Raw genomic sequence first — 57,671 nt, 5'->3', positions numbered from 1 at the left:
CGCGCTGTTTGATGTGATTGTTAGCTAGCTACTTTTCAGTAGACAGCCAGTTCCCTTAGCCTCTTTGCTAATTAGTTAACTCGCTATATTTCAGTATCTTAAATTAACCCTCCACGGTATTCAGTTAAGCCATTATCCTTATTATCATTTTCAACATTAGGTTCAGGGTATTAAGTTTGTCGGTCGTTTCACTATGCCCATAAAGCGCATTGGTTGCTGACAACAGGGGCAACGGCGCGTTGCTAATCTGCGCTTTATCTCGGGAATGATTGGAAATACAGCCCCAGCAACCGCCAGCATCAGTTGTATTTGTAGCCTGAGTTTTTTGGCATTGCCTCTGAGTAATCCATAGTCTCTCACTCGTCGTAACCCTTTAGGCAACACATGCTGGAGCATCAACCAGAGAAATTCAGTAGCGGGTAAGGTTCGTACTTTTGTAGACTGAGTTTGACTGTCTTTATACTTAAAACTGACAAGCCCATTGGCTTCACTTTTGATGTTTTTGTCAGGCAGTACACCACGATAAAGATAGCGTGATAGATATTGCAGTGCAGGCAACCCTTTACCCACATGCTGGCAGTCAACCACCCATTTTTTCGGCAGTGAGGTTGGCAGTTTGAGATTCAGTTTTGCCAACTGTTCCAGCAAACGTGCGCGCCACACTTTAGCTAAATTGAAATCGTTGAGCAGGTATTTGCCCTTATTCTTTTTCCAAATTTAGTGGGGTCAGGGTAAACTTTAAATTTAGCCAGCAAGCTCCCATTGCCCCTTTGTTAATTTTTTTAACACTATATTTCAGTATCTTAAATTAATCCTCCACGGTATCAGTTAAGTCATTATCCTTATTATTTTTAGCATTAGGTTATGAGTCGTCAGTTTGTCGGTCATTTCACTATGTCCATAAAATGGGCGTGATTTTCGGGACGCGCTAATGCGCGACGCTGCTTGAGGCGTTACATGTTAAATTTGTCTCTTTTAGGATACGGTGCTATAGTTCAACCAGATTTGATGATTAGAGGTTGCTATGCCAGAGATAGATGCATTGCTTGGACTGTCGTTTTGTTTGTATTTTTTCGATAACAAGCAGCATAAATCACCTCATATTCATGTTAAATATGGTCGCTATGAGTTAATAATAGCAATTGAAACAGGTGAGTGCTTAGAAGGTTATTTGCCAAATAAGCAACGAAAACGAGCAGAAGCTCACATTGAAAGTAATCAAGTAAAATTGATGGCAATGTGGAAAGACGCTGTTGCTGGTATTAATCCGGGTAAATTATAGGTGACGTATGTTAAAAGTAATTGATGTTGATTTGATAACTGACTTTACACTTGAGCTTACTTTTAGTGACGGTTATACCGGTGAAGCGAACTTAGCTGAGTATTTCCAAAAAGAAGCGTTTAGTCATGTGACCAATTTTCAAAAGTTTACATTAACTGCTGATGGCTCTCTTGACTGGAGTGGTGTTGAATTATCAGCGGCAACGTTAAGAGAAATCACGGTTGGTAGTTATACTGAATCTGATTTGACACCTTTTGACGTTAAAGAAATGGAAATGGTAATTAAACAGGCTTCATGGGATTCAATGCAAGAAGGTCGAGCTGACATTTTGCAAGCAGCCATTCGTTCTTATGTCGAACAATTTGGTCACAGCGTTGTAATTGAACGCGCAGGAATTAAAAGTAGGACGAGTGCTTATCGTTCATTAAAACCTGAAACGACACCAAGTTTTGGTACTTTGGTTCAATTAGGTCATGCAGTTATTGAATTGGCTAAAGATAGAGTATCTGCTCATTCTTTGAGTCGCATGTAAATTTACTGGGGGCAGAAATTTACTGGGGTCAGGGTAAACTTTTATAAAAACAGTTCAATACTTGTCCCTAAAGCTAATTTATATCCAGAAATGCGTTAGATTTTTTAATAACAATCAAGGTTAAATCGAAGATACGCATACGGCGGATGTCATCGCGGCTATGACCTTCGAAAACATGGATGTTTTCGCAGAGCGCCCAGGGATGGGTTTACCGCGTGTCATAGAAGTGATTTCATTTGAGTATTGTTGCCTAACACTTCAATTTAGTCTGAGTTAAGTTTTATAAAATCTTCCGTCTAAAAGTTAACTCGATAGTATCTAAAGTAGTGAATTACTTTCGTTGACTAATCATGTTCTGGTGTGGACGAAGGACATAAAGAATAACACCTGGGTCCCGGCTCAAAAACATTACCGGGACGACGTGTGAGTACGGACGACGTTAGTGTTGAGACGACAAGAAGTTAGTTTTCAAGCTTTTGCCCATAAATGCGTCAAATCTTTAAATAACAAACAAGGTTAAATCGAAGATACGCATACGGCGGATGTAATCGCGGCTATGACCTTCGAAAACATGGATGTTTTCGCAGAACGCCCAGGGATGGGTTTACCCCGTGTCATAGACGTGATTTCATTGAGTATCGATACCCACTGTAAAATAAGCCGCCACAGTAATTCCTGTTCAAAAGCTCAAAGCAAAATAACACCTAGATCCCGGCTCAAAGGCATTGCCGGGATGATGCCGTATTTGGTCTGTGCAGGGTGGAACCTCGCAATCTTACTTTAAGCGAAGTTTGAAAGTGTTGAGTGGGTGAAGCGTTACGCCGTTAGTGGGGGAAAGCTTTAGGTAAAATTCTGTTGGGACTATAATCCTTTATATAAATATCAACATGGGTAAAATCAGTTAATCGGCATCAACTTACGTCACAGGAATAAGCATGAAAACCATTGGTATGATTGGCGGTATGAGTTGGGAGTCGACACAAAGCTATTATCAGGCGATTAACAAAGGGGTTAAGGCTGCGTTAGGTGGCTTACACTCAGCAAAGATATGTTTGTACAGCGTCGATTTTGCTGAAATTGAAGCTCTACAACATCAAGGGTTATGGGATGAAACCGCCAAGATATTAGCTGATGCAGCTATAGCGGTTGAAGCCGGTGGTGCTGATTTTGTGCTGATTTGTACCAATACCATGCACAAAGTGGCAGATGAGATCCAGGCGCAAATCTCAATACCGATTTTGCATATTGCCGATGCGACCGCTAATGCTCTTCTTGCTGATGGCATCACTAAAGTCGGATTATTAGGTACTCGATTTACCATGGAGCAAGACTTCTACAAACGCAGGATCAGCGACAATTATCCCATTGAAGTGATTGTGCCCAATATAGATGACCAAACGCAAATTCATGATGTGATATATCAAGAGTTATGTTTAGGAAAAATTAACCCGCAATCAAGGCTGGCTTACTTAGCCATTATCGATAAACTCTTTGCTCAAGGCGCGCAAGCAGTGATTTTAGGTTGTACCGAAATTGCCTTGCTAGTGCAGCAGCAACATACTCATGTACCGTTATTTGACACCACTCAAATTCATGCTGACAGCGCGGTATTGATGGCGTTAACATAAAAAACGCCTTAAGCGTGGTGGCGCTTAAGGCGTTGTATATTAGCGTTTAAATAATACTAGTCTTTATATGCACGGCCATAGAAGCTGTCTAATAGCACTTGTTTAATCTCGCTAATGAGTGGGTAACGAGGGTTTGCACCAGTACATTGGTCGTCAAATGCATCTTCTGCTAATTCATCTAACTTGGCGATAAAGTCTGCTTCATTAACACCGGCTTCTTGAATCGAAGCAGGGATCCCAATGAGCTTTTTAAGCTCTTCGATTTTCTCAATCAGTTTTTCCACTTTTTGCTCGTCTGTTTTACCACCTAACTTTAAGTGTTCACTAATGGCGGCATAACGACATAATGCTTTAGGTCGATCGTATTGACTAAACGCGGCTTGTTTGGTTGGCATGTCTGTCGCATTAAAACGAATAACGTTAGAGATTAACAATGCATTGGCAAGACCGTGTGCTAAGTGAAACTCCGCTCCTAATTTGTGTGCCATTGAGTGACAAATACCTAAAAATGCATTGGCAAAGGCAATACCAGCAATGGTGGCGCCGTTATGGACTTTTTCACGAGCGACTGGTGCTTTTGCACCTAACTCATAAGCATCGGGTAAGTATTTTACCAATAAATCTAATGCCTGTAGTGCCTGGCCATCACTGTATTCGTTAGCCATCACACTGACATAGGCTTCTAATGCGTGGGTGACTGCATCAATACCGCCAAAGGCTGTTAACGATTTAGGCATATCCATCACAAGGTTAGGGTCAACAATCGCCATGCTTGGGGTTAACTCGTAATCGGCAATAGGGTATTTCATGCCTGTGGTTTCATCGGTTACTACCGCAAAAGGAGTGACCTCTGAGCCTGTGCCTGATGTGGTTGGTATCGCCACCATTTTGGCTTTACGGCCCATTTTTGGAAACTTGTAGATACGCTTACGAATATCCATAAAGCGTAGGGCTAAATCGGTAAAATCGACATCTGGGTGTTCATACATTACCCAAATGATTTTTGCCGCATCCATGGGTGAGCCGCCACCTAATGCGATAATCACATCGGGCTGGAAGCTGTTAGCGACTTTAGCGCCTTGACGAACAATGGCTAAGGTTGGGTCGGCTTCTACCTCGTAAAAGACTTCAGTTTCTAGACCTTGTGCTTTCAAAATCTTTAAGGTTTCGTTGCAATAGCCATTATTGAACAAGAATTTGTCGGTAATGATTAATGCACGTTTTTTATCGCTTAACTCTTCAAGGGCAATCGGTAAACTGCCACGGCGGAAATAGATTGATGATGGAAGCTTGTGCCACAACATGTTTTCAGCCCTCTTAGCGACCATTTTTTTGTTGATTAAGTGACTTGGGCCAACGTTTTCTGAAATAGAATTACCGCCCCAAGAGCCGCAACCTAAGGTTAATGATGGCGCTAACTTGAAGTTGTATAAGTCGCCAATACCGCCCTGTGAAGCTGGAGTGTTAATTAAAATTCGTGCGGTTTTCATTCTAAAACCAAAGGCTTTGATGCGCGCTTCTTGAGTGTCTTGATCTGTATATAAACCAGAGGTATGGCCAATGCCGCCAAGGGTGACTAGGGCTTCTGCTTTATCCATGGCTTCGTTAAAATCTTTGGCCTTGTACATGCCAAGTAATGGTGAGAGCTTTTCATGGGCGAAGGCTTCAGCGTCGTTAATGTCGGTCACTTCGCCAATCAATACTTTGGTGTGGCTGGGTACGGTTATGCCTGCCATAGCAGCAATCGTTACAGCACTTTGACCTACGACGTCGGCATTAAGTGCGCCCTTTTTAAGAATGACATTTTGCATAGCAGCGGTTTCAGCTTTTGACAATATGTAACCACCATACTGAGCAAAACGTTCTTTTACTTGCTTATAGATGCTGTCGACAATAATCACCGCTTGCTCTGACGCACATACCACACCGTTGTCGAAGGTTTTTGACATTAAAATTGAGCTCACCGCACGTTTAATGTCTGCGGTTTCATCAATCACAATTGGAGTATTACCCGCGCCAACACCAATAGCTGGCTTACCAGAAGAGTAGGCGGCTTTTACCATGCCTGGGCCACCAGTGGCTAAAATCAAATTGATTTTGTCGTGTGTCATTAATTGGTTAGACAATGCCACACTAGGTTGGTCTATCCAGCCAATAATGTCTTTTGGTGCACCCGCTGCAATCGCGGCGTCTAACACAATTTTAGCCGCAGTTGTGGTTGAGTTTTTAGCCCGTGGGTGCGGCGAAAAGATAATACCGTTACGGGTTTTTAAGCTGATTAATGATTTAAAAATGGCGGTAGAAGTTGGGTTGGTTGTTGGCACAATTCCGCAAATTATCCCTACGGGCTCAGCGATTGTAATGGTGCCAAAGGTTAAATCTTCAGACAAAATACCGCAGGTTTTCTCATCTTTATACTTGTTATATATGTATTCAGACGCAAAGTGGTTTTTAATGACTTTGTCTTCAAGCACGCCCATACCGGTTTCAGTTGCGGCCATTTTGGCAAGCGATATCCGGGCATCTGCTGCAGCTAAGGCTGCGGCTCTAAAAATAACATCGACTTGCTCTTGGCTAAAATTAGCAAACTGAGCTTGTGCTTTGGCTACACGTTCAACTAATAGATCAAGTTCTTGAGTGTTAGTTACTGTCATGTTGATTTCCTCTAAAAATATTCAACAAATCGTTTTTGTAAAATATTCTTTGTTAATAAAATTACAGTTTATAAGGTAAATGTGCTGTGATGTTGACCGCAAAAAGCTAATTTACGTAATTTTATTACATGGTTTTTATGGGTTAACACACTGTAATTCGCTTTGGCGTGGCGTAATTTTGAATAGTTTGGTTAACTTTCACGCTAAAGCATATTTAAAGTGTTGTTATTTTGAGCATGTAAAATAGGCAAGTATCGCTTATTGAATCAGTGTTTGGCTGCAATGTTTGTCGAAAATAGCGTGTTATGACATTGTTCTGTAATTCAAATAGAGTGATTTTTGCTCATTCTGACTAGGGTGTTTTATATCAATAAAAAAACTAAAAATTATTATTTTATTGAATTTAAATAACATTTTATTAGCTTTAAAACTAAATAAGCAACGGCTAAAGCATGTTTTGCTTATTTAATGTAATAAATGTGATTGACTTCAATTTACAGAAGAGGGAATATGCTCAGCATGAGGGCGAATGCTCAATCTGTTTGTTTGTGCATCATTGGATAGTAAAAAATCACTCGTTAAGCGATGTGAGCTATGCACTTAGCATTGGGGTTTTAAACCAAAATCATTGTAATATAGCCGCTTGATATTTTATTGATTAAGGCTGGTTTATGGATACAAACCCACAATTGGTTATTTTTGATTGCGATGGTGTCGTGATTGATAGTGAAGTCATTAGCGCCAATGTATTAATTGATAAATTGGCCTTATTGGGCGCACAAATTGACATGGCGTTTGTGCAACAACATTTTTTAGGATGCCAGTTTGCAACTGTAGCGGCAAAAATTAACAGTTTATTGTCGATTTCGATACCAGCAGATTTTGAGGCTCAATACCGCGAGCAACTTTTACAAGCCTTCGAACGCGACTTAACCGTAACGCAAGGCATTAAAGAGGTATTAGCAGCACTTAAAGTACCGTGCTGTATTGCCACAAGCAGCAGTTTACCACGCACAACAAAAGCGTTGTCGGTTGTTGGGCTAACCGATGTGTTTGCCGATAAGGTGTTTACTGCTAGCGATGTGAGTAGAGGAAAACCTGCTCCGGATTTATTTTTACATGCCGCCAACAGGATGGGGATGGCACCAGAACATTGTTTAGTGATTGAAGATAGCTATTTTGGCGTAACAGCCGCGATTGCTGCAAATATGCCTGTTATTCATTATATTGGTGGCGGCCACATTAGTTATCATAATCATCCAGTTGCAACGGCTTACCCACAGGTGCCTGCGTTAACTGATTGGAACGATTTAACACGCTTAATGCCAAGCATCATGCGTTAATACTGAATCAATAGGACTATCATGGACAGTAAATCAAATTCAGAATTAGCGCGGTTAGAAGACGCAGCAAGAGCGGCTTGGTTGTATTACGTAGCTAAAAATACTCAAGATGAAATAGCGCAAAAACTCGAAGTGTCGAGGCAGTCTGCGCAAAGGTTAGTTGCATTAGCAGTAAGTGAAGGGTTAATTAAAGTTCGGTTAGATCACCCCATTGCTAAGTGCATGGAGTTAGGCGAAGAGCTTAAACGGCGTTTTTCGTTAATTGAATGTGAAATTGTGCCAAGTGACCCGATTGATGACAGTTCGGTACATGGTTTAGCGCAAATGAGTGCGGCAGTTGTAGAACGCTATTTAAAGTCAGAACAACCCAGAACATTGGCATTTGGTACGGGTAGGGCGCTTAAAGCCTGTATTGATGAGCTGCCTTCCATGCAATGCCCGCAACACAAGATTGTGTCTTTGCTTGGTAACATGATGTCTGACGGTTCTGCTTCGGCATTTGATATTGTGGTCAGCATGGCCAACAGGGTACAGGCTAAACATTACCCAATGCCTTTGCCTGTGATTGCTAACTCAGTGGAAGAAAAAACCTTATTGCATGAGCTCAGACCGGTAAAAAGTATTTTATCGTTAATTGAGCAAGCTGATGCCACGTTTGTTGGGGTTGGCCAAATGAGTGGCCAATCGCCACTGATGCTTGATGGATTTATCGATCAAAACCAATTAACTGAATTAGTGAGTGTGAAAGCTGCCGGTGAAATTATTAGCTGGGTATATGATCAACAAGGGCGATTATTAGATCATCCTATTAATCAATTGGTCATGAGTTCACCACTAAAGATAAATGCAAACAAACCCGTTTATGGTATTGCCGCGGGCAAAAATAAAGTGGATGCCATTTTAGGTGCTTTGCATGGTGGGTTAATTAATTCATTAATTACAAACGAATATACAGCTGAGCAAATACTGGCAAGGTTAAAGTAACAATATTGACAAGTCATGAGTTAGGTTGCTAGCACTAAAAGTGATTTGATTAACAGAATACAATAAAAATTAGAATTGGCTCATAATTGTCTAGGGATTAAAACCCAGGTAATTATGAGTTTAATAAAAGCGGTAAGTAAAGCGAAAGTAAATGGGGTTATTATTTCAACTCAACAGAAATAATAAGTAAACAAAGGTAATGTTAATTTATCACCTGTCTGGGGTGAGGGTTTATTTTACCTCGAAAAATTAGGAATATAAAAATAATGACTACAAGTCACCAGGATTCTTCATTTCATCAAATGAATGAAGAGCAGCTTCCCGTTGCTAAAAATAAACTGCACGGGTGGAAACACTTTGCGGGTTTATATGCTGGGGAGCATGTTGCTGCAACTGAATTTGTTATTGGTGCGACCTTTGTTGCCTTAGGTGCATCGACAATTGATATTCTTCTGGGGTTATTAATTGGTAATCTATTAGCCATGTGCTCTTGGTGGTTATTAACGGCACCTATTGCCGTAGAAACACGATTAAGTTTGTACAATTATTTAAATAAAATTGCTGGCGATTCGATGACTAAGCTCTATAACTGGGCTAACGTGATTATCTTTGCGGTCATTTCTGCCGCAATGATTACAGTGTCGTCAACCGCGGTTCGTTTCTTGTTTGATATCCCTGCACAGTTAAATTGGTATCCGAGTAGTTTGTGGTTTGTCATGATCGTATTGGCCGTTGGCTCAATTGTGGTTGTGGTAGCCATGTACGGATTCTCAACCGTAGCTGACTTTTCTAAAATATGTGCTCCTTGGCTATTTGTCATATTCATTGCAGGTTCTTTCAGTTTGTTTCCTGAGTTGTCAAACCATGTTATCGGCTCAACCACGCTAACGAGTTGGCAAGACTTTATGACCATTGGCGACAGCTCGATTTGGACTGGGGTTAATGACAAAGGTGAAAAGGGCATAGGCTTATTAGAAGTCATTGGCTTTGCTTGGGCAGCTAACTCGATTACTCACTTTGGTTTAATTGACATGGCCATTTTCCGCTTTGCTAAGCGTAAAAGTTATGGTTTATTTTCTGGTGTGGGCATGTTTTTTGGCCATTACCTAGCTTGGATCTCTGCAGGTATTATGGGTGCAGGTACTGCTGTGCTTTTAAAAACCACCATTACGCAACTTGATCCAGGTGATGTGGCATATCATGCATTGGGCTTTTCTGGTTTTGTTATTATCATTATTGCGGGTTGGACCACTGCAAATGCTAACCTTTATCGTGCCGGTTTAGCCGCTCAGTCAATCTTTGTTAATCAATCACGTGAACGAACGACCGCTGTTGTAGGGCTAGTGACAGTTGTGATTGCCTGCTTCCCATTTGTGTTTACCCAAATGCTGCCACTCTTAACTTATGCAGGTTTATTAGTTGTGCCAGTAGGCGGTATTGTATTTGCTGAGCACGTGTTATTTCCTAAAATTGGGTTAACTCGTTATTGGGCTAAATATCAAAACCTCTCTAAAAGTACACCTGCTATTGCAACGTGGGCGTTAGCATTAATATTTGGTTTTGGTTTAAATAGTTTAGATATTATTTCGTTTTATTACTTATTTATTCCAACATGGATATTCACCATTATTGTTTATACCGTGTTAGCGAAAAAGTATGGCGCTGATTTAGACTATACCGATGCTATTTTAGCTGATGAAAAAGAGCAGCAACAAATTGCTGAATATCAAGATGCAATGGCCAAAGATGATAAAGAAACAATCGATGACACGAGCAAATTGACTAAGTTATTAAATGGTTTTGCATTTGTTTCTTTAGCTATTATTGCCGGGTTGGCTGTTAATGTGATGTTTTATAGTCCTAGCATGGATATTTATGCAGAGAATAAATCACTATTTGAATCAGTCAGTTTTGCATGTACTGTTATTTATTTTAGTTGCTCGTATTTTGCATTGAAACGTCATAAAAATTTAAATTCATAAAGAGTATTGAACGACCCAAAGCGTGAATAAATTGCTTTGGGTCAGGCGTGTTATGTTAATAACACGAAATAGATAATTATTTTTTACGGGGCATGAACATGCAGCACACTCAACAATCAAACGTTAAACTGAACACGCTAAATCAACAATCGTTACCAACTTTACCTGCCGATGTTGATGTGCCTAATTATGACCGCAGTTCACTCACTGCCGGTATTGTGCATATTGGTGTGGGTGGTTTTCATCGCGCTCATCAAGCTATGTATGTCAATGAGCTGCTAAAAAAGCCAGGCTCAGAATCGTGGGCGATTTGTGGTGTTGGCTTATTAGAAGCAAACCGCGGTTTACGTGACGTATTGGTAAAACAAGATTACTTGTATAGCCTTACTGTTCGACACCCGAATGGGCAGATCGATCATCAAGTGATTGGTTCAATGATCGACTTTTTATTTGCACCAGAAAACAAAAAGCAGGTCATTGATAAACTGGTTAATCCTGACACTAAAATTGTGTCTCTCACGATTACCGAAGGTGGTTACAACTTTAATCCTGCAACAGGTGAGTTTGATTTTACTAACCCAGAAATTATCCATGATATGGCTAATTTACAAGATCCAATCACTGCCTTTGGTTATATCACTGCTGCATTAATACAGCGTAAAGCCTTGGGCATGAAACCTTTTACTATTCAGTCTTGCGACAATATTCAGCACAACGGTGACATGACCCGTAAAATGCTATTAGCATTTGTGAGTAAAATTGATGCAGAACTTGGCCAATGGATTGCTGCAAATGTGGCGTTTCCAAATGCGATGGTTGACCGTATTACCCCAGTAACAACCAAAGCAGATATTGAATATGTGGCCAATGCATACAATGTTAATGATGAATGGCCAATTACGTGTGAAGCCTTTACTCAATGGGTTATTGAAGATAACTTTAGTGATGGCCGCCCTGCGTTAGATACTGTTGGTGCTCAATTTGTTAGCGATGTTACCCCTTTTGAGAAAATGAAAATTCGTTTACTCAATGCTGGCCATTCTGTTTTAGGCTTGCTTGGTTCTATCAATGGGTTTGCTACTATTGATGAGTCGGTGACCGATCCGTTATTTGCAGCGTATTTACGCAAATTTATGGATGATGAAGTCACACCATTATTAGACCAACTAGACGGTATTGATTTAACTCAGTACAAAGACACCTTAATTGAGCGTTTTGCTAATCCAAACATTAAAGACAGTTTGGCGCGTATTTGTTTAGAAAGCTCAGCAAAATTACCTAAGTTTCTTATTGCTTCAATTAATGAAAACATCGCACAGGGCCGAGATACTTCTTTAGCGACTTTAGTTATTGCAGCGTGGTGTTTATACAGTGACAAGCGTGTGGATCAGCAAGGTAATAAACTTGATATTAACGACCAAATGGCTGCTCAATTACACGATTATGCAAGTAAAACCGAGCAAGATCCTTTGGCGTTTTTACAGATAACCGACTTATTTGGTGAATTAAATAATCAGGCTAATTTCTGTAAGGATTACCGCCAAGCCATTGCTGCATTGTATGCACCTGGCAGTGATATAAAAACGATTATGCAAGCAAGATTACAAGCAAAAGGTTAAGCCATATGAATAGCATATTAATTAATCATAAAGCCAAGGCTGATATTAACATCAGTTGTTTTGGTGAAGTGTTGTGGGATTGCTTTCCTGACGGTAAGCGCGTTGGCGGGGCACCACTAAATGTGTGTGTTAGGCTCAATGCGTTAGGCATTAAAGGCGCCATGATTAGTGCTGTTGGTGATGATGCGCTTGGGCAAGAGTTGTTGGCCTTTATTGATGAGCGTGGCGTCAATCGTGATTGTATTGCCATTGATCCGCATAAAAGTACCAGTACAGTACAAGTAACATTAGATAAAAATGGATCTGCATCATATGAAATTGTTGCCGACACTGCCTGGGATAATATTGAGTTAACAGACAGTGTGATTAGCCAGGTAAAACAGGCTGATGTATTTGTGTTTGGTAGTTTAATCGGCCGAAGCCCTGTCTCTTTTGCAACGTTAGCTGCTTTAGTGGAATGCGCTAATTTTAGTGTGTTTGACGTTAACCTTCGTGCGCCACACTATGACATCGACAGTATAGTTAAGTTGATGAATAAAGCTGATTTTATCAAATTAAACGATGATGAGTTATACGAAATTGCCAAGGCAATGGGCTCACCGTTTAATTCTTTAGAACAAAATTTAGATTTTATTGCTGCGCAAACACAAACTCAGTATTTGTGTGTGACAAAAGGCAGTCATGGTGCTTTGTTAAGTGTTAATGGCCAAAAGTTTTACAACTCTGGCTACTTAGTCAAAGTGGTTGATACGGTTGGTGCAGGCGATTCTTTTTTAGGATCGTTATTGTATCAATTATGCACTGACAATAATCCACAGTTTGCCATCGATTTTGCTTGCGCTGTTGGTGCGATGGTTGCTCAGTCTGCTGGTGCAACACCTGAGTTAACGCTTGAGCAAATTAATGCATTTATGCAGCCACAATAAGGGGTTAATGGATAAGGCAGTAAACCGTTTTATGTAAACAATTGTTGTATGTAAAAGTGAAGTGTCGTGTGTCGTTTGGGTTAGTTCCCCTTTATTTAACCCAGTAGCGCTTAGTTGAGATAACTAAGCGCTTTTTTCTTTTCTAACCACCATTAGTGCTCGTTGTTTAACTCTAAAATCCCTGCACTTTTAGAACCAAACAACTGTTGATGTAACCTGCCTGCAAACTCATCTGTCATGCCTGATATATAATCTGCAATTACTCGCATAGGGTTGGTTTGCTCTGAGGTTGCCGTTAACCATCGCTCGCGCGTATTAACGGGTAATAAACGTTCAGGATCTGAGGCAAAAGCTTCAAATAACTCCATTACAATTTGCTGGCCTTTATATTCGATCATTTGAATTTCAGGCTTACGAATGACGTATTTAAACACCAGTTGTTTGAGTACATGAAGCGTTAGGGCAAAATCGGTTTGTAATTCTGCATTATATTTGAGTAACTCGGCTTCAAAGAGCTCATGGGTATTGATATTTATGGCAGTAACAAAGCCATTTACCAGGGTGCCAATGGCATCTTTTCGAAGGTGATGCTCGTGAGAAAACAGCTTTTCGCCAATCTTGGCAATTTCTGATTTAAGCCACTCATCATTTATATTGCAAAGTGGCTCTACGACATCGCTTTGCCATTGCCTTTGGTTAACAATGCCCATGACGATGGCGTCTTCGAGATCGTGTACTGCATAGGCAATATCATCTGCCAGCTCCATAATTGAGCAGTCTAATGATTTAAAGCGCGTTTTAAGGTGAGGGTAATGGGTGTTAACTGTGCTTTGCTCGCTGCTAATAAACAATTGCCGGTCGTCGTCGCTCAGAGCCGATAATACCCAATCAATAATCGGTTGGTCATCGTCGAATAACCCTTTTACGGGCGGCCAATCAGAGGGCTTTAATTGCCTATGGTTTGCAATGTCGGGTTTGTTGAGATCTATATACAGTTGTGAATGCATTGCCGGGTATTTCATGATCCCAAGCAAGGTTCGCCTAGTGAGGTTCATTCCCCAGGATGGCGTGTAAGGTTCTAGTCTCGACAAAATCCTGAAGGTTTGGCCGTTGCCTTCAAATCCGCCGTGATGGCGCATCATATAATTCAGTGCAACTTCACCGCCGTGTCCAAATGGCGGGTGACCTATATCGTGAGCTAAACAGATTGATTCGATTAAACTCATTGAGTTGAGTAAGGGTTTTAACTGAGGGTATTTACGGCGTAATTGGGCGGTAATGCCTGTACCGATTTGAGACACTTCTAGCGAATGCGTTAACCGTGTGCGATAAAAATCATTCATACCAACACCGAGTACCTGGGTTTTGGCTTGTAAACGTCTAAATGCAGCTGAATGTAGTATGCGAGCGCGATCGCGTTGAAAAGGGCTTCGATGATCATTACGGCGTTGCTTGTCTTCACCTAACAGGCGCTGGTGCCATATATTGTCTTGCTGTGTTGTGGTGTCGGACATAGGGCTCCTTACAGCATTTGATTAATTTCGTCTAAATTGAGGGTAAAGCTTGGGATAAAACAGTCTCTAAAATATCGTACTGCTGGGTTAGGGTTTTCATCTAGCATGTGTTCTAAACGTTTACGGGCACTGTTAAATTCACTGTTTCCGGCTTTTTGTTCTTCTAAACATTTTAAATAGGCGCACAGGGTGTCGGCGGCTTTAACAATGGCTTTATATTGTGGGTCGGCCTGTTCGCTAATAAATAAGCTGCGATAATCGTCTTTAAATTCATCGGGCACCATTTCTAACATACGTTGCTCTGCAATGGCTTCTATCTTTTTATATTCCGCTTCAATTTCTTTATTAAAGTACTTCACCGGCGTCGGTAAATCGCCTGTTAGAATTTCACTGGCATCATGATAAATCGCAATGGTTGCGGCTTTGTTTGCGTCTAAGTGGGTTGCAAACTTCTTATTACTGATAATCACTAATGCATGGGCGACCATGGCCACTTGTAATGAATGCTCCTGAACGTTTTCACGGCGAACGTTATACATTAATGGCCAACGTTGAATTAACTTCATCCGGGCTAAATGGGCAAATAAATGGCTCATGAGACTCCTTACTGCGCTCAATCAACTGTAGTTTCTGTTTTGTCAGCTTACCTGAGCTTTAGGATAAAAAAAAGCGACTGTTCAGTCGCTTATCTTTAAGTTATGTTGAAAATCTACCCATTTACTGGCGGTAATCTTCTAAAAAGTCACCAAACTCGTGTAGTGCTTTGGCCAAATCTTCTTTATGCGGTAAAAATACAACACGTAAATGATCGGGCTCTGGCCAATTAAATGCAGTGCCTTGTACTAGCAGAATTTTCTTTGTTTTAAGCAAATCTAACACTAGGCGTTCATCATCGCGCAAATTAAACTTTTTCATGTCTAATTTCGGGAAGGCATATAAGGCGCCTTTTGGCTTTTTGCAGATCACGCCAGGAATTTGATTAAGCAATTCGTACACGGCATCTCGCTGTACGGTTAACCGACCATTAGGCAGAATTAATTCGTTAATTGATTGATAGCCGCCTAAAGCCGTTTGTATTGCATGTTGATTGGGTACGTTGGCACATAAGCGCATAGAGGCAAGCATTTCTAGGCCTTCAATGTAGCTCTTGGCTGCCTTTAAATTTCCCGATAACATCATCCAACCCACGCGAAAACCCGCGGCGCGATATGCTTTAGATAAACCATTAAAGGTGATGGTTAAAATATCGTCAGACAAACGCGCGGCAGGAATGTGCTTTGCCTCGTCATATAAAATTTTATCGTAAATTTCATCAGCAAATAATATGAGGTCGTGCTGGCGGCAAAGTTCAATAACCTGTAACAGCAACTCTTCACTATATACTGCGCCAGTTGGGTTGTTTGGGTTAATTAATACTATGGCTCGAGTGCGGCTGCTGATTTTACTTTTTATATCGTCTAAATCTGGAAACCAATCTGCTTCTTCGTCGCAACGATAGTGCACGGCTTTGCCACCGGCTAAATTCGCTGCCGCTGTCCACAATGGATAATCAGGCGAGGGGATGAGCACTTCATCGTCGGTATTGAGTAACCCTTGCATGGCCATCACAATTAGCTCAGAGACACCGTTACCAATATAGATATCTTCAATATCTACCCCAAATATACCTTGTGCTTGGTAATGTTGCACAATGGCTTTGCGGGCAGAAAATAACCCTTTAGATTCGCAATAACCTTGGGCGCTGGGCAGGTTTAAAATCACGTCTCGCACGATTTCTTCTGGGGCTTCAAATCCAAATGGGGCTGGGTTACCGATGTTTAATTTTAAAATACGGTGACCTTCGTCTTCTAAACGACGGGCCTCTTTGTGAACAGGTCCTCTGATGTCGTAGCAAACAGAGTCAAGTTTATTGGATTTGATTATGGGGCGCATACTTCTCTCGATAACTAATTACGGCTTAAGTTAGCGAACCATAACGAATTTATTGATATTGTGGAAGAGGCAAATGTACAAATTGAATAATAATATTAGTGATTAATGCTGTTTTGTGGGCTACTTAAGCCTTTGCTTTAGTGTTTTATGCTGTGTGGTTTGCTATTTTTAGATTTTTAATGTTGTTTGGGTGCAAAAAAGCCAGCACGTATGCTGGCTTTTGGGGTGTTTACTTGAGTTATTGCTATTTCTGCTTAAACTCAAATTAACTGGCGATTAAACGCGCTTTTTGAACTCGCCAGTGCGAGTGTCAATTTCAATTTTGTCGCCCACTTTAACGAAGTCTGCAACAGTAACAGTACCACCACCAGTGATAGTCGCTGGCTTCATTACTTTACCTGACGTATCGCCACGAGCAGATGGCTCAGTGTAGATAACTTCACGTACGATGTGCACTGGTAATTCTACAGAAATGGCTTTGCCGTTGTAGAATGTCACTTGGCATTGATCTTCCATACCATCAACGATGAATGCTGCTGCATCACCTAGGTTGTCAGCTTCAACGTCGTATTGGTTGTATTCTTCATCCATAAATACATACATAGGATCAGCAAAGTAAGAATACGTACAATCTAGACGTTCTAAAATGATATCGTCTAACTTGTCTTCACCTTTGAAGGTTTGTTCAGTGCCAGAATCGAGCAATAAGTTTTTTAATTTTAACTTAACGATTGCAGCGTTACGGCCAGAACGAGTTGTTTCAGTTTTTTGAACAACCCATGGGCTGCCATCTAACATGATCACGTTACCAGGACGGATTTCATGAGCAGTTTTCATTGTACTATTTCCTATATATATGGACTTTTTATATTTACAGAGCAGTATCTTAGCTATTTTTAACGAATTGAACTAGTCGACTCGCAAGATCTGCATCATTTAATGCGTTATTTGGCCAATTAATGGCATGTTGCTGTAACGGCAAAATAACAGAATTTAATTGTTGCCAATAACTCACTATGGCATTTTGATCACCTTGATTGAAGGCCAAATTCACCTCACGCCAAGGGGTCGCGATTTCTGCCGGCAGATTATCGCAGTAAATCTTCATAAAAGCTTCTAATTTTACCAGATGATAATCATCTTCTTGCGGATAAATGTGCCAAATAAATGGTTTTGCAGCCCATTGTGCCCGTAAAAATGAATCTTCACCGCGTACAATATTAAAATCAGCGCTCCATAACAAGCGATCAAAGCCAATTTGGTCGGTCATAGGTAAGATATGAACCGTGAGATTGCCAAGAGAGAATTGTTGACCGGGTATCAAATTTTGTGTGTCACAATTGAGCACAGACGCCAAGCTGGTTAAACTGCGGCCTTTTGGGACAAGTGCATGTATGGCGGTGGCAGATGTTTGCCAATGGTGAATGAGGGCAGGAAGCGCATCGGTTTCGTAGCTAAATACACTGATAACAGTGTCATTAACTTTAATTCCATGTAAACCGAGGTCGGCAAACAATGCCATCTTATTGTTAGGATTTGCTTGCCACTGAATGCGATCATTAAGAATATGTTTTTCGCAAATCAATCCGCCCGTGTTATGGGTAAATCCTGGGAAATAAAACCACTTTTTTATGCCATTCATTTGCGTTGACGGTAAACCATGACAGCCTTCAACCCACTCTTCGGCGCTTAAATATTCTAAGTTTATCCAATGAGGTGTTTGGCTTTGTGGGCATTGATGTAATTGCTCAATAACGGTTTTTACCTGTTCGGGTAATTCACAGGCAAACGCCTCTATGACGACTTGGCCAGCGTTGTAGCTTATATCTAGTGGGTTATTCCATTGAAATATATTCACACCGTTAAAGGTTTGCTGTGGCAGGCTTGGGTTTAATGTCGGTAAGATATGCGAAAAACTGTGTAGATCATCGACCCATAAATTAACGGGTAAAAGGTATTCTGCTGCCAGTTGTTTCGCTAAACGCCACGTTACGCCGATGTCGCCATAGTTGTCGACCACGGTGCAAAAGATGTCCCAGTGCTTAGCTGTGGGGTTGGGCTTTATTGTAGGCATAACAATATTGATCGTCAGGGTAGATGTTTATACTAAAAAAGCGGCTATAAGCCGCTTTTTGTTGACAGAGTCGGCCAGGATTTAGTCGGCCAATTCAGCTAAACACATTTCGTCGTAAATTTGCTTAACCCATGCATCAACACGTTCTTCAGTAAGCTCTGGCTGGCGGTCTTCGTCGATCCCTAACCCCACAAAGTGTTTATCGTCGACTAAGCCTTTAGAAGCTTCGAAGTCGTAACCTTCAGTTGGCCAGTGACCAATGATGATACCACCACGGGCTTCAACGATGTCGCGGACCATGCCCATAGCATCCAAGAAGTATTCTGCATAGTCTTCTTGGTCACCACAACCAAAAATCGCCACTAACTTGTCGGTAAAGTCGATTTGCTCAAGTTCTGGGAAAAAATCATCCCAATCGCACTGTGCTTCGCCGTAATACCAGGTCGGGATACCAAACATAAGCAAGTCGTATTCAGCGATTTGCTCTTTGGTGCTCTTAGCGATGTCTTTAACATCGATCATGCTTTTACCCAGTTTTTTCTGGATCATTTTGGCTACAGCTTCGGTGTTACCTGTGTCGCTACCGAAAAAAAGACCTACAGTTGCCATTGTCTATCCTTTAAATATCTAGTTCGCGTTGTGCGATGTTCGAAAAACGTCTCAGTTGTCGAGTTGCTGTTGCAGAATAAATTCGATTAACTGGCTACGACTGATGTTACTGTTCAAAGCTTGTTGGTTCAAGGCATCATATAAATCTTGTGACACTTTTAACTCTATTCGCTTTAAACCGTTAGCGCGATCACGCTGAATTTGGTTTCGCTTATTGATCTTTAATTGCTGTTCCCGAGACAGTGGGTTACTTCTCGGACGCCCTCGGCGTGTTTCTGTGGCAAAAAGGTCAATAGTCGTTCTATCTGTTGTTTCTTTTGCCATTGTATTTTTAACCGATCCCAGAGCCTTCCCAGGTCATCTGTATAATACCTTTTGCAATAAACCCGGCGCAGCCGAGAAATAGCACTGCCCAAACAATATATCGACCAAATTTAGGGACATTACCTTGCTTGAGCACATCATGGATTGCCATACCGATAAAGAAGAATATCGCAGCAAAAAACAAGTTTAACCCAACGGCTTCAATTTGATCCATGTACTGATTTAACATACTTCTACCTTCGCTTTTATCATGTCTGGCGAAAAGAGGGCGCGAATATACCACATCGTGTCAGAATTGGGTATGCGCAATAAAGTAAATTATTAAATTTACCCTTGGTTTTGTTCAATAAACTCAGCAACGATACGATTAAACATTTCAGGCTTTTGTGCATGTAGCCAATGGCCTGTGCCATTTAGGGTTTTTGCGGTGACCTGTGGAAATTGGCGAACAATTTCATCTCGGTGTTCTGCCGTAACATAGTTTGAGTCCCCGCCGCGTATAAATAGCGTTGGCTTGTTAAAATGTACATCAGCACTGATTGGCAAATCCCAACCAATAATACGTTCATAGGCGTTAATTAGACCATCAAGGTTCATTTTCCATTCAAAGCCAGACTCGGTTCGTTGTAGGTTTTTAAGTAAAAACTGCGCGGTACCTTCATCTATGCCAGAAGACACTAAATGGGTTAATGCCGATTTACGGCTGGTATTTTCGTCAAAGACTAGGCTGGTTAGCCCTGCAAATACAGTTTGATGGCGTGGCTCATAAGCCACAGGGGCAATATCTGCAACGACTAGACTTTTTACTCGTGTGGGATGTAACAATGCAATTGCCATGGCGATTTTTCCGCCCATTGAGTGACCAACCACATGTGTAGCAGTTAGGTTTAACTGATCTAATAACTGAACCATTGCATTAGCCAGTGTTGGGTAATCCATATCGTCCCAGTGTTCACTTAAACCGTGATTAGGCACATCGACACGGATAACTTGATGATTGTGAATTAACACACTACCTAAGTTTTTTAAGTTATCCAGATTGCCAAATAAACCATGAATAAGCAGCACCGGTTCGCCGTGACCGTCAGAAACATAATGCATAATGCGATAAACTCGTTACAACAATGAATGGGGCAGAATTTTGCGGTAATGACTTAAGCAAATCAAGTTTTGATGCTTGTTTAAGCCAATGTTGCTGTAAATTTAAACGTGTACCAATAATTTTTAATGAATATGAACGATTAAATGATTTTGTCACTTTATTAGTAGGTTATGCTTGGCATACACTGAAGCTATATTTTGATCCCGATACGTTAATTTGATCGGCGATCGCTCGTTTGGCGTTAGTTGTTTGGCAACGTTAAACCTAATACAGATAAAAGAATAAGGATGACTCTGATGAAATACATTGAAATTGATGAAGAACTTTATCGTTATATTGCCAGTAAAACGGAACGTATTGGTGAGAGTGCTTCAGATATTTTACGTCGTTTATTACATTTATCAGTGGAAACCGTCGTTGTTGATTTACCCGATGCCATTAGTGAGCCTAGCCTTGAAACTGAGCCAAAGCCAGTATCAGACGCTCAGAGTCAACGCAGTCAGTTATTTAACCAAGCAAAAGCGGCCGTTGAAAAAGTCATTGCAGATCAAGCCTCGCCAGATACAAAAACAGAGTCAGAAGACAATACCGTCGTGATTGATTTTAAGTCTATCGTGAATGAGCATTTATTGGCTCAGCAAAAGGGCGCGGTGGGGCGCTTTATGTTTTTATTAGGCAATTTACAAGCCGCCAGCGCGACTGAGTTTAATAAGGTTCTTGATATTCAAGGTAAAGGCCGTTTGTATTTTGCCCGTTCAAAACAAGCGTTATTGGATTCGAGCCAGTCATCGAACCCGAAAGAAATTGGTGCCAGCGGTTTTTGGGTGACAACTAATAATAATACTGCGAAAAAGCAAACCATATTAACTGAGGTGTTGGTGCATTTGGGGTGTGACAGTGAAAAAGCTCGTATCATTGCGCAATACATTTAATTTAATCTTTGTTAACTAACTCAAGGAGACCACTTGTGGCCATTCATCAACGTGCAGGACAGCAAGCTTTACAAACGGATTTAGTGAATATTCCTAAATTGATGAGTCACTATTATCGTATTATTCCAAATGTGGAAGACGTGCAACAAAAAGTGACATTTGGTACATCTGGCCATCGTGGCAGTGCATTTAACACAAGCTTTAATCAAAATCACATTTGGGCAATAACACAGGCCGTTGTTGACTATCGTCAAAGTGCGAATATTACCGGCCCCATGATTGTGGGTTTTGACACCCACGCCTTGTCTTATGCCGCATTTATGTCTGTGGTTGAAGTTTTAACGGCTAACCAGGTAAAAATGTTAATCCAACAAGATGATGGATTTACCCCGACACCCGTTGTTTCTCAAGCCATTGTTCGTGCAAATGCGGCTAAGCCATCGGGTTTAGTGGATGGTTTGATTATCACTCCATCTCACAACCCACCACAAGATGGCGGCATTAAGTACAATCCACCTCATGGTGGACCGGCTGAAGGTGAGATCACTAAAATTATTGAAGCTAAAGCTAATCAATACCTAGCCGAGCAATTATCTGGCGTTAAGAAAGTCAATTATGGCGTGGCGGTTAAATCGGGTTGGATTGATGAGGTTGACTTTATTGCCCCTTATGTTGAGTCTCTGGCTCAAGTTATTGACATGGAAGCAATTAATAAAGCCAATATTCGTATAGGTGTCGATCCGTTAGGTGGTTCTGGTATTTATTATTGGGAACAAATTGCCGCCCAATATGGTCTTGATATAACGCTTGTTAATGACAAAGTAGACCCAACTTTTGGGTTTATGCCGCTGGACAAAGACGGCAAAATCCGTATGGATTGCTCATCGCCTTATGCAATGGCAGGGCTTCTTGCTCACAGCGAAAACTACGATTTATGTGTTGGTAACGACCCTGATTATGACCGTCATGGTATTGTGTGCCCAGGCTTTGGGTTAATGAACCCTAACCATTATTTAGCTGTGGCCATTGATTACTTGATGACACATCGCCCTGACTGGAATCAGTCGTTAGCAGTAGGTAAAACGTTAGTGTCAAGTGCGATGATTGACCGGGTGTGTCATGCACTAGGTCGTCAGTGCTTAGAAGTACCAGTGGGTTTTAAATGGTTTGTTGATGGTTTAGCCCAAAGCACCATTGCTTTTGGCGGTGAAGAAAGTGCCGGCGCGGCGTTTTTAAAACGTGATGGCAGCACCTGGTGTACTGATAAAGATGGCTTTATTTTAGCGCTATTAGCCGCTGAGATTTTAGCGGTGACCGGTAAAACGCCAGCGCAGCGTTATAAAGAGTTAACTGAAGAGTTTGGTGAGAGTTTTTATACCCGTATCGACAGCCCAATTAGCCTGAAGAAAAAAGCTAAGTTTGAATTGCTCAACGCTCAAAGCTTTACTGAGACCGAGCTTGCCGGTGAAGCGATCACAGCGATTTTAAGCCATGCACCCGGTAACAATGCGGCTATTGGTGGGATTAAAGTGACCACTGCCAATGGCTGGTTTGCTGCTCGCCCATCTGGCACTGAAGCGTTATTTAAAATCTACGCTGAAAGCTTTATAAGCCAGCAGCATCTTGATGAGATTATTGCTCAAGCACAAACCATGATTGATTCGGCTTTAAAAGGTTAGTTTGACTCACAGTAATTTTAACGCGTAAATAAAAAAGCACTGAATACTCAGTGCTTTTTTGTTGTTAACAATAAGAATTAGGCCAGATCAAATCGATCGGCATTCATTACTTTGGTCCATGCGTTAACAAAGTCGTTTACAAACTTCTCTTTTGCATCGTCTTGGGCATAAACTTCTGCGTACGAGCGTAAAATAGAGTTTGAACCAAACACTAAGTCAACACGAGTCGCAGTCCACTTCACTTTATTGGTACCACGTTCAACAATGTTGTACAGGTTGGTGCCGACAGGTTTCCAGCTGTAAGCCATGTCAGTTAAATTGACGAAAAAGTCATTTGATAACACACCCACATTGTCGGTAAATACACCGTGCTGTGTGTTGTCGTAATTAGTGCCCAATACACGCATGCCGCCAACAAGTACGGTCATTTCATGTGCGGTTAAGCCCATTAATTGGGTGCGGTCTAGCATCATCTCTTCTGGCTGCACCACATAGTCTTTCTTTTGCCAGTTACGATATGCATCGTGTAATGGTTCTAACACTTCAAATGACTCAACATCGGTTTGCTCTTGGGTGGCATCACCACGACCAGGTGCAAACGGGACTGTGATATTAACACCAGCATCTTTTGCTGCTTGTTCAACAGCTGCACTGCCGCCCAGTACAATAAGGTCTGCCATGCTAACTGATTTGCTGAACCCAGCTTGAACGCTAGTGAGTGCTGCAAGCACTTTTTGTAATCTTGCCGGTTCATTACCTTGCCAGTCTTTTTGTGGTGCTAAACGAATGCGAGCACCATTTGCGCCACCACGGTAATCAGAACCTCGGAAAGTACGCGCGCTGTCCCATGCGGTCGCCACTAGCTCAGCAACGCTTAACCCTGTGGCTAAGATGTTTGCTTTTAAGTCACTGATTTCTTGTTCAGTTAAGGTGTAATCCACTTTTGGAATAGGATCTTGCCAAATTAACTCTTCTGCTGGCACATCTGGGCCTAGGTAACGAGCTTTAGGGCCCAAATCACGGTGAGTTAATTTAAACCAGGCGCGAGCAAATACGTCAGAGAAGTAGGCTGGATCTTTATAAAATCGTTCTGAAATCTTGCGGTATTGAGGATCCATTTTCATTGCCATGTCGGCGTCGGTCATCATAGGTTCGACTTTAATTGACGGGTCTTCAACGTCTGCAGGCTTGTGCTCTTCTTTAAGATTGACAGCCTTCCATTGCCATGCGCCAGCAGGGCTTTTGGTGAGTTCCCAATCGTAGTTAAGTAATAACTCAAAATAACCGTTATCCCATTGTGTAGGGTTTGTGGTCCAGGCGCCTTCAATACCACTGGTGACGGTATCGCGGCCAATTCCTCGGCTTTTTTTGTTGATCCAACCTAGGCCTTGCTCTTCAATATCCGCACCTTCTGGATCTGGGCCTAAGTTTTCAGCTCGGCCGTTACCATGGGCTTTACCTACTGTGTGACCACCTGCGGTAAGGGCAACGGTTTCTTCATCATTCATTGCCATACGCGCGAAGGTAATACGAATGTCGTGTGCGGTTTTCAGTGGATCAGGGTTACCGTCAACCCCTTCAGGGTTCACATATATTAAGCCCATCATGACTGCAGCAAGTGGGTTCTCGAGATCGCGCTCACCAGAATAACGGCTGTTTTCCGATCCACTTGGTGCTAGCCATTGTTTTTCTGAACCCCAATAGATGTCTTTTTCTGGATGCCAAATGTCAGCGCGACCACCAGCAAAGCCAAAGGTTTTTAAGCCCATCGATTCATAGGCTACGTTACCAGCCAAAATCATCAGATCAGCCCAAGAGAGTTTGTTGCCATATTTCTTTTTAATTGGCCATAAAAGACGACGAGCTTTATCTAAGTTGCCGTTGTCTGGCCAGCTATTGAGTGGTGCAAAACGTTGGTTACCTGTGCCAGCACCACCGCGACCATCGGCAATACGGTAGGTACCTGCTGAATGCCAGGCCATACGGATCATCAAACCACCATAGTGGCCCCAGTCTGCTGGCCACCAGTCTTGGCTGTCTGTCATTAGTGCGGTGAGATCTTTTTTTACAGCGGCAAGGTCCAAAGATTTAAAGGCTTCACGATAGTTAAAATTAGGATCCATTGGATCGGTTTTGCTGTCGTGTTGGTGAAGAATATCGAGGTTAAGTGCGTTAGGCCACCATTCCATCACATCGTTAGCTACAGCGGTGTTACCGCCGTGGTTTACCGGACATTTACGCTGGGTGTGTTTTGCTTTTTCCATGAGATTTTCCTTTATCACAGTACGAGTTTATACGTTAAGCACCATTGACTATCTCTCAAGACTAACTGACTCAATTTGGCTATTAAAGCGACTTTTATGAATCTGTCTAATCGATTTTACTAATACAGAGTTCGTTCAAGTTTATAGGCCTAATTGATCAACCTCCGCTCTCGATATTTGGTGAATGTACGACTCAGAGGTTGTCTGCTACGTGTACATATTTTCAACACCTTAGATTCAAAATCATATCCAACTTGTCGTTTACACTGATACTTTGTCGAATTAGCATAGCAATACTTATTAAGTTAATTAGACTCGATTATCGGCGTAAAAGTATGTTGGTTTTTTAATGAATGCTCAGAACGGTGAGCGCTTAATAATAGAACAATTTTTAATTGAAAAGATTAAAGAAATATTTAATTGAAAAGTATGATCTACATCATTAAATGATTTTATGCTGGGTAAAGGTTTGTCAACGAATGTGAGCAGAAACCGCAAGCGATAAACATGCCAATCATAGGGTGGCTGACATTGCCATCCTATGATTGCGCGTTGTTATGGAGGCGTTATGATTAACCGCGATAGCCAAATAACTTTAATTCAGTAATGGCGTTAGCGACTGCTTCTGGTACCACCTCTTTCCATTCGTCTTGTCCACGGCAAATTTGTTGTAAAATTTCACGTGAATAAATACTGAATAACTCAGGGTTGCTGTTTTCTATGCTGGTGATGAAGCCATTATCGAGTAAATGGCGGAATAGATAACGCAAATTATTGGGCACGCTCACCGTGGTTAAGTCGTTAACTTCACCTTTTTCATTCATTTCTGGATATACGAATAAGCGGGTATTGTCTGGGAAGAGTTTACCAAATGCTTCAAGAATACCGCCTTCCATGCCGCGGTAATATTCTTCATCAAAAATTTGCTTAATGTTAACCATTCCAACCACAATACCAATTTGTAATTGGGTGTATTGTCTAAAGTAGGCTCGCAGTGAAAAGTATCGGGTATAGTCCGATATCATCACGTTATAACCAAGTGTGTTAAGCAGCTTTACACGTTCCATGATGTCTTTTTCAGACATATTGGCGTCTTTACCGTGCAAATCATTTAATGAGATTTCGGCAATGAGTACAGTATTTTTGTTATTGACACCGTCAAGCAGAGTAAACGCTTTAAGGCCTTGCTCAATCATGTCGACATTGAGTTTGGTGACGGGCTTAAATGAACCGCGGATGGTCAATACGTTTTTTTTGTAGAGCATGTCTGCAGGTATGGCCACACTGCCATCGGCTTTAAACATAATCGCCCGGGTTTTCCAGCTACGAATAAGGTGGATGTTCTTGGCTTGATTGTCTACATCTTCGAAATAGGGACCCTGAAAATCGATACAATCAATCTCAATACGATTGGCTTTCATGTTATCGGTTAACGAGTCGATGATTTTCTTTGGATCTTCAAAATAATAGTAGCTGGCATAAATCAGGTTGACTCCTAAAATGCCAAGAGCCTGTTGCTGCGCTTCTGCACTGTCGTCAAACATACGCACGTGCACTATGATATTTGAGGGCTCAGCGCCAGGATACATTTGGATCCGTACACCACACCAAGCATGACATTCGTTTTTACGATTAAAGCTTTTTGCTGCCACGGTAGCTGCATAGGTAAAGTAGCGAGATGATTTAGAACGTACAGAACCGACACGATCAACCACTAAATCAAACTCTTGCTCCATCATTGCAAGCACGCGTGCCTTGCTGACATAGCGGCCATCTTCTTGAACGCCATAAATGGCATCTGAGAACTTCATATCGTAAGCAGACATGGTTTTAGCGATTGTGCCCGCCGCCGCGCCAGCGACAAAGAAGTTACGCGCTACTTCCTGGCCCGCACCAATTTCAACAATAGTACCGTACTTTTTGTCGTCTAAATTTAGGCGTAAAGCTTTTTCTTTGGTGCCTCGGGAACTGACTTGCTTATCCATATTATCTCCAACCGATTTGCGTCTAGCTTTTCAATTTTGCTGACAATGTTATATCAACAGTCAATGACTGTCAGTGTTAGACTGAAATTATTGAGATTATTATTGAAAACCACTGTGCTTTAGCGGTTCTCGTTTCTTGGTACATCAATCATTGTTTGTAAAAATACTGCTGAGAAAGGGGCTTTTTGTTGCTTTTTAATTTGCGGGCTTAAGCCATTTTCTATTAATACAAATAAGTAGTCATGGCCGTTGCTTGCTTTGACTTTACCAGCAAGATTGGCCACACCTAACATGCTGCCCGTTTTGGCAAATACATGGTTTTTTAAGGGTGATTTATTAAAGTAACGTTTGTAACGTAAGGTGCCGCTAACACCAGACTCTGGCAAGGTGTCGAGTAAAAAATGATATTCAGGGTGCTGATAAACTGTGGTCAGTACATTTAGTACTTGGTGTGCACTGAGTAAATTATAACGTGATAACCCTGAACCATCTGCAATGTTGGCGCCAGCTAAGTCGATACCTAAAGAATACAATATGGCTTTCATTGCTTGACTACTTCGAGCAAAGTCACTGGGCGATTGATAATACGACTCGCCAAGTTTTTTTAATAAACTGTCTGCAATTAAATTATCTGACTTTAATAGCATGGTTGATAACAATGCTGTTAATGGGACAGATTGATGACTGGCAATCAGTTGCCGTTGACCCGATGCAGGTTTAATTTGGTGGCGACTTAGTACCATAGGCGCATTATGTTGTATGCCTAAAGTGGTTAATTGCTTAGCCACAATATTTTGGGCATAAAGTGCGGGGTGCGTAATCGCAATCGCTAGGGGTAATGATTTAGCTCCTACGTGGCAACCTGTGAGATGGTAACGATTATTGTCAAATCGGTTTAGGGTTAATTGGCAGGCTGGTTGGCTGTTGGCTTGCGTATACACCGAGCCTGCAGGAGCGGCTTTGTGTTGCGATTGTGCCACGGTAGGGTTAATAAAGTAGGCATCGTTGCTAATGTCGATAGGGCGCTTGCCCATTAACGTTATTTGAGCGGTTTTATTATACCCTTTGGTTGACAAACGCCCATAAACGCAATTTTTATCAATAATAAAAGGCGATATTGGCGCGGCATAACAAATGCCTAAATCATCCCACACCCAACCAGGCGCTTGTAGTTGGCTGTCTTGATCGCTGACTAACACTACTTGGCCGTCAATTTTCTTGATGCCTAGATCCCGCAATGATGTCAGTAATTGGAATAGGTTTTGATACGTTAATGTAGGGTCGCCACTAAATTCGACATAAATATCACCCCCATAAACTCCATTACTTATCATCTGTTTGGTGAGCGGCGTTGGATGGTATGTGCTTAATTGGGTTTGGTAATAAAAATCTGGGCCGAGTTGCTTTGTTGCCGCTAATGCCGTTAACAGTTTTTGAATGCTCGCTGGCTGCATCAATGATTGGTCATTATAGGTAAATACAGCTTGTTGTGTGGTCATGTCCCAAACACTTATTCCAAGTTGCGCGTAAGCCGGCTTAAGTAATTGCAACATGTTTTCAAGGTATTGGGTTTCGGCTTTATCTGAGGCGGTTGTTTCAATGACCTGTGAAGATGTCGCTAGATTTTGTGGGATTTTTATTTCTGCTAATGCAGCCGGAGCCGCTAAAAAATAAGTTGTTAATACACATAACAGGCTACATAAGCGCAAATGCTGCCGCTGAGAAGGTTTTTGGGGCAATGCAGTAGGAAAAGGTAAATACATATATGCCTATAACGTTGTCTAAGTGCGATGATGCTTTGCAATATCTTGTTATTTTAGCTTAACAAATTATTCACCGAAACGACTATTAGGGCGTTTAGCAAAATATATTGTTGAGGTTAATGCTCTAATGGTCAAGCGGCTTATATACCAAAGGGATTACGCGAAAGTCGGCACTTAGTGGCGTAAGTTGCTGTGCACTAAGCCAGCACATTGCAACATATTTAGCTAGGTTGTGTTCATTTTGTGCAATTAATGCCACTAAAACCTGTATAAAGTAAGAAACATCTTGCTCATCACTTGGTTAGTCGGTAATTTCTATCAGCTAAATTAGGCTCCATTGCTGCGATTTAACGCAAACTTAACCATTGTATGGTCTATTAATGCGATATCTTGTGGAAAAGGGGGGTTGTGTGGCGAAACGTCTGTCAATATTGCCCGTTAAGCCCGAAGCCTTGCTTATGTCGCAGCCCACATAATCATAACGATAGGCTGTAGACTGTTTTATTTTCTCATCACTTTACGATTGTGAGAGTCACTCATTTTTAAGGAGGATGCCTTGCTGGATAAGCTAGGTGGTATAGCGCTAAAAGCGGATGCGGTATCTTGGTTGTTAACTCCCCAAGAATTTAAACAAGCATTATTAGCTCGAATTGCATCAGCAACATCTTCAATTTACATTGCCGCTTTGTACGTCGAAGACGATGAAGCCGGCCGTGAAGTGTTGCATGCGTTATTAGCTGCTAAAGCGCGCCAACCAGATTTAGACATCAAAGTACTGGTCGATTATCACCGTGCCCGTCGTGGGCTCATTGGCCATAAAGGCGACAGTGGTAATTATATTTTGTACCGTAATTTGATGGCCGAAGCATCGCATCCGTTTGATATTATTGGTGTACCGGTTAAATCACGTGAGTTTATGGGCGTGTTGCACCTCAAGGGCTTTGTTATTGACGATGCCGTGATATATAGCGGTGCAAGTATTAACAATATTTATCTGCACCAAAAAGATAAGTACCGATTTGATCGTTATCATGTTATTGAAAGCGCTGAACTCGCTCGATGTATGCGCGATATGATAAAAAATGACATCATCAATGATGCTGCTGTTAGCGTGTTAAGTCAGCCTTTAGAAAACGAATACAACCCTGAAAAGCAGGATATTAAGAACTTTAAAAACAAGCTCTCTCAAGCGCATTATCAGTATTCTGGCACAACCGTTGGTAATCGTGTTACTCCGCTATTGGGGTTGGGGCGTAAAAATAATTTATTGAACGACACCGTTATTAAGCTGGTTGAGTCATCTAGGCAACACCTGTTTATTTGTACCCCCTATTTTAACCCTCCAGCGATATTATCACGAGCACTGGCTAAGCATCTTCGTGCGGGCAAAAAGATAGACATAGTGGTAGGTGATAAAACCGCAAACGATTTTTACATACCACCAGAGCAAGATTTTACAACCATTGGTGCTTTGCCATACATGTATGAGCAATCGTTACGTAAATTTGCTAAACGCCAGCAATGGGCCATTGAAAATGGTCAGTTGAATATTCATTTATGGAAAGACGGCATCAATAGTTTCCATTTAAAGGGGATTAGTGCAGACAATCGTAAACACCTTATTACAGGCTCTAATCTTAACCCCCGTGCGTGGGCATTAGATTTAGAAAATGGCTTGTTGTTACATGACGAGTCAGGAAGTTGGAAAGCGTCTTTTATTGCTGAACAAGCACATATTTTATTGCATACCGAGCGCTTGTTTCATTACAGTCAAATAGACACTTTACATAAATATCCCAAGCCAGTGAAAAAGATCATGAATCGGATCCGTCGTTTAAAAGCTGACTTTTTATTGCGCCGTATCCTATAATCCTCATTGTATAAACCGTATTTTATATTCATCACCTTTATGGTGATGAATTTTTTTCACTTCAGAGTGTTATATGACCCAAGTTGTTAGCCAAAATCTTAAAGCCCCGATACATGCAGTGCATCGCTTGCATGCTTATCGAAAATCACTGTCAACAAAACCGTTTGGTGCGCGTGGGAAAAAGCTTATCCGTTGTGAATTGTGTTTATTGGGTGAATTATTTTGCACATGCAAATACCGACAATATTTGGCGACGCAAGTCAGTTTTATGTTATTGATGTATAACGACGAAGTATTAAAGCCTACCAATAGCGGCCGCTTGATTGCTGATTTAATCCCTGATACCCATGCGTTTTTATGGACTCGTACAGATCCCGATCAAGCTATGTTTGCCGTGCTAAATGATGACCGTTATCAGCCTTACTTAGTGTTTCCGCAGCAATACATTGAAAACCAGCAACCTATTGTTAATCAAATTTTGCCACATGATTTAGGGCAAGCTCAGGGCAATAAAAAAATTCCCTTGTTGATTATGCTTGATGGTAGTTGGCGTGAAGCCATAAAAATGTACCGTAAAAGTCCGTATTTGCACCAGATGCCAGTGTTATCCTTTGCCCCTGAGGCATTAGCGACGTATGCACTGCGTAAAGGCAGTCATGATTTTCAGCTTGGTACTGCTGAAGTGGCTTCATTGGCATTAACCGCAGCCCAAGAGCCGCAAAATGGTGTTGCGTTGTCTGCCTGGTTTGATTTATTTGTTGAGTCATCATTGCTTGGACGTAATCGCCGCGCTAAAGAAACCTTAACGCCGATAAATCAATATATTAACGCTTTTACTGATGCATTAGCTGTGAGCCTTGACCAACCGGTGAGTGATAAGTAAAAACCGGGCAATTTGCATCTTTTTGATTTTTACTGGATGCTAAATGGCAGCTCAATTGGATCGCTTGCTTGGTTTAAATCCTAAGTGCCATAATACAAATTTACCCGACTGCTAAGGATGATATAACAATTTTATGGAAGACCTACTCAATAGCTCTGGGCATAACAGCATGCAAAAATTAGTCATATTATGTAGACTCGAACCCGGATGCCTAGGCCCTGATGGCGTCGATCATATAATCACTTTTTGTCAACTTGCCGAGCGGAGCTTAGCCAATTTTAATGCCGATATATGCCAATGGTTTATCTCTCCTCGTTTTGATAAATCCTTAGCAGAAATTCAATACAGCCTTGCTGGTAAAATATTACCCCGCGATAAGGCCATCAAATTTGTGCAATCGTTCGATCAAAACCTTGATGATATAGAAGAGCGATTTGAAGACAAACTAACCCAGTTGATTAACCAATATATTGCCCGTAAACAGGCTCAATAAGGGTATATTGAGCCTGATGGTTGGCACGCTCTTTTTTACATAAGCCTATGCTGTATTGGGTTTAACATTCATAACAAGGAACATTATGACAACCCATACCCCAATTATTGCACAGGGCTCTTCTCGTTTAAACGTTGCCGATTTACATTTACTTTTGCAGCAACAGTTTGGCTTTGCTGAGTTTAGAGAAGGGCAGCAACAGGTCATCGAAACGATTTTGTCTGGTCACTCCGCGTTAGCGATTTTCCCCACTGGTTCTGGTAAATCTTTGTGTTATCAGTTTTGTGCTCAACAACTGCCCAATTTGACGTTAGTGATTTCACCATTATTGGCATTAATGAAAGATCAGCTGGCTTTTTTGGCCAGTAAAGGCATTGCTGCCGCCAGTATTGATTCGAGTTTAACCTACGAGCAAACTCAACAAGTTATGCGAGATATTCGTGACAAACAGACTCGGATATTAATGGTCTCGGTTGAGCGTTTTAAAAATGAGCGCTTTAGGCAGTTTTTACATTCTGTGCCGATTTCATTACTGGTGGTTGATGAAGCTCACTGCATTTCAGAGTGGGGGCATAATTTTCGTCCTGATTATTTAAAAATTCCGCAGTTTTGTCAGGCGTTTTCAATCCCACAAACCTTGTTACTAACGGCCACAGCAACAGAACAGGTTAAACGCGATATGGCCTCGCGGTTTGCATTGGCACCACAGCAGATTGTTCAAACTGGTTTTTATCGTTCAAATTTAGATTTGTCTGTGATTGCCGTGACTGAACAAGAGAAAAATCATCATCTTGTGCATTATGTAAAGCACTTTACGGCGAGTGATTGCGTAGGGATAGTGTACGTTACGTTACAGCACACGGCAGAAGACGTTGCCCAGCTGTTAAAAACGGCTGGGGTTAACGCGCAGGCGTATCATGCAGGGATGGAGCAAGAGTCACGACAAAGTATTCAGCAACAGTTTATGGATAATCAAGTCCAGGTGATAGTTGCGACTATTGCCTTTGGTATGGGAATAGATAAATCTGATATTCGCTTTGTTATTCATTATGACTTACCTAAATCGATAGAAAATTACAGTCAGGAAATCGGCCGAGCAGGGCGCGATGGTCAGCTATCTTATTGCTATACTCTGGCAAACTTGGATGGGTTAAATACGGTCGAAAACTTTGTGTATGGTGATACACCTGAGCCAGAAAGCATTGCTGATTTATTAGAGATTATTGCGACAGAAACGGATCAAGGGCGCTGGGAAGTGCAAGAGCTATCTTTGTCTACCGCTTGCAACATTAGAACGCTGCCCTTAAAAACCTTATTTGTGCAGTTAGAACTCATGGATGTGATTAAGCCAAGTTTTGCGTATTTTGCCGACTTTAAATATCGCTTTGTTGAAGACAAACACGTCATACTTAATCGCTTTAACCCTGAGCGCCAGGCATTTTTAAACCAGATATTTGAACATACGCATTTTAAAAAGATTTGGGGGCAACTGGATTTTGACCGTTTGTACCAGCAATATGGTAGCGAGCGTCAGCGGGTAGTTGCAGCGCTTGAATATCTAGCCGAACAACAATTGATTGTGCTTGAAACAAAAAAAATCACTCAAGTATTTACCGTCAATCAGCAAGCGTTGCAATCTACTTTGCAGCGACAGCAACTGACGCAACAATTATCGGACTATTTTAGTGATAATGAGCGCAAAGAAATTGTGCGGATAAGTAAGTTGGTCGCCTATTTTGAGCTCGACACCTGTTTAAGCTCTGCATTAGCGCTGTATTTTGATGATCACGCTGCGCCACAAACATGTGGCCATTGCAGTGTTTGTCGAGGGCAAATTGCGGTATTATCTAAACAGACGTTGCCTGCATTACCAGAGGCAGACAACATTGCCACTTTACTTGCACCATTGCAGCAAGTGGTTCAAGACAAATCGTTACCCACTTTGACCATAGCAACACAGGCTAAGTTTTTAGCTGGTATGGTGATGCCAAGATTTAGTCGATTGAAAGTTAAACAATTTCAAGGCTTTGGCCGTTTTAGTGCTTATCGATACCAAGACATTCTGGATGCTCTTAAGAAGGTGAATTCATGAAACCCGTTCCAGAAGCATTACTAAAGAAACACGCTAATTTAGTGCAAACTGAAGGCGTGACTGTCATTTCTCATACGCAGCGAGAAATCGGTGATTGGGTGCTGCAAACCCTTATGATTGAAAATTGTGATGTTCCCTTTAAGTACAAAAGACCTAAGCGCTTTAAAAGTTTGCAGGGTCAAAAGGTGAATTTAATTTATTACCCTTCTAAAGAAGTGATTGCAGGCTTTGAAATCGAAATAATGCAAGTCGTGCGGGTACGACGCTATTAATCACTCTACTACTGGTTCTGTACAATAGGTCATCTCGTTGAGCTGAACTCTTATAAACCTGATGGCAAACACAAGTCTGTCAACAAGGCTGCTACTGGCAGCCTTAATCCCACATAATAGTCGTAACCTATTGACGGCAGGCTGTTGATAATTTAAATACTATCTATTTATTACTGTAGTTAAATTCACTTACCGCCCGCCAAATTCGATAACGTAATTGAGCGTCTTTTGGTAGATAAAATACTGTGGGTAAACGACTGTCGTATGCTTGGGTTAGGCTGTCGCCTAGGGTTACAAATTGCACGGTTTTAGCATCTGTACACATCATTTTGGTGCTTGGTCCTTGCATTATGCTGTTCACTTGATAATACCGATAGCCCCAACCCTCAAGTGATAGGGTTTCTATTTCACCAAGTAATGTGACTTTATTACAATCTACTTGCTTATTTTGACCTATTTGAATTTCAATTAAATAGTCAGATTCATTATTGAGTTTAGGTAAGGTTAAAATGTGCTGCACCATAGCCTTACTCGGAGCAGGGAACATGTTTGTATCTGTTTGAGCCTGATAGTTATCTGCACTCATTACGCGGCTTTGCACCTTGATTGTGTTTAGTGTGTCGTTATTGGTTTTCGGTGTGGCTTGAGTTATCAATGGCATGCTCGTGATGAGCAAACTTGCAGCCAATATTAGTGGTTTACATTGTATGCTTGTGTTCATTGGTGTTATTTCCTTATTGAATATGAATACAGAGTAAACGGCTGAGACTGACAATGGGGTTATTTTATTAATTTAAAGTTTGTTTAAATTAGCATCTCTAATTGAGTTTAGTTCATAAGTGTGACATAACATACTGATAACCTTTGACACATTGTTTTTATCATAAGGTATCGTTTTCGATGCACAATAATCAAAATTTAGAACAAACATCGCAAATCTTGCATTTAGCGTTACCTAAAATGGCAGAGTTAGCTATCCCTGTAACGCCTGAAAACTATGCCATTTGGTATGATTATTTTGCCGAAACTAACCTCAACCTTAAACGTGCCATAGATGGTCTAATTGCCAATGATGTTAAGTTTACCCCAGAAGTCAATTTAGGCTTATATAATCGCTTTATTGAAGAGCACTCGCCAGAAATTATCGAAAACGTTCAAATTGAAACTCAAATATTGATCAATAGTCTCGTCAACAAAATTGAGCAACTTGGTCAAGGGACTGAGTCCTTTTCTGCTAATTTGAGTGGTTACGGTACTCAATTGCAAGCTAAGCCAAGCTCGGATGAATTAAACCTTATCGCGCTCAGTATTGCTGCTGAAGTTGAACAAGTGATTGCCAAAAATCGTGAAATGACCAGCAGCTTGGTCTCGTTGTCAGATGAAATTGCTAACCTAAAAAGTGAAATGGATAACTTAAGTAAGGTGGCCATGACTGATGAGTTGACCTCGCTGAAGAATCGCCGCGCTTATGAATTATTTGCAGCAGAGCAAATGACCAAATTTACAGACACTCAAACGGTTTGCAGTTTGTTAATGATTGATATCGATCATTTTAAGTTATTTAACGATACTTTTGGTCATCTAATTGGCGACAAAGTGTTAGCGTATGTGGCTTTAGCCATGAAAAATACAGTTAAAGGCGATGATTTAGTGGCGCGTTATGGCGGTGAAGAGTTTGTGGTGATGCTGCCAAATGCAAAACTGCATGATGCCGTCAATGTGGCAGAAAAAATTCGTGAGCGTATTTCACTTAAAAAGCTGTCTATCGGAAAAGAAAAGAAACAGAGTTTAGGCCATATTACCGTATCGATTGGTGTGGCGACCCTACAAACTGGGGATGATGCTGAGACGTTAATGGCGCGAGCAGACGAGCAACTCTATAAGGCGAAAAATGCTGGGCGTAACTGTGTAAAATACGCTTAAAAACGCATTAATCTCAGCAAAAAGGCCAATAATCGCTCTATTGGCCTTTTTAGGTTTAGTTACCCATTAGTGTATTTGTCTTGATTATCTAAATCCATGTGCATTTTAATCAGATGTTCTTCCATATCAAATGACACTTTAAAGCCTAATGATTTAGCTAAACTGGCCATGTTACGGTTTTCGAACATGGTAAAACCGGTTAAGTACAAGGTATTGTTGTTTTTGTAGTAATGGATCAGTTTTTCCAGTAACAGTTTGCCTAACCCAATACCTTGGTAATCACTGCGCACAGCCATTGCAAACTCGGCTTCTGTGTTGTCTGGATCGATTGAGGCCCTTACTGCACCTAAAGTGAGTTCGTCGCCATTTGCGGTGGTCGTGGTGGCAATAAATGCCATTTCGCGTGCATAATCAATTTGAGTCAATACCGCCATTTCTTCATGTGTCATCCGTGATCGCACGCCAAAATAACGTTTGTATCTGTCTTCATCGCTCAGTGAATTATCAAATTCTAAATGCTTAGGCTCATCTTCTGGCAAAATGGGTCTTAACATAACGGTTAAACCATTTTTAAGTGTTGAGATTTGTTCTAATTCTTTAGGGTAAGGCATTATCGCCAACCGGCCAATATTGTCTTGTGGGCTATCATGCAGGCGCATATTTACATCTAACAAGGTGATTTTTTCGCCTGCTGCTAGCACTGGATTGATGTCGATTTCAGCAATCTCAGGACAGTCGATAATTAAATGTGATATTTGGGTGAGCATGACGCACAATGCGTTCATATCAAGCCCTAAAGGCAAATGCCGATCACGCAGTTTATGGGTTTTAAGTGCTTGTATCACCATGTAGCGTGCTAAAGCCATGTTCAGTGGTGGTAGTGCCACGGCGGCATCACGGGTGGGGTCCCATTCTGAACCGCCTTCGCCAAGACAAATTGCTGGGCCAAAGACAGGGTCGTTAATGACCGAGACTCGAATTTCTTGTGCGCCCGCAGTTAACGCCATCTTTTGAATAATCAATCCATCAATTTTAGCATTAGGATTGATTTGATGAACCCGGTCAATGATTGAGTGGGCCGCATTACTCACATCTTCATCAGAGGTTAAGTTCAACACCACACCATGAACATCAGATTTATACAGGAGATCTGGTGATTGTACTTTTAATGCAACGGGATAGCCTGCGATATTGGCAATATTAACGGCCTCTTCAACATCACTGACAAACCAGGTGTCTATGGTGTTTAATCCGTAGGCTTTTAAAATATCAACAGCTTGATGGGTTTCAATCACGGTTTGACCGCAATCAATGGCTTGCTGAAGTAAGGTTCTGGCCACATTACGGTCTGCTGGAATATTGTCTGGAATAGACAAGGGGACTTCTTGCAGCAATTTTTGGTTGCGGCGATATTCCACCATGTGCATAAATGCACGTACCGCACCTTCTGGTGTGCGGTAGGTGGGAATGCCTGCTTTTGTGAAGCGCTTACGCCCGAGATAGGCTGAGTCTTCACCGCTCCAATTGGTTAAAATATTCAGTTTATGTCGGTTTGGGTGTTGGCTAATGGTGTCAATTAAGCTGGTGGCGATCTCGACACTTTCTGACAATATTGACGGTGAATGCAGCACTAAAATGGTATCAGCGTCATTGCTTTTCATTAAAATATCGAGGGTTTTGGCATACCGTTGATGATCGGCATCTCCAATCATATCGATAGGGTTTTGTCTTGACCAGGTGTCTGGTAACACCTTATTGAGTTCATTGATGGTGGTTTCTGATAACTGCGCTAATTTTCCGCCTTTAATGATCAACTCATCTGCTGCAAGAACCGCGGGGCCTCCACCATTGCTCATGATGACTAATCGCTCGCCTTTTAATGTTGTAGAGTGGGCTAAGCTTTCTACTGCGGCGAAAAGCTCAATTAAGTCGTTTACCCTTAACATACCTGCGCGACGAAATGCCGCTTCATAAACTGCGTCGTTACCGCCAACACCGCCGGTATGGATCATTGCCGCTTTAACCCCTTCATGACTGCGACCAGATTTAATGACAAAAATGGGCTTGTTGCGTGAAGCGGCTCTAGCTGCGGATAAAAAATGACGCTTTTCGTTGATTGAGTCGATATAAAGCATGATTGCACTGGTTTTACTGTCTCGACCTAAATAATCTAGTAATTCGTCAAAATCAATGTCAGTTGCATCGCCTAACGAAATAAACGATGAAAACCCAATGCCTTTATTGTTGGCCCAGTCTAATACCGTGGTGCAAATAGCAGCTGATTGCGACACAAAAGCAATTTTACCTGAAATAGCCCCCGCATGTGCCAAACTGGCATTTAAACCAATAGGAGGCAAAATCATGCCTAAGCTGTTTGGACCAAGTAAGCGCATGCCATAACGTTTTGCATATTGCTTTGTTAATGCTAATAAATTATTGCCATGCTCGTCGGTTTGCAGCGCCATGCCAGAGGCCATAATAATGGCCACTTTGCAGCCAAATTGAGCCAAACGTTCAACTATGCTCGGCACTTTTTGCGCGCTAGTACATATGATGGCTAAATCCGGTTTAATTGGCAGGGCTTCAATATTAGGGTAAGCAAGTACCCCCATTACCGCAGTATATTTTGGCGTAACAGGCATGATTGGCCCAGAAAATCCACTTGAGAGTAGGTTTTTCATAATGCCCTTACCAGCCCGTTTATTGCCGTTTGACGCCCCAATGACGGCTACAGAAGTGGGCTTAAATAGCGAGTGAATACTGCGTTGACTCATGTTGGCGTCCTTGGGTTACAAACGATGACAATCAGATTAGCATATTCTCAATAAAATGATGATGTTGCTATACAATATCGGGATTAATTTGATCTGTTAACTATAGCACCTTGCCAGTTTGGTTGTTTGCACAAAAAAAAGGGATCTTATAAAAGATCCCTTTAATAATACAATGGCAGTTATGTTCAGTTCTGCTTTGAGCCTTCAAGCGTTGATTGAGCTGAACTTGGAGAATAAATTCCAATAATACGACTAATTAATGCTTTACTGTCTTCAATTGCAATATACAGGCAAGGGATCAAACACAGGGTGACTACAGTTGCAAATAACACCCCAAATGCCAATGACACTGCCATAGGGATCACCATTTGCGCCTGCATGCTGGTTTCAGACATGATTGGCACTAAACCAATAAAGGTGGTTAAAGAGGTCAACATAATGGCTCTAAAACGTTTACAACCTGCATTGAGCACAGCTAAACGCATAGGTACTCCTGCTTTGCGCGAGTTATTAACATAGTCGACCATCACCAATGAGTCGTTAACCACCACACCTGCTGCGGCAATAATACCAAACATAGATAGTGCACTTAAATCTATGCCTAATATGATGTGCCCCATAACCGAGCCAATAATCCCAAATGGGATCACTGACATGATCATCACAGGTTGGATGTACGAGCGAAGTGGAATTGCCAACAAGCTGTAAATCACCAGCATGGATAAAATAAAGTCACGTAGCTGAGTATTAGCGCTATCAAGTTGTTCTTGAATGTTACCCGACACTTCACTGCGAACTTGAGGGTATTTTAGCAACAGCTCAGGAATAAAGTTATCACGTATATCTTTTGCAAGCTTAAAGGGTTCTGCTTGCTCTGCATCAACAGAAGCCCACACGTTAATGGTACGGCTGCCATTTTCACGACGAATACTGTTAACCCCCTGAACCACTTTAATGTCAGCTACTTCTGATAAGGGCAATTCAGCACCTTGAGGTGTTTTAATTAACACATCTTGTACTAACGCAATTGAATTACGTTGATCTTCTGGGTAGCGAAGCATGACTTTGATCTCTTCGCCATTGCGAATAATACGCTGAGCCTCTAAACCGTAAAAACTATTGCCCACTTGTGAAGCGATATTTGCCAGGGTTAAACCAAGTACATTGGCTAATGGTTTTAGCTCAAACTGCACCTCTTTGGCGCTAGATTGACGACTGTCGTTAACATCGCTTACGCCTTTTAAGCCATTTAGCTTCTCTTTCAAGGCTAACGATGCTGCCACAAGTTGGGTTTCGTCATTACCTTCTAGTCTAAAGCTGATGTCACCGTCTTCACGGCCGCCACCCATTAAACTGTCTTGAATGGTAAAGGACTTAACCCCTGGAATTAACGGCATGGCCTGACGCCACAGTTCTGCTAGCGCAAAGGTGTCCATAGGACGTAATTCTGGATCAACTAGCTTTGTCATGACTTCTGCGCTGGTTTGACTGCGAAGGTCAACCTGCATATCAGAAATCATTCGTTGGCCGTATTCGTCTTCAACTTTTTTATCAACTCGATACAGCGTTTCCTCAATGGCGAGTGCCGCTGCCAAGGTGGCTTTTTCAGACGCGTCAACGTTCATTTCAATTTTAATGCGCGGAAAGTCGTGTGGAATTTTTGGCTGACCAATAAAGCGCACTAATCCGCCCCCGTATAACCCTGCACAGACTAAAATTAAACTGACAAACAGCATGATGGCGGCGTAGCGATATTTAATGGCAATTTCAAGCGATGGGCGATAAAAGTTTTCGATATATTTGCTTAAATTACGGTCAACATTGCTTTGAATAAAATTCACCCCATTGCGCAGCCAGTCTAGCGGGTTTTTAGAGCCAGCTTTGACTTTCTTGGGTTTTTTCATGTGAGCCAAATGCGCAGGTAAAATCAATTTTGACTCAACCAATGAAAAGAGCAAACATAAAATGACCACATAACCAATCGCCTGACCAAAGGCAGAAGAGGGACCATCATCCATGGTGATGGGTAAAAAAGCTGCAATTGTGGTTAATACACCAAAGGTGGCTGGCATAGCGACTTTTTGCACGCCGCGGATAACACTTTCGACACTGTGGCCGTGATCTTCTGATTCGCTGTGGGCACTTTCCCCCATCACGATGGCATCATCTACCACAATACCGAGCACTAAAATAAACGCGAATAAACTGATCACGTTGATGGTGACATCAATAAAAGCCATTGGCATAAAGAGTAGGGTACCTAAAAAACAAACAGGTAAGCCCATCATGACCCAAAATGCTAAACGAACACGTAAAAACAGGGCTAGCATTAAAAATACCAATACTGCGCCGCTTTTCATGCTATCGAGCATGAGTTCTAATCGACCATCGAGGTAGTAGGTCATGTCAACCCAGGGTTCAAGCTTAACACCGTGAGGTAACGCTTTTTGTTTTTTCTCTACATAGGTTTTTATGGTGGCGGCAACGTCGGTAATACTTTGGTTTTTAGCTGCACCAATAAAGAAAGTAACTGAGTTTTTACCGTTAAATTTAGAGTATTGAATACCTTCTTCAAAACCATCATTAACCACAGCGATATCGCCTAACGATAATGTTGTACCATCATCTAGGGTTAGCAATGGTAAATCTTCAAACTCATAACCAACATAAGCTTGGTTTTGAACCCGCAGGTTTATGTAGCCATTTTCAGCTTTAATTTGGCCGGCTGACATATTGCGTGAATAGCCCTGAACCGCTTGGGCAACATCGTTAAAGGTCAGGCCAAATTCACGCAGTTTATCTTTACTGACCTCGATGCTGATCTCATAACCTAAACCACCGTAATACTCTGAAATATTAACGTTTGGTAGTTGCATTATTTCGTTGTGGATTTTGTCGCCTAAATCTTTAAGTTGGCGCTCAGACATGTCACCGTAAAGACTTAAATACATCACCTCCTGACGAAACTTAATCCGTTCAACTTTCGGCGGCTCCATGTCAGCAGGAAAGGTAGAGATTGAATCAATTTCAGATTTAATTTCATCTAATACCACTAATGGGTCGTAAGATTCTTCAACCTGAAAATAACCCTGAGCCATATTACGGTTCGAATAGGTGATAACCCGTTTTAAGCCTTGGACGCTTTCAAGAGCCTGCTCAATCTTAATGGTGATACCTTCTTCCACTTCTTGTGGGGCGGTACCCGGATATACAGCGCTAAATTCAATCCAGTTGATTTCTACTTCAGGAAAAAATTGTTTTCTAATGGTGCTGGCGGTTAATAAACCGCCTAATAAAATAATGATCATTAGCAAGTTTGCCGCCACACTGTTGCGGGCAAACCAAGCTATAAGACCTTTGTGAGTATCAGCCATGATTGTTATTCACCTTCCATCGCAAGTTCAGAGTCATCTTTTTCTGCTGGCGGCTCTTTTTGCAGAATTCGGTCTTCGGGTAGGGCGACTTTCATGCCATCAACGGGGTAATCAAGTGCGGAGGTAATTAATTGCATGCCAGACTCTAAGCCCTGCGTTATTACGACATTAGCACCGTCCTGGCGGATAACTGTGACGGGTTTATACCTAAGGGTCTTTTCTGCGTCCATGATAGCCACCGCGCCGTTAACAATAAGGTGGCGAGGCACAACAGCAACACTACCGGCCTGTAACCCTTCAATATTTGCAGTAACATAAGTGCCGTAACGCAATTCATTTTTACCCGTTGATAAACCATATGGATCGTCAATTTCGGCAACCAAATAAGTCATGCGGCTTTTACTGTCAACAACCCCTTCACTGCGAACAATTTTACCGGTCCATGCCTGTTTACTGCCGGCAAAATTACCCGATAAACTGACATTAGCATTGACGCCTTTATCGACTAAATATTGCATTTCTTTGTCTGCAATGGGTAAGCGCACTTCGGCTTTGTCGGTATTTAATACTCTGCCAATAGGGCTGCCTTTGCTCACAAATGAACCCAAGCCTATTTCTCGGGCCTCTATCAATGCATCATAAGGAGCACGAATGATGGTTCGCTCTAGGTCGCGTTTGGCTCTATTTAAGCTGGCTTCTGCGCTTTTTAATTTTGCTAACTCTTGTGCTAATTGCGGTTTACGCAAACTCAAATCCGTTGGCTCTCTGTTGGTGATATCTGCCCATTCACGGATAGCAACCTCAGCATTTGCACGCTCTTGAACTAACGAAGCTTGCGATGAAGCGATACTTGCTTGTGCGTCTAGTAAGCTTGATTGGTAATCACTTGGATCGATTTTAGCTAAAATCTCGCCTTTTTTAACAAATCCACCTTTAACAAAGTTGGGATCTAAATAAATAATTTCACCGCCGACTTGGGCAACGATGTCTGTCATGTATTTTGCATTAACAACACCATAAGAGCTGACTTCAAAGGTCATGGGTTGATAAATTACTTCTTCAACCGATACTAGCGGAGTGCTATCTATTTCAGGTTTTTCTTCAGGTGGTTTTTTTAGTGCAGAAAGCCCAACAAGCCCAACAATGCCAATGCCCAATACAATAATGGGTAAAATAATCTGTTTTTTAGTCGCCACAATGCTTCCTTTTAAATGATTTGTGATTGCAGTGTTACCCTTAATGGCTTGCAATTAATCTATTTTTCTATTGTTTATATTAATCGATATGTTTCGACTATGTTGTGTCAATGTGTAAACTTGTGTTTCAAAATAAGCTAAACAGTCGATTCAGCTTTTTCTTTAGCTTAAATTGACAGTGTTTAATTTTAGCCAAAATAGGAATAAATCCATGCAGATCCCTAATACACCTCGTTTAACACTGTCATTAATGAGTCTTGATGACGGTGCGTTGATGTATGAATTAGATCAAGATGAACGGGTTATGCACTTTCTCAATGGGGGCATTAAAACCACACAAAATCAGATTGATACTGTAATGTTGCCAAGATTAGCTCAGTATTTAAATCCCGCAAAAGGTTGGGGTTTGTGGAAAGTTGAAGCGCTAGATTGCGCTGAAAATGATAAATACCAATTGAGTGGTCAGTATTTGGGGTGGATTTTAGTCAGGCCAATGCATTTTTTCACCCAACCTGAACTACATAATATTGAACTTGGCTGGCGCTTTAAATATGACTGTTGGGGCAAAGGCTACGCGACAGAAGCGGCGAAGGCAGTAATGCAGGCAATCAGTGCTTGTGGTGATGTGACCCATGTAAGTGCGATAGCGGTTGAAGATAATCATGCATCAATTGCGATTATGAAAAAGCTTGGCATGACTTTTTTGTACAAACGAATTCACCGAGATCCATTAGGCGATACTGAGGCTGTTTTTTATCAAAAAACAGTTTAAAGCCTGTGGTTGTGAGCAGCTTATTTGAAAGCGCTTATTGCGAAGCAAAAAAAGAGCAGAAAGTCTGCTCTTTTTGTCATGTTAAGTCAGTTTGATAATTACTTTTTTGCGTCTAAGTAGCGTTCTGCATCTAATGCAGCCATACAACCTGTGCCAGCAGAGGTAATTGCTTGACGGTAATGTTGATCCATTACGTCACCACATGCATAAACGCCTTCAATGCTGGTTTGTGTCGCATTGCCTTGCAAACCACTGTTTACTTTTAAGTAACCGTGGTTCATTTCTAATTGGCCTTCAAAAATACCTGTGTTAGGGCTGTGACCAATAGCAACGAATACACCGGCAACCTCTAAATCTGTGATTGAGCCATCTTTGGTGCTTTTCTTTTTAAGACCCGTTACACCCATATCATTGCCTGTCACTTCTTCCAGGGTTTGGTCTAGGTGTAAAATGATATTGCCGTTAGCCACTTTGTCCATTAAGCGGTCAATCAGAATTTTCTCTGAACGGAAACTATCACGGCGATGAATTAAGTGAACTTCAGAAGCAATGTTACTTAAGTAAAGTGCTTCTTCAACTGCGGTGTTACCACCGCCAATGACCGCAACTTTTTGGTTACGATAAAAGAAACCGTCACAAGTTGCGCAAGCTGATACGCCACGGCCCATAAAGGCTTCTTCAGATGGAAGGCCTAAATACTTAGCAGAAGCACCCGTTGCAATAATTAATGCATCACAGGTAAATTCGCCATTGTCGCCTTTTAAACGAAAAGGACGCTCAGTTAAATTAACTTCATTGATGTGGTCAAAAATAATTTCAGTGTCAAACTTTTCAGCGTGCTTTTGCATGCGTTCCATTAATGCTGGACCGGTTAAGTCTTCTGCATCGCCTGGCCAGTTTTCAACTTCAGTCGTAGTGGTTAATTGACCACCTTGCTGCATACCTGTGATCATTACAGGTTTTAAATTTGCACGCGCAGCATAAACCGCAGCGGTATAGCCAGCAGGGCCAGAACCTAAAATTAATAGGTTAACGTGACGAGCTTCACTCATGATTTTATTCTCCGATAACATGCCTTAAGCAATTTGCATGGGATTGTATGGAATTTACATCGGCGGGTAAAGGGAAGTTAACGGTAGTAAATCGATTGCGTTAATCTATTGTGTAAATAATATTGTTCAAGATAAAACAGATAAAGCGCGACGAGGGAATTGTCTGGCAATCTAAGCGTCATTTGCTCAACAAAGCAGGATCTGTTTTACACAACCCTTTAAACTGTGTTTGATGGCCATATTGACATCGTTATCGACTTTTTATGCACAATAACGACACTGTAGAGCCGATGGCTTTTAGAAATGAACAACAAGTTTCTTTGTAAGATCAACACGTCTTGATGTTGATCTTACATCCGCCGAAATTCCGGCAAACCGAACCAAAGTTAATTTTCAGCGTTTAATACACTAAATGACAAGACGGTAAATTATTTTTTTCTAAATAATTCTGGTGGTATTCCTCGGCAATGTGGAATGTTTGTATCGGTACAATTTCAGTCACAATATGACGTTGACCCCATTTTCCACTGCGCGCGAGCGCCAGCTTTGAGCTTTCAGCAAGTGCTTTTTGCTCTTTATCATGGAAGAAAATAGTACTGCGATATTGAGTACCAATGTCACCGCCCTGCATATTGAGCATGGTTGGGTTATGGTTTTTCCAAAATGTATCTAATAAATCATTGTAGCTTACAATGCTTGGGTCAAATTCAACCTGAACAACTTCAGCATGGCCAGTGGTGCCTGTTTTGACTTCTTTGTAGGTAGTAGCACTGTCTTTACCACCCATGTAGCCACAGGTTGCGTTAATTACGCCATTAATTTCTCTGAAAAAATATTCAACGCCCCAAAAACAGCCTGCCCCAAATGTTGCTAACGCCATGATGTACCCTTAAAACAGTTTAGAAGTCTAGATGGCTGTAATTGTGTTGAATGTTGACGATTTTTGCAAGCAAACTTTTATTAATAAATAAATCTAACTTATAGCAACAATAAAATACATTGTGGCTATGATAGAATCCGCGCAAATAGGCTATTAATCTAACGTGCTCAACTGTACGTGAGTGAATGTGCCACATAATAATGAGACAAGGAGTTCATCGTGTTATCTGACCTGTTGATAAACAATGATTTTTTAGATTATACCTTAGCCAATCCCAATCAATTGCCAAGCGCCTATGACTTTATGCTAGGGGATCATACCCGTGTAGATGTATGGGACACAGGTGTAATAGTTTTCACCCCGTTAGATGCAACCAAAGACATTGTATTGTCATGTGCTGTTCACGGTAATGAAACCGCACCCATAGAAATATGCAATCAAATCATTAAAGATCTGCTCACTCAACGCATCATGGCTAAGCAACGCGTACTGTTTTTAATTGGCAATCCCGCAGCTATTATCAATCAAACCCGGTTTATCGATGAAAACATGAATCGCTTATTCAGTGGCGCGCATTCAAAAGGTGAGGGCTTAACGCATCCTGAACGTCATCGTGCAAAAGCACTTGAACAATACGTAGCTGATTTCTTTAATTCCAATAATGATCGTCAACGCATCCATTACGATTTGCATACTGCGATCCGTGCTTCTAAGCATGAAAAATTTGCCATCTATCCTTATCGACCAGGCCGCGCTTACAGCGCAGAACAAATTATGTTTTTAGCGGCATGTGGTGTCGACACGATTTTGTTTCATCATGAACCTACCACCACTTTTAGTTATTACTCTTCAGAACAATTTAACGCAGATGCCTTTACCGTAGAGCTCGGTAAAGTGATGCCGTTTGGTCAAAATGATATGAGTCGTTTTAGCCAAACTCATACTATGCTTGAAAAACTAATTACTGAAACCACTCTTGCTCCGATTGAATTCGATTCGAGTAAAGTCAATTTGTACAAGGTTTCTCGCTCTATAAATAAGCATTTCGATGACTTTGCCTTTAATTTTGCCAATGATGCCGAAAATTTCAGTGCCTTCAAGCAAGGTGAGGTATTGGCCACAGAGGGCGGACAGCAAATTGTGGTAGAACATCCACAAGAGGCTATTGTATTTCCTAATGCTAATGTGCCTATTGGGCAACGGACGGTGCTATGCCTAGTGCCAGCGCCAAACGAGAATATTATCAATACCCAATCAAACTGAAGATACTCAGAAACATGTATTCAAGTTGTAGTCGTAAAGCAAAATATACATGTTAATTGTGAGTAAAATGCGTTTAGAGTGAGAGTAAGTATTGATAGGTAGTTTACGTTAACGTAATGTTTACTTGCATAGTATCAATAAAGCCATGTTTATGTTGAACATGGCTTAACAATAATAAGAGCATAATATGAGCAACGCACCACTGACCAATGAAACAGTGCACCGTGTCAGCTTCTTAGACAAAGCGTCATTGCACATTCCCATTTTGCGAATTTTACAAGCAGATGGCACCACCTATGAAAATGCGGTTCTGCCAGTTATCGACAAGACTTTAGCCGAAAAAATCTTTGATACTTGTGTTTTTACTCGAGTATTAGACGAGCGTATGTTGGGTGCGCAACGTCAAGGCCGTATTAGTTTTTACATGACCTGTACCGGTGAAGAAGCCTCAATAGTAGGCAGTACAGCAGCACTTGATAAAGACGATGTTATTTTGGCTCAATACCGTGAACATGCCTCATTGCGTTATCGCGGGTTTAGCACTGAACAATTTATGAATCAGATGTTCAGTAACGAGAAAGATTTAGGTAAAGGCCGGCAAATGCCTATCCATTACGGCTGCCGCGAACTGAATTATCAAACTATTTCATCACCCTTGGCAACGCAAATTCCACAGGCAACAGGTGTTGCATACGGTATGAAGTTACAAGGCAAACGTAATGTCGCTATTTGTTACTTCGGTGAAGGCGCTGCCTCAGAGGGCGATTTTCATGCGGGTTTAAATATGGCCGCAGTACTTAAATCGCCAGTTATTTTCTTTTGCCGTAACAATGGTTATGCCATTTCAACACCAACAGAAGAGCAGTTTGCGGGTAACGGCATTGCTAGCCGTGGTGTTGGTTATGGTATGCACACAATCCGTGTTGATGGTAACGACATGCTAGCGGTGCTTGCAGCAACACAACAGGCGCGTGCCCATGCATTAGAGCATAATGCCCCAGTACTCATCGAAGCCATGACATATCGTTTAGGGGCACATTCTTCATCAGATGACCCGTCAGGTTATCGCTCAAAAGATGAAGAAGCCAAATGGCAACAGCATGATCCGGTTAAACGCTTTAAATTGTGGATGATTAATAAAGGTTGGATCAGCGAAGCTGACGAAGCCAAATTATTTGAACGCTACCGTGAAGAAGTGTTAGCGGCAGTAAAAGTGGCCGAAAAACTACCTATTCCTATGCTTGATGAAATCATTGAAGACGTGCTCGATAAACCAACGCCAGCGCTTAAAAAGCAGCTGAAAGAATTAAAAGAGCACATCAATAAGTATCCAAAAGCCTATCCTAAAAGCGCAGGGAGACTGTAACCGTGGCTCAAATGAATATGTTACACGCCATCAATGAGGCGTTATCGATTGCCATGAAAGCTGACGAGCGCATGGTTATTTTTGGTGAAGACGTGGGCCACTTTGGTGGTGTTTTTCGTGCAACTTCTGGATTACAAGAGCAATTTGGTCGTGACCGTTGCTTTAATACACCGTTAACAGAGCAGGGCATCGCCGGTTTTGCCAATGGCCTGGCATCATTTGGCATGACTGCGGTTGCTGAAATTCAGTTTGCTGATTATATTTTCCCAGCCTTTGATCAAATCGTTAATGAATCTGCAAAATTTAGATACCGCAGTGGTAATCAATTTGATGTGGGGGGATTAACCTTTCGCACACCTTATGGCGGTGGTATTGCTGGTGGTCATTACCATTCGCAATCGCCAGAAGCTTACTTTACTCAAACCCCAGGGCTAAAAGTGGTTGTGCCACGTAATCCTGAGCAAGCTAAAGGTTTATTATTAGCTTCAATTCGAGACCCTAACCCCGTTATTTTCTTTGAGCCTAAACGTTTATACCGCGCCTCAGTAGGTGAAGTCCCCGCTGGCGATTATCAAATCGAACTGGGCAAAGCACAAGTGGTTAAACAAGGCCGTGACATAACCGTATTAGCGTGGGGCGCGCAGATGGAAATTGTTGAAAAAGCTTGCGAGCGTGCCGAAAAAGAAGGTATTTCATGCGAAATTATCGACTTACGCACTCTAGCGCCTTGGGATGTCGACACGGTGGCTAAATCGGTGACTAAAACCGGCCGTTTATTGATTAACCATGAAGCGCCACTGACTGGCGGGTTTGCGGGTGAAATTGCCGCAACCATTCAACAAGAATGTTTCTTATCGCTTGAGTCGCCAATTAGTCGAGTGTGTGGTTTAGATACGCCGTATCCATTAATTCACGAAAAAGAATACATGCCAGATGAATTGAAAACCTTCGAAGCCATCAAAGCTTCAGTTGCGTTTTAGGAGTAAGATATGATTAAAGATTTTATTTTACCCGACATCGGTGAAGGTGTAGTGGAATGTGAATTAGTAGATTGGTTAGTGAGCGAAGGTGATATCGTCACCGAAGACCAGCCGATTGCTGACGTAATGACAGACAAAGCATTAGTGCAAATACCGGCGCCTCATGCTGGCAAAATCACTAAGCTATATTATGCCAAAGGTGATATTGCCATTGTTCATCAACCGCTTTATGCCGTAGAAATGGACATTGATGACTCAGAGCCAACGCAAGTCCCAATGGCAGAAGTCACGCCTGTTGTAGAAGGCCGTTCTGAGGTTGCTTGTACGAGTCAGTCAAACGTAGAAGACTTTTTATTGCCAGATATTGGTGAAGGTATTGTCGAGTGTGAGCTCGTTGAGTGGCTGGTTGAAGAAGGTGATGTGGTGGTTGAAGACCAACCGATCGCCGATGTGATGACAGATAAAGCGCTCGTACAAATACCCGCGATGAAAGCCGGTAAAATAGTCAAACTATATTACCGTAAAGGCCAACTTGCGAAAGTTCACTCGCCTTTATTTGCCATTGAAGTAGAAACAGACACCGTACAGGATATTGCACCAGAGCAGGTGCTACAGCAAGCTGACACTTCACCAGTATTGGTTAGCGCAGAGCCTGTTGCGCAAGGTAAGGCTTTAGCCAGTCCTGCCGTTCGACGTTTAGCGCGATCACTTGACATTAACATAGCCCTGGTTTCTGGTAGTGGTAAAAACGGCCGCGTTTATAAAGAAGATATTGAACGCCATCAACAAGGTGCTGCTAAGCCTACTGTTGCAGCCTCTACAAACAGCGCAAACGTTTCAGCATCGAGTCAAGTTAGTACCACCACCGAAGTGGCAACTATTAGTCATTCTGGTGTGGATCGCGTTGAGCCGATAAAAGGTGTTAAAGCGGTGATGGCGAAGATGATGGTTGAGTCGGTATCGACTATTCCACACTTTACTTACTGTGAAGAGTTTGATTTAACAGAGTTAGTTGCTCTTCGCGACAATATGAAACAACGTTATTCAACCGATGAAGTTAAACTCACCATGATGCCATTCTTTATGAAGGCCATGTCATTAGCGATTACCGAGTTTCCCATACTTAACAGCCAGGTGAATGCTGATTGTACCGAGCTGACTTATAAATCACGTCATAACATTGGTATGGCCGTTGACTCAAAAGTGGGTTTATTGGTGCCGAATGTCAAAGATGTGCAAAGTAAGTCTATTTTGGACATTGCCGCCGACATTACGCGTTTAACCGCTGCAGCTCGCAGTGGCCGTGTATCGCCAGCAGATTTAAAAGACGGTACGATTTCAATCTCTAATATTGGCGCCTTGGGTGGCACGGTTGCTACACCTATTATTAATAAACCCGAAGTGGCCATCGTTGCTTTAGGTAAGTTACAGGTGTTGCCACGCTTTAATGTTAAGGGCGAAGTAGAAGCGCGAAAAATAATGCAAGTGAGCTGGTCTGGGGATCATCGTGTCATTGATGGCGGAACTATCGCACGATTCTGTAACTTGTGGAAACACTACCTAGAACAACCGCAAGAAATGCTATTGGCCATGCGTTAAGCTCGCAATAGCAATGCACAGTTTTATCTAAAAGGACGCAATCGCGTCCTTTTGTTTTCAGCCTCTTTTTCGTATAATCTGCGGATAATCTCAATCGCTTGGAACCTGTATGAGTCTGTCGGCACCTAAAATTGAAACTATCGAGTATCCGTTTCCACCCAAACCTGCCGTGTTGTCTGACGCTGAAAAAGCACAATATAAAGCACGAATTAAACAGTTGTTGATCGATCAAAATGCGGTGTTAGTCGCCCATTATTACACCGATCCTGAAATTCAAGCTTTAGCAGAAGAGACGGGCGGCTGTGTGTCTGACTCGCTAGAGATGGCGCGTTTTGGCCGTGACCATCCTGCTAAAAAATTAATTGTTGCAGGGGTTAAGTTTATGGGCGAAACCGCCAAAATCTTAAGTCCAGAAAAAACCATTTTAATGCCAACACTAGAAGCAACCTGTTCATTAGATTTAGGATGTCCAATCGAGCAGTTTAATGCGTTTTGTGATGCGCACCCAGATCACACTGTGGTGGTTTACGCCAATACATCTGCCGCAGTAAAAGCTCGTGCTGATTGGGTTGTCACTTCCAGTATTGCGTTAGAAATTGTTGAGCATCTTGATAGCCAAGATAAAAAAATTATTTGGGCACCAGACCGTCATTTAGGCTCTTACATCAACAAACAAACTGGCGCAGACATGTTGTTGTGGCAGGGCGAATGTATTGTCCATGATGAGTTTCAAGCCAAAGCGCTACGTGAGCTCAAAAAACTTCACCCAGGTGCGGCAATTTTGGTTCACCCAGAGTCACCAGCAAGCGTGGTTGAACTTGCCGATGCAGTAGGCTCAACTAGCCAGTTGATCAAAGCTGCGCAAACGATGGCAAATGACACCTTTATTGTGGCCACCGATCGCGGCATATTTTACAAAATGCAACAAGCTGCGCCAGGTAAAACATTAATTGAAGCTCCGACAGGGGGTAATGGCGCCACTTGTAAAAGTTGTGCACATTGTCCTTGGATGGCCATGAATGGTTTACAAGCCATTGAACAATCATTGATCAATAGTGACAAATCCAATCACGAAATTTTTGTTGATGATGAGCTACGCGTTAAAGCACTTATCCCACTGACACGCATGCTCGATTTTGCTAAAGGGCTAAACATGAAAGTGAAGGGCAATGCTTAAAAAGCACTTAGCCTCGTAAGCATAAAAAGCCGACAGCAAGTCGGCTTTTTTATGGCTAATTTTAGTTGCCTAATTGATTAGATCTAAGCCGTTGACGTATTGGCTTGCAGGTAACAAAAAGCCCCGCATAAATGCGAGGCTCTTATCTAAGTAATCTATTAAATAGATTATTTAGCGTTCATTAATGCAACTGTGTTGTCTAGCATGCGGTTACTGAAACCCCATTCGTTGTCATACCATGCCATAACTTTCACTAAACGACCTTTAACACGTGTTTGTGTCGCATCGAAATTAGATGAGAATGGGTTGTGGTTGAAATCGATAGACACTAAAGGCTCTTCATTAATCGCTAACACTTGATTTAGTGGTGACGTTTTAGCCGCATCAGCAACGATTTGGTTAATTTCTTCAACAGTTGTATCGCGTGATGCTAAGAAGGTTAGGTCGACTAACGATACGTTTACCGTTGGAACACGTACTGCTAAACCGTCAAATTTACCTTGTAGCTCAGGAACCACTAATCCTACCGCAGCTGCTGCACCCGTTTGTGTTGGGATCATAGACATTGCCGCTGCACGAGCACGACGTAAATCAGTGTGGTATACGTCTGACAAACGTTGATCGTTAGTGTAAGCATGGATAGTCGTCATTAAACCTGACTCTATACCAACCGCATCACTTAATGGCTTAGCCACTGGAGCTAAACAGTTAGTGGTACATGAAGCATTTGAAATCACAGTCATGTCGGCAGTTAATACGTCTTGGTTAACACCGTAAACAACAGTTGCATCTACGTTTTTACCAGGAGCTGAAATGATCACTTTTTTAGCACCAGCATCTAAGTGCGGCTGAACAGCAGCCTTAGAAGTGAAAATACCAGTACATTCGTATACCACATCAACGTTTAATTCAGCCCAAGGCAATTTAGAAGGATCGCGTTCTTGGAAAGTCAGGATTTTGTCGCCATTAACATAGATAGCTTCATCATCGTGATCAACTTTGGCATTGAAACGACCATGCACAGAATCGTACTTGGTTAAATGGGCGTTGATTGATGCGTCACCTAAATCGTTTAATGCAACGATTTGGATTGGATAATCTTTTTCGCTTTCATAAAGTGCACGTAGAACATTTCTTCCGATACGGCCATAGCCGTTAATAGCAACACGGATAGTCATCTCATATCCCTCAAGTGATAAAATAATTTGGTGGCATGCTGATCGCCTGGTTGTAAAATTACCAAATTAACCGTAATGGTCAAGTTAAATCACCCTAAATTGGCAAAATAGGGGGATTATTTTGTATTTTTTTTACATTTAGCACGTTTTGAAGATAATTTAAGCACAGTTTTGTAAGTTGGCACATTAAGTCAGACTCAGATCAGCTTGGCTAATTTAGCATAACATGGTGTTTATTTGAGCAACAGTTCACTGGCACTGTTGGCAAAAGATCCACTCATTACCGAAGCAATTAATTCAGTAGCTTGCTGATCTAATCGCTGAGCGAGGTGCTTATTCCCTTGGATAATCGCCAATAATTGTTCTTCATTGACATGATTTGGGCTTATTAATAAATAGGCACGTGTTAATAAGTATTCTTTTTGGTGATCTTGTTGTTGTTTGTAAATTGATGCCAGTGCTAAAAACCAGTCAGGACTAATTAATTCTGCCTCTGTGTTAGCCAATAATGTTAGGTAGAGATGCTTGGCATCGTTTGGTTGATAACGCACATAATGGGCTGCCAATTGGCTGATAATTTCAGGGTCGGTTAATTGTCCTTGCTGATAAGTTTGCTCAACAATGGCAAGACCAGCCTGATCATTAAATCGTATCCATCGATAATAAGCTAAATGGAGATCATTATTATTTTGAGTAAACGCTTGTAGCTCTGCTAACGTTTGCGTGCTAACAGCAAATGCACGTTCACGATCCCGTGTTCGGTCTGTATTGAGTTTATGTTGAACACCGGCGGCAAGTTCGATGCATTTGCTGTAATTTTCAAGGTAGATAAGCTGCTGGTAAAGCTCTTTTCCTGTTGGAGCAGAACTCTGTTTTAGTAAGTATCTATGGCGAATAAGATCCCCTTTTTCAAATCGACACCAACTATCTTTGTGTAAATCGCTACAAAGTTCAGGATTATTTTTACAAATTAGGTCGCTATTACGGTCATTATCGCAGCCAAAAAGACCAAAAAATGCCCCAATAAATGTAAATGATGTAATTAATACAAAATTTTGGCTCAAAACCGTCTCCGAGAGGTAAATTGTCTAATAAAATTACATATTTACCGAAAATTTGTTACTGGCGAAATGTCGTGTATTTCATTACAATGTCGCCGACCAAGAGGGTAAAACCCATACAACAATTTAATTATTGGTCTTTTCTTTTTGTTACTCAAACCTTTCTGTTAAAAAACTGGAAAAGTGAGATAAAGGATCCCTACATGAGCGCAGATAAACATTTACAAAGCTGGCAAGAACGTTTCGAAATGGCTGAAGCAATGCAACCATTGCTCGGTAAGTTATATCGTAACCAAGGTGTAGAAGTGGTGGTATATGGAAAACCACTTTTAAACGCATCAACTATCGAAATTATTAAGTCACACCGTTTAGTACGTCGTCATGTTGGAGAAAAGTTACGCCTTCGCGAAAGTTTCCCATTTGTTGAAGCGCTAAGCAAATTAGCTGTTCAACATTGTAAAGTGGACATTGGTAAACTGGCGATTAATTACTGGCGTGACAACAAGGACGCAAGCGGAATAGAAGCATACATGGCTAATGAGTTAGCACCAGCATTGAATCATGGTGATGATACTCCAGCCAGAGATGTAGTACTTTATGGTTTTGGGCGTATTGGGCGTTTACTTGCTCGTTTGTTGATTGAGCGTACTGGTAAAAGCAATAAAATGTGTTTACGTGCAATTGTGCTTCGTGGTGGTAAACAAGGTGATTTAGAAAAACGTGCCAGTTTGTTACGCCGTGATTCAGTGCATGGACCATTTAATGGTTCTGTAGAAGTGGATGAAGAAAATAACGCCATCATTGCAAATGGTACATACATCCAAGTCATTTATGCTAATTCGCCTGATCAGGTCGATTACACTAAATACGGAATTAATAACGCTTTAATCGTTGATAACACTGGTATTTGGAAAGATGAAGACGGTTTAGGTTTACATCTTAAAAGTCCTGGAGCAAGCAAAGTGTTGTTAACTGCACCGGCTAAAGGCGCAATTAAGAATGTTGTGTATGGTGTTAATGAAAACGACATTTTAGATGAAGACATGATTGTGTCAGCAGCAAGTTGTACTACTAATGCCATCACACCAGTATTGAAAGCAGTAAATGATAAATATGGTATTGAGAATGGTCATGTTGAGACTATTCATTCATATACCAATGATCAAAACTTAATTGATAACTACCACAGTGCAGATCGTCGTGGCCGTAGTGCGCCATTAAACATGGTTATCACTGAAACGGGCGCCGCTAAAGCTGTGGCAAAAGCGCTACCCGTACTAGCAGGTAAACTAACCGGCAATGCAATTCGGGTCCCAACGCCTAATGTGTCAATGGCGATTATCAGTGTTAATTTAAACTCTGAAACTAATCGTGACGAGTTAAATGAATACTTAAAAGATGTGGCCCTGCAGTCTGGATTACAAAATCAAATCGACTTTACTGAATCTACTGAAATTGTATCAAGTGACTTGGTCGGCTCACGTTATGCTGGTGTTGTTGACTCACAGGCCACGATTGCAGAAGGCAAGCGTGCAATTTTGTATGTTTGGTACGATAACGAGTTCGGTTATAGCTGTCAGGTCGTCGGCGTGATGCAAAAAATGTTGGGTTTAACCACTTTATCACTGCCTAACCTATAAACAGCAACTGTAGTTATTGTTATCCTTCATTTAAACACCTCAATGATTGAGGTGTTTTTATTTGAGCCTGACTGATTTAAACATTGAAACACGTGTGTAGCAGGGCATAATTGGTTTCATATTATTAAAAATTAATCACAGTGATGATTTATGCAGCAAACAGTCATTTTGTTGCAATAATCCTGTTTTTATTGATTGACTATCCCGATCAAATCGGTAGAATGCCATTCCGCAGTCAGGGGAAACGTCCTCAGGTTGTAAAGATTGAAAATGCGACATTAGCTCAGTTGGGTAGGTTGAAAGACGATACCTTTCTCGCAGTGTTAAAAATAGCATGTACGAAGATTGAAAATGCGACATTAGCTCAGTTGGTAGAGCGATACCTTGCCAAGGTATAGGTCATCGGTTCGAACCCGATATGTCGCTCCAATTTCTTATCTCCTCCGATGGATTCGAATTTGGTAAAGCATGGCGCGATGGCAGAATGGCTATGCTGCGGATTGCAAATCCGTCGATCTCGGTTCGACTCCGGGTCGCGCCTCCACAAAATTGCGTTTAATGGTTACTTATTGTAACGGTTAAAACAACACTTTGCCCGAGTGGTGGAATCGGTAGACACAAGGGATTTAAAATCCCTCGCTGAATAAGCGTGCCGGTTCAAGTCCGGCCTCGGGTACCATTATTTATAGTAAGAAATT

General features: G+C 41.6%; 45 protein-coding genes, 3 tRNA genes and 1 pseudogene. 27 read left to right on the top strand and 22 right to left on the bottom strand.

Annotation, left to right across the window (positions count from 1 at the left end; translation table 11 throughout):
- Positions 1 to 162: 162 nt before the first annotated feature.
- Positions 163 to 714: pseudogene (locus IEW93_RS12760) on the bottom strand (IS91 family transposase); the annotation flags it as partial.
- 310 nt (positions 715 to 1,024) lie between these two features.
- Between IEW93_RS12760 and dhiT the strand changes: the two are divergent.
- From dhiT to IEW93_RS12740, 4 genes are all read left to right on the top strand, one after another.
- On the top strand, positions 1,025 to 1,282 hold the full coding sequence (dhiT, locus tag IEW93_RS12755) for a type II toxin-antitoxin system toxin DhiT (protein ID WP_188739713.1): 258 nt from the start codon (positions 1,025 to 1,027) through the stop codon (positions 1,280 to 1,282).
- 7 nt (positions 1,283 to 1,289) lie between these two features.
- Positions 1,290 to 1,814 (top strand): type II toxin-antitoxin system antitoxin DhiA, encoded by a 525-nt coding sequence (gene dhiA / locus IEW93_RS12750; RefSeq protein WP_188739712.1) that lies wholly within the window; start codon positions 1,290 to 1,292, stop codon positions 1,812 to 1,814.
- A gap of 556 nt (positions 1,815 to 2,370) precedes the next feature.
- Positions 2,371 to 2,598 (top strand): hypothetical protein, encoded by a 228-nt coding sequence (locus IEW93_RS12745; RefSeq protein ID WP_188739711.1) that lies wholly within the window; start codon positions 2,371 to 2,373, stop codon positions 2,596 to 2,598.
- 151 nt (positions 2,599 to 2,749) lie between these two features.
- Entirely contained in the window at positions 2,750 to 3,442 is a 693-nt protein-coding gene (locus IEW93_RS12740; protein ID WP_188739710.1) for an aspartate/glutamate racemase family protein, read from the top strand.
- Between the two features lie 56 nt (positions 3,443 to 3,498).
- Here IEW93_RS12740 and adhE read toward each other — a convergent pair whose 3' ends face one another.
- Positions 3,499 to 6,096 carry a bifunctional acetaldehyde-CoA/alcohol dehydrogenase gene (gene adhE, locus IEW93_RS12735; protein WP_188739709.1) on the bottom strand — a complete coding sequence of 866 codons (2,598 nt, stop codon included), beginning with the start codon at positions 6,094 to 6,096 and terminating at the stop codon, positions 3,499 to 3,501.
- Between the two features lie 671 nt (positions 6,097 to 6,767).
- Between adhE and IEW93_RS12730 the strand changes: the two genes are divergently transcribed.
- The 5 genes from IEW93_RS12730 (at position 6,768) to IEW93_RS12710 (ending at position 12,950) form a co-directional block, all read left to right on the top strand.
- Entirely contained in the window at positions 6,768 to 7,439 is a 672-nt protein-coding gene (locus IEW93_RS12730; RefSeq protein ID WP_188739708.1) for an HAD family hydrolase, read from the top strand.
- A 21-nt stretch (positions 7,440 to 7,460) separates the two neighbouring features.
- Positions 7,461 to 8,423: a sugar-binding transcriptional regulator gene (locus IEW93_RS12725; protein ID WP_188739707.1), complete on the top strand. Its 963-nt coding sequence runs from the start codon at positions 7,461 to 7,463 to the stop codon at positions 8,421 to 8,423.
- 266 nt (positions 8,424 to 8,689) lie between these two features.
- The gene (locus tag IEW93_RS12720) at positions 8,690 to 10,405 is read left to right on the top strand and encodes a purine-cytosine permease family protein (protein WP_188739706.1); all 1,716 of its coding nucleotides are present in this window, start codon (positions 8,690 to 8,692) and stop codon (positions 10,403 to 10,405) included.
- Between the two features lie 98 nt (positions 10,406 to 10,503).
- A complete protein-coding gene (locus IEW93_RS12715) occupies positions 10,504 to 12,024 on the top strand; it encodes a mannitol dehydrogenase family protein (RefSeq protein ID WP_188739705.1) in 1,521 nt (506 codons plus the stop codon).
- Between the two features lie 5 nt (positions 12,025 to 12,029).
- Positions 12,030 to 12,950 carry a carbohydrate kinase family protein gene (locus IEW93_RS12710; protein ID WP_188739704.1) on the top strand — a complete coding sequence of 307 codons (921 nt, stop codon included), beginning with the start codon at positions 12,030 to 12,032 and terminating at the stop codon, positions 12,948 to 12,950.
- A 152-nt stretch (positions 12,951 to 13,102) separates the two neighbouring features.
- Here IEW93_RS12710 and IEW93_RS12705 read toward each other — a convergent pair whose 3' ends face one another.
- The 9 genes from IEW93_RS12705 to IEW93_RS12665 all read right to left on the bottom strand — a co-directional run bounded on the left by IEW93_RS12705 (position 13,103) and on the right by IEW93_RS12665 (position 20,504).
- Complete coding sequence (locus tag IEW93_RS12705) at positions 13,103 to 14,464, bottom strand: anti-phage deoxyguanosine triphosphatase (RefSeq protein ID WP_188739703.1); 1,362 nt, start codon at positions 14,462 to 14,464, stop codon at positions 13,103 to 13,105.
- An 8-nt stretch (positions 14,465 to 14,472) separates the two neighbouring features.
- Positions 14,473 to 15,060 (bottom strand): 5'-deoxynucleotidase, encoded by a 588-nt coding sequence (gene yfbR / locus IEW93_RS12700; RefSeq protein WP_188739702.1) that lies wholly within the window; start codon positions 15,058 to 15,060, stop codon positions 14,473 to 14,475.
- Positions 15,061 to 15,181: 121 nt separating this feature from the next.
- Positions 15,182 to 16,396, bottom strand: a complete 1,215-nt coding sequence (locus IEW93_RS12695) for a pyridoxal phosphate-dependent aminotransferase (protein ID WP_188739701.1) — start codon at positions 16,394 to 16,396, stop codon at positions 15,182 to 15,184.
- A gap of 276 nt (positions 16,397 to 16,672) precedes the next feature.
- Positions 16,673 to 17,233: an elongation factor P gene (gene efp / locus IEW93_RS12690; RefSeq protein ID WP_188739700.1), complete on the bottom strand. Its 561-nt coding sequence runs from the start codon at positions 17,231 to 17,233 to the stop codon at positions 16,673 to 16,675.
- 49 nt (positions 17,234 to 17,282) lie between these two features.
- Positions 17,283 to 18,470, bottom strand: a complete 1,188-nt coding sequence (earP, locus tag IEW93_RS12685; protein WP_188739699.1) for an elongation factor P maturation arginine rhamnosyltransferase EarP — start codon at positions 18,468 to 18,470, stop codon at positions 17,283 to 17,285.
- A gap of 81 nt (positions 18,471 to 18,551) precedes the next feature.
- A complete protein-coding gene (gene fldA / locus IEW93_RS12680) occupies positions 18,552 to 19,079 on the bottom strand; it encodes a flavodoxin FldA (RefSeq protein ID WP_188739698.1) in 528 nt (175 codons plus the stop codon).
- 51 nt (positions 19,080 to 19,130) lie between these two features.
- Entirely contained in the window at positions 19,131 to 19,403 is a 273-nt protein-coding gene (gene ybfE / locus IEW93_RS12675; protein WP_188739697.1) for a LexA regulated protein, read from the bottom strand.
- A 7-nt stretch (positions 19,404 to 19,410) separates the two neighbouring features.
- Positions 19,411 to 19,632, bottom strand: coding sequence for a DUF2788 domain-containing protein (locus IEW93_RS12670; protein ID WP_188739696.1), 222 nt, complete (start codon positions 19,630 to 19,632; stop codon positions 19,411 to 19,413).
- A gap of 98 nt (positions 19,633 to 19,730) precedes the next feature.
- Positions 19,731 to 20,504 carry an alpha/beta fold hydrolase gene (locus tag IEW93_RS12665; RefSeq protein WP_188739695.1) on the bottom strand — a complete coding sequence of 258 codons (774 nt, stop codon included), beginning with the start codon at positions 20,502 to 20,504 and terminating at the stop codon, positions 19,731 to 19,733.
- 297 nt (positions 20,505 to 20,801) lie between these two features.
- On the opposite strand from IEW93_RS12665, the gene seqA reads away from it, so the two are divergent.
- Together seqA and pgm are read left to right on the top strand one after the other, a co-directional pair.
- Complete coding sequence (gene seqA, locus IEW93_RS12660) at positions 20,802 to 21,437, top strand: replication initiation negative regulator SeqA (protein WP_188739694.1); 636 nt, start codon at positions 20,802 to 20,804, stop codon at positions 21,435 to 21,437.
- Between the two features lie 35 nt (positions 21,438 to 21,472).
- Entirely contained in the window at positions 21,473 to 23,116 is a 1,644-nt protein-coding gene (pgm, locus tag IEW93_RS12655) for a phosphoglucomutase (alpha-D-glucose-1,6-bisphosphate-dependent) (protein WP_188739693.1), read from the top strand.
- 77 nt (positions 23,117 to 23,193) lie between these two features.
- Here pgm and katG read toward each other — a convergent pair whose 3' ends face one another.
- The 3 genes from katG to dacB all read right to left on the bottom strand — a co-directional run bounded on the left by katG (position 23,194) and on the right by dacB (position 29,128).
- The gene (gene katG, locus IEW93_RS12650) at positions 23,194 to 25,380 is read right to left on the bottom strand and encodes a catalase/peroxidase HPI (protein ID WP_188739692.1); all 2,187 of its coding nucleotides are present in this window, start codon (positions 25,378 to 25,380) and stop codon (positions 23,194 to 23,196) included.
- Positions 25,381 to 25,952: 572 nt separating this feature from the next.
- Positions 25,953 to 27,365: a TonB-dependent receptor gene (locus IEW93_RS12645; protein WP_188739691.1), complete on the bottom strand. Its 1,413-nt coding sequence runs from the start codon at positions 27,363 to 27,365 to the stop codon at positions 25,953 to 25,955.
- Between the two features lie 119 nt (positions 27,366 to 27,484).
- Complete coding sequence (gene dacB, locus IEW93_RS12640; RefSeq protein WP_188739690.1) at positions 27,485 to 29,128, bottom strand: D-alanyl-D-alanine carboxypeptidase/D-alanyl-D-alanine endopeptidase; 1,644 nt, start codon at positions 29,126 to 29,128, stop codon at positions 27,485 to 27,487.
- A gap of 556 nt (positions 29,129 to 29,684) precedes the next feature.
- Between dacB and pssA the strand changes: the two genes are divergently transcribed.
- The 5 genes from pssA (at position 29,685) to IEW93_RS12615 (ending at position 34,738) form a co-directional block, all read left to right on the top strand.
- A complete protein-coding gene (pssA, locus tag IEW93_RS12635; protein WP_188739689.1) occupies positions 29,685 to 30,998 on the top strand; it encodes a CDP-diacylglycerol--serine O-phosphatidyltransferase in 1,314 nt (437 codons plus the stop codon).
- A gap of 73 nt (positions 30,999 to 31,071) precedes the next feature.
- Positions 31,072 to 31,881, top strand: a complete 810-nt coding sequence (locus tag IEW93_RS12630; RefSeq protein WP_188739688.1) for a tRNA-uridine aminocarboxypropyltransferase — start codon at positions 31,072 to 31,074, stop codon at positions 31,879 to 31,881.
- Between the two features lie 169 nt (positions 31,882 to 32,050).
- Positions 32,051 to 32,374, top strand: a complete 324-nt coding sequence (locus IEW93_RS12625) for a hypothetical protein (protein ID WP_229706684.1) — start codon at positions 32,051 to 32,053, stop codon at positions 32,372 to 32,374.
- An 85-nt stretch (positions 32,375 to 32,459) separates the two neighbouring features.
- On the top strand, positions 32,460 to 34,466 hold the full coding sequence (locus tag IEW93_RS12620) for a RecQ family ATP-dependent DNA helicase (protein ID WP_188739686.1): 2,007 nt from the start codon (positions 32,460 to 32,462) through the stop codon (positions 34,464 to 34,466).
- The gene (locus tag IEW93_RS12615) at positions 34,463 to 34,738 is read left to right on the top strand and encodes a hypothetical protein (RefSeq protein WP_188739685.1); all 276 of its coding nucleotides are present in this window, start codon (positions 34,463 to 34,465) and stop codon (positions 34,736 to 34,738) included. The genes IEW93_RS12620 and IEW93_RS12615 overlap by 4 nt, the downstream gene beginning before the upstream one ends.
- Before the next feature lie 163 nt (positions 34,739 to 34,901).
- Here IEW93_RS12615 and eco read toward each other — a convergent pair whose 3' ends face one another.
- On the bottom strand, positions 34,902 to 35,459 hold the full coding sequence (gene eco / locus IEW93_RS12610; protein ID WP_229706683.1) for a serine protease inhibitor ecotin: 558 nt from the start codon (positions 35,457 to 35,459) through the stop codon (positions 34,902 to 34,904).
- Positions 35,460 to 35,638: 179 nt separating this feature from the next.
- Between eco and IEW93_RS12605 the strand changes: the two genes are divergently transcribed.
- The gene (locus IEW93_RS12605) at positions 35,639 to 36,661 is read left to right on the top strand and encodes a GGDEF domain-containing protein (protein WP_188739684.1); all 1,023 of its coding nucleotides are present in this window, start codon (positions 35,639 to 35,641) and stop codon (positions 36,659 to 36,661) included.
- Positions 36,662 to 36,720: 59 nt separating this feature from the next.
- On the opposite strand, the gene IEW93_RS12600 is transcribed toward IEW93_RS12605, so the two are convergent.
- From IEW93_RS12600 to IEW93_RS12590, 3 genes are all read right to left on the bottom strand, one after another.
- The gene (locus IEW93_RS12600) at positions 36,721 to 39,435 is read right to left on the bottom strand and encodes a bifunctional acetate--CoA ligase family protein/GNAT family N-acetyltransferase (protein ID WP_188739683.1); all 2,715 of its coding nucleotides are present in this window, start codon (positions 39,433 to 39,435) and stop codon (positions 36,721 to 36,723) included.
- Between the two features lie 185 nt (positions 39,436 to 39,620).
- Positions 39,621 to 42,809: an efflux RND transporter permease subunit gene (locus IEW93_RS12595; RefSeq protein ID WP_188739682.1), complete on the bottom strand. Its 3,189-nt coding sequence runs from the start codon at positions 42,807 to 42,809 to the stop codon at positions 39,621 to 39,623.
- A gap of 5 nt (positions 42,810 to 42,814) precedes the next feature.
- Complete coding sequence (locus IEW93_RS12590) at positions 42,815 to 44,005, bottom strand: efflux RND transporter periplasmic adaptor subunit (RefSeq protein ID WP_188739681.1); 1,191 nt, start codon at positions 44,003 to 44,005, stop codon at positions 42,815 to 42,817.
- Positions 44,006 to 44,216: 211 nt separating this feature from the next.
- Here IEW93_RS12590 and IEW93_RS12585 point away from each other — a divergent pair, with 211 nt between their 5' ends.
- Positions 44,217 to 44,777 (top strand): GNAT family N-acetyltransferase, encoded by a 561-nt coding sequence (locus IEW93_RS12585; protein WP_188739680.1) that lies wholly within the window; start codon positions 44,217 to 44,219, stop codon positions 44,775 to 44,777.
- Between the two features lie 98 nt (positions 44,778 to 44,875).
- Here the strand turns inward: IEW93_RS12585 and trxB are convergent, their stop codons facing one another.
- On the bottom strand, positions 44,876 to 45,829 hold the full coding sequence (trxB, locus tag IEW93_RS12580; protein ID WP_188739679.1) for a thioredoxin-disulfide reductase: 954 nt from the start codon (positions 45,827 to 45,829) through the stop codon (positions 44,876 to 44,878).
- A gap of 400 nt (positions 45,830 to 46,229) precedes the next feature.
- Positions 46,230 to 46,709 carry a peptide-methionine (S)-S-oxide reductase MsrA gene (gene msrA, locus IEW93_RS12575; protein ID WP_188739678.1) on the bottom strand — a complete coding sequence of 160 codons (480 nt, stop codon included), beginning with the start codon at positions 46,707 to 46,709 and terminating at the stop codon, positions 46,230 to 46,232.
- Positions 46,710 to 46,928: 219 nt separating this feature from the next.
- Between msrA and astE the strand changes: the two genes are divergently transcribed.
- The 5 genes from astE (at position 46,929) to nadA (ending at position 53,094) form a co-directional block, all read left to right on the top strand.
- Positions 46,929 to 47,972, top strand: a complete 1,044-nt coding sequence (gene astE, locus IEW93_RS12570) for a succinylglutamate desuccinylase (protein ID WP_188739677.1) — start codon at positions 46,929 to 46,931, stop codon at positions 47,970 to 47,972.
- 187 nt (positions 47,973 to 48,159) lie between these two features.
- A complete protein-coding gene (locus IEW93_RS12565; RefSeq protein WP_188739676.1) occupies positions 48,160 to 49,338 on the top strand; it encodes a thiamine pyrophosphate-dependent dehydrogenase E1 component subunit alpha in 1,179 nt (392 codons plus the stop codon).
- Positions 49,339 to 49,340: 2 nt separating this feature from the next.
- The gene (locus IEW93_RS12560; protein ID WP_188739675.1) at positions 49,341 to 50,318 is read left to right on the top strand and encodes an alpha-ketoacid dehydrogenase subunit beta; all 978 of its coding nucleotides are present in this window, start codon (positions 49,341 to 49,343) and stop codon (positions 50,316 to 50,318) included.
- A gap of 9 nt (positions 50,319 to 50,327) precedes the next feature.
- Positions 50,328 to 51,917: a dihydrolipoyllysine-residue acetyltransferase gene (locus IEW93_RS12555; protein ID WP_188739674.1), complete on the top strand. Its 1,590-nt coding sequence runs from the start codon at positions 50,328 to 50,330 to the stop codon at positions 51,915 to 51,917.
- 109 nt (positions 51,918 to 52,026) lie between these two features.
- Positions 52,027 to 53,094 carry a quinolinate synthase NadA gene (nadA, locus tag IEW93_RS12550; protein ID WP_188739673.1) on the top strand — a complete coding sequence of 356 codons (1,068 nt, stop codon included), beginning with the start codon at positions 52,027 to 52,029 and terminating at the stop codon, positions 53,092 to 53,094.
- 167 nt (positions 53,095 to 53,261) lie between these two features.
- Here nadA and gap read toward each other — a convergent pair whose 3' ends face one another.
- Positions 53,262 to 54,272 carry a type I glyceraldehyde-3-phosphate dehydrogenase gene (gap, locus tag IEW93_RS12545; RefSeq protein ID WP_188739672.1) on the bottom strand — a complete coding sequence of 337 codons (1,011 nt, stop codon included), beginning with the start codon at positions 54,270 to 54,272 and terminating at the stop codon, positions 53,262 to 53,264.
- A 233-nt stretch (positions 54,273 to 54,505) separates the two neighbouring features.
- A complete protein-coding gene (locus IEW93_RS12540; protein ID WP_188739671.1) occupies positions 54,506 to 55,336 on the bottom strand; it encodes a DUF2989 domain-containing protein in 831 nt (276 codons plus the stop codon).
- A gap of 200 nt (positions 55,337 to 55,536) precedes the next feature.
- Here IEW93_RS12540 and IEW93_RS12535 point away from each other — a divergent pair, with 200 nt between their 5' ends.
- The 4 genes from IEW93_RS12535 (at position 55,537) to IEW93_RS12520 (ending at position 57,652) form a co-directional block, all read left to right on the top strand.
- Positions 55,537 to 56,973 (top strand): glyceraldehyde-3-phosphate dehydrogenase, encoded by a 1,437-nt coding sequence (locus IEW93_RS12535; protein WP_188739670.1) that lies wholly within the window; start codon positions 55,537 to 55,539, stop codon positions 56,971 to 56,973.
- A gap of 353 nt (positions 56,974 to 57,326) precedes the next feature.
- Positions 57,327 to 57,402: transfer RNA gene (locus IEW93_RS12530), tRNA-Gly, on the top strand.
- A 41-nt stretch (positions 57,403 to 57,443) separates the two neighbouring features.
- Positions 57,444 to 57,517: transfer RNA gene (locus IEW93_RS12525), tRNA-Cys, on the top strand.
- A gap of 49 nt (positions 57,518 to 57,566) precedes the next feature.
- Positions 57,567 to 57,652, top strand: a tRNA-Leu gene (locus IEW93_RS12520).
- Positions 57,653 to 57,671 lie beyond the last annotated feature (19 nt).

It is taken from the genome of Shewanella inventionis, assembly GCF_014641855.1.
Classification (GTDB): Bacteria; Pseudomonadota; Gammaproteobacteria; order Enterobacterales; family Shewanellaceae; genus Shewanella; species Shewanella inventionis.
This window is presented reverse-complemented; position numbering and strand designations above follow the sequence as displayed.

Excerpts from the sequence above, each read along its gene's own strand:
- dhiT (WP_188739713.1), top strand. The coding sequence starts at position 1,025 with ATGCCAGAGATAGATGCATTGCTTGGACTGTCGTTTTGTTTGTATTTT.
- dhiA (WP_188739712.1), top strand. The coding sequence starts at position 1,290 with ATGTTAAAAGTAATTGATGTTGATTTGATAACTGACTTTACACTTGAG.
- IEW93_RS12745 (WP_188739711.1), top strand. The coding sequence starts at position 2,371 with ATGACCTTCGAAAACATGGATGTTTTCGCAGAACGCCCAGGGATGGGT.
- IEW93_RS12740 (WP_188739710.1), top strand. The coding sequence starts at position 2,750 with ATGAAAACCATTGGTATGATTGGCGGTATGAGTTGGGAGTCGACACAA.
- adhE (WP_188739709.1), bottom strand. The coding sequence starts at position 6,096 with ATGACAGTAACTAACACTCAAGAACTTGATCTATTAGTTGAACGTGTA.
- IEW93_RS12730 (WP_188739708.1), top strand. The coding sequence starts at position 6,768 with ATGGATACAAACCCACAATTGGTTATTTTTGATTGCGATGGTGTCGTG.
- IEW93_RS12725 (WP_188739707.1), top strand. The coding sequence starts at position 7,461 with ATGGACAGTAAATCAAATTCAGAATTAGCGCGGTTAGAAGACGCAGCA.
- IEW93_RS12720 (WP_188739706.1), top strand. The coding sequence starts at position 8,690 with ATGACTACAAGTCACCAGGATTCTTCATTTCATCAAATGAATGAAGAG.
- IEW93_RS12715 (WP_188739705.1), top strand. The coding sequence starts at position 10,504 with ATGCAGCACACTCAACAATCAAACGTTAAACTGAACACGCTAAATCAA.
- IEW93_RS12710 (WP_188739704.1), top strand. The coding sequence starts at position 12,030 with ATGAATAGCATATTAATTAATCATAAAGCCAAGGCTGATATTAACATC.
- IEW93_RS12705 (WP_188739703.1), bottom strand. The coding sequence starts at position 14,464 with ATGTCCGACACCACAACACAGCAAGACAATATATGGCACCAGCGCCTG.
- yfbR (WP_188739702.1), bottom strand. The coding sequence starts at position 15,060 with ATGAGCCATTTATTTGCCCATTTAGCCCGGATGAAGTTAATTCAACGT.
- IEW93_RS12695 (WP_188739701.1), bottom strand. The coding sequence starts at position 16,396 with ATGCGCCCCATAATCAAATCCAATAAACTTGACTCTGTTTGCTACGAC.
- efp (WP_188739700.1), bottom strand. The coding sequence starts at position 17,233 with ATGAAAACTGCTCATGAAATCCGTCCTGGTAACGTGATCATGTTAGAT.
- earP (WP_188739699.1), bottom strand. The coding sequence starts at position 18,470 with ATGCCTACAATAAAGCCCAACCCCACAGCTAAGCACTGGGACATCTTT.
- fldA (WP_188739698.1), bottom strand. The coding sequence starts at position 19,079 with ATGGCAACTGTAGGTCTTTTTTTCGGTAGCGACACAGGTAACACCGAA.
- ybfE (WP_188739697.1), bottom strand. The coding sequence starts at position 19,403 with ATGGCAAAAGAAACAACAGATAGAACGACTATTGACCTTTTTGCCACA.
- IEW93_RS12670 (WP_188739696.1), bottom strand. The coding sequence starts at position 19,632 with ATGTTAAATCAGTACATGGATCAAATTGAAGCCGTTGGGTTAAACTTG.
- IEW93_RS12665 (WP_188739695.1), bottom strand. The coding sequence starts at position 20,504 with ATGCATTATGTTTCTGACGGTCACGGCGAACCGGTGCTGCTTATTCAT.
- seqA (WP_188739694.1), top strand. The coding sequence starts at position 20,802 with ATGAAATACATTGAAATTGATGAAGAACTTTATCGTTATATTGCCAGT.
- katG (WP_188739692.1), bottom strand. The coding sequence starts at position 25,380 with ATGGAAAAAGCAAAACACACCCAGCGTAAATGTCCGGTAAACCACGGC.
- IEW93_RS12645 (WP_188739691.1), bottom strand. The coding sequence starts at position 27,365 with ATGGATAAGCAAGTCAGTTCCCGAGGCACCAAAGAAAAAGCTTTACGC.
- dacB (WP_188739690.1), bottom strand. The coding sequence starts at position 29,128 with ATGTATTTACCTTTTCCTACTGCATTGCCCCAAAAACCTTCTCAGCGG.
- IEW93_RS12630 (WP_188739688.1), top strand. The coding sequence starts at position 31,072 with ATGACCCAAGTTGTTAGCCAAAATCTTAAAGCCCCGATACATGCAGTG.
- IEW93_RS12625 (WP_229706684.1), top strand. The coding sequence starts at position 32,051 with ATGCAAAAATTAGTCATATTATGTAGACTCGAACCCGGATGCCTAGGC.
- IEW93_RS12620 (WP_188739686.1), top strand. The coding sequence starts at position 32,460 with ATGACAACCCATACCCCAATTATTGCACAGGGCTCTTCTCGTTTAAAC.
- IEW93_RS12615 (WP_188739685.1), top strand. The coding sequence starts at position 34,463 with ATGAAACCCGTTCCAGAAGCATTACTAAAGAAACACGCTAATTTAGTG.
- eco (WP_229706683.1), bottom strand. The coding sequence starts at position 35,459 with ATGAACACAAGCATACAATGTAAACCACTAATATTGGCTGCAAGTTTG.
- IEW93_RS12605 (WP_188739684.1), top strand. The coding sequence starts at position 35,639 with ATGCACAATAATCAAAATTTAGAACAAACATCGCAAATCTTGCATTTA.
- IEW93_RS12600 (WP_188739683.1), bottom strand. The coding sequence starts at position 39,435 with ATGAGTCAACGCAGTATTCACTCGCTATTTAAGCCCACTTCTGTAGCC.
- IEW93_RS12595 (WP_188739682.1), bottom strand. The coding sequence starts at position 42,809 with ATGGCTGATACTCACAAAGGTCTTATAGCTTGGTTTGCCCGCAACAGT.
- IEW93_RS12585 (WP_188739680.1), top strand. The coding sequence starts at position 44,217 with ATGCAGATCCCTAATACACCTCGTTTAACACTGTCATTAATGAGTCTT.
- trxB (WP_188739679.1), bottom strand. The coding sequence starts at position 45,829 with ATGAGTGAAGCTCGTCACGTTAACCTATTAATTTTAGGTTCTGGCCCT.
- msrA (WP_188739678.1), bottom strand. The coding sequence starts at position 46,709 with ATGGCGTTAGCAACATTTGGGGCAGGCTGTTTTTGGGGCGTTGAATAT.
- IEW93_RS12565 (WP_188739676.1), top strand. The coding sequence starts at position 48,160 with ATGAGCAACGCACCACTGACCAATGAAACAGTGCACCGTGTCAGCTTC.
- IEW93_RS12555 (WP_188739674.1), top strand. The coding sequence starts at position 50,328 with ATGATTAAAGATTTTATTTTACCCGACATCGGTGAAGGTGTAGTGGAA.
- nadA (WP_188739673.1), top strand. The coding sequence starts at position 52,027 with ATGAGTCTGTCGGCACCTAAAATTGAAACTATCGAGTATCCGTTTCCA.
- gap (WP_188739672.1), bottom strand. The coding sequence starts at position 54,272 with ATGACTATCCGTGTTGCTATTAACGGCTATGGCCGTATCGGAAGAAAT.
- IEW93_RS12535 (WP_188739670.1), top strand. The coding sequence starts at position 55,537 with ATGAGCGCAGATAAACATTTACAAAGCTGGCAAGAACGTTTCGAAATG.